The organism is Streptomyces sp. NPDC021115 (assembly GCF_044333065.1).
Classification (GTDB): domain Bacteria; phylum Actinomycetota; class Actinomycetes; order Streptomycetales; family Streptomycetaceae; genus Streptomyces.
In genome coordinates this window covers 458,602-514,902 of sequence record NZ_JBIRQF010000005.1, presented here as the reverse complement: position 1 = coordinate 514,902, position 56,301 = coordinate 458,602, and the positions used below count along the sequence as shown (strand labels likewise).

Annotated in this window: 46 protein-coding genes and 1 riboswitch (2 of these 47 cut by a window edge); of the genes, 19 read left to right on the top strand and 27 right to left on the bottom strand. The window is 74.0% G+C overall.

Going from position 1 to position 56,301, the window contains the following annotated elements:
* The 3 genes in view from ACH4TL_RS19845 to ACH4TL_RS19835 are tightly spaced (at most 30 nt apart) and all read right to left on the bottom strand, a layout consistent with a single transcriptional unit that may run on beyond the window.
* Nucleotides 1-1,052 carry the 5' portion of an acetyl-CoA C-acetyltransferase gene (locus tag ACH4TL_RS19845; RefSeq protein WP_398315791.1) on the bottom strand. The gene continues 106 nt to the left of window position 1, outside the view, so the window shows 1,052 of its 1,158 coding nt (coding positions 1-1,052); its start codon is at nt 1,050-1,052; the stop codon falls past the left edge of the window.
* A gap of 16 nt (nt 1,053-1,068) precedes the next feature.
* Nucleotides 1,069-1,692 (bottom strand): TetR/AcrR family transcriptional regulator, encoded by a 624-nt coding sequence (locus ACH4TL_RS19840; RefSeq protein WP_398315789.1) that lies wholly within the window; start codon nt 1,690-1,692, stop codon nt 1,069-1,071.
* 30 nt (nt 1,693-1,722) lie between these two features.
* Nucleotides 1,723-2,508, bottom strand: a complete 786-nt coding sequence (locus ACH4TL_RS19835; protein WP_398316059.1) for an SDR family oxidoreductase — start codon at nt 2,506-2,508, stop codon at nt 1,723-1,725.
* A gap of 54 nt (nt 2,509-2,562) precedes the next feature.
* Between ACH4TL_RS19835 and ACH4TL_RS19830 the strand changes: the two genes are divergently transcribed.
* The 3 genes from ACH4TL_RS19830 to ACH4TL_RS19820 all read left to right on the top strand — a co-directional run bounded on the left by ACH4TL_RS19830 (nt 2,563) and on the right by ACH4TL_RS19820 (nt 5,953).
* Complete coding sequence (locus ACH4TL_RS19830; RefSeq protein ID WP_398315787.1) at nt 2,563-3,720, top strand: acyl-CoA dehydrogenase family protein; 1,158 nt, start codon at nt 2,563-2,565, stop codon at nt 3,718-3,720.
* A gap of 160 nt (nt 3,721-3,880) precedes the next feature.
* Nucleotides 3,881-4,861, top strand: a complete 981-nt coding sequence (locus tag ACH4TL_RS19825) for an acyl-CoA dehydrogenase family protein (protein ID WP_398315785.1) — start codon at nt 3,881-3,883, stop codon at nt 4,859-4,861.
* 87 nt (nt 4,862-4,948) lie between these two features.
* A complete protein-coding gene (locus ACH4TL_RS19820) occupies nt 4,949-5,953 on the top strand; it encodes a LacI family DNA-binding transcriptional regulator (RefSeq protein ID WP_398315783.1) in 1,005 nt (334 codons plus the stop codon).
* A gap of 6 nt (nt 5,954-5,959) precedes the next feature.
* On the opposite strand, the gene ACH4TL_RS19815 is transcribed toward ACH4TL_RS19820, so the two are convergent.
* Nucleotides 5,960-6,697 carry a PaaX family transcriptional regulator C-terminal domain-containing protein gene (locus ACH4TL_RS19815; RefSeq protein ID WP_398315781.1) on the bottom strand — a complete coding sequence of 246 codons (738 nt, stop codon included), beginning with the start codon at nt 6,695-6,697 and terminating at the stop codon, nt 5,960-5,962.
* Nucleotides 6,698-6,829: 132 nt separating this feature from the next.
* Here ACH4TL_RS19815 and ACH4TL_RS19810 point away from each other — a divergent pair, with 132 nt between their 5' ends.
* From ACH4TL_RS19810 to ACH4TL_RS19800, 3 genes are all read left to right on the top strand, one after another.
* Nucleotides 6,830-8,485: an acyl-CoA dehydrogenase family protein gene (locus ACH4TL_RS19810; protein WP_398315779.1), complete on the top strand. Its 1,656-nt coding sequence runs from the start codon at nt 6,830-6,832 to the stop codon at nt 8,483-8,485.
* Between the two features lie 398 nt (nt 8,486-8,883).
* Nucleotides 8,884-9,444 (top strand): hypothetical protein, encoded by a 561-nt coding sequence (locus ACH4TL_RS19805; RefSeq protein ID WP_398315778.1) that lies wholly within the window; start codon nt 8,884-8,886, stop codon nt 9,442-9,444.
* The gene (locus ACH4TL_RS19800; RefSeq protein ID WP_398315776.1) at nt 9,429-10,199 is read left to right on the top strand and encodes a DUF4239 domain-containing protein; all 771 of its coding nucleotides are present in this window, start codon (nt 9,429-9,431) and stop codon (nt 10,197-10,199) included. The genes ACH4TL_RS19805 and ACH4TL_RS19800 overlap by 16 nt, the downstream gene beginning before the upstream one ends.
* Nucleotides 10,200-10,212: 13 nt before the next feature.
* On the opposite strand, the gene ACH4TL_RS19795 is transcribed toward ACH4TL_RS19800, so the two are convergent.
* A complete protein-coding gene (locus ACH4TL_RS19795) occupies nt 10,213-11,064 on the bottom strand; it encodes a metallophosphoesterase family protein (RefSeq protein ID WP_398315774.1) in 852 nt (283 codons plus the stop codon).
* Nucleotides 11,065-11,115: 51 nt separating this feature from the next.
* Here ACH4TL_RS19795 and ACH4TL_RS19790 point away from each other — a divergent pair, with 51 nt between their 5' ends.
* On the top strand, nt 11,116-11,577 hold the full coding sequence (locus ACH4TL_RS19790) for a universal stress protein (protein ID WP_398315772.1): 462 nt from the start codon (nt 11,116-11,118) through the stop codon (nt 11,575-11,577).
* Between the two features lie 119 nt (nt 11,578-11,696).
* Nucleotides 11,697-11,933, top strand: coding sequence for a dodecin (locus ACH4TL_RS19785; RefSeq protein ID WP_398315770.1), 237 nt, complete (start codon nt 11,697-11,699; stop codon nt 11,931-11,933).
* A 1-nt stretch (nt 11,934) separates the two neighbouring features.
* Here the strand turns inward: ACH4TL_RS19785 and ACH4TL_RS19780 are convergent, their stop codons facing one another.
* From ACH4TL_RS19780 to ACH4TL_RS19760, 5 genes are all read right to left on the bottom strand, one after another.
* Nucleotides 11,935-13,002: a phosphatidylinositol-specific phospholipase C domain-containing protein gene (locus tag ACH4TL_RS19780; RefSeq protein WP_398315768.1), complete on the bottom strand. Its 1,068-nt coding sequence runs from the start codon at nt 13,000-13,002 to the stop codon at nt 11,935-11,937.
* A gap of 99 nt (nt 13,003-13,101) precedes the next feature.
* The gene (locus tag ACH4TL_RS19775) at nt 13,102-14,934 is read right to left on the bottom strand and encodes a transketolase (RefSeq protein ID WP_398315766.1); all 1,833 of its coding nucleotides are present in this window, start codon (nt 14,932-14,934) and stop codon (nt 13,102-13,104) included.
* Between the two features lie 58 nt (nt 14,935-14,992).
* Nucleotides 14,993-16,303: an NAD(P)/FAD-dependent oxidoreductase gene (locus ACH4TL_RS19770; RefSeq protein WP_398315764.1), complete on the bottom strand. Its 1,311-nt coding sequence runs from the start codon at nt 16,301-16,303 to the stop codon at nt 14,993-14,995.
* Nucleotides 16,304-16,370: 67 nt separating this feature from the next.
* Complete coding sequence (locus ACH4TL_RS19765; protein WP_398315762.1) at nt 16,371-17,567, bottom strand: FAD-dependent monooxygenase; 1,197 nt, start codon at nt 17,565-17,567, stop codon at nt 16,371-16,373.
* Between the two features lie 104 nt (nt 17,568-17,671).
* Nucleotides 17,672-18,538 (bottom strand): Fpg/Nei family DNA glycosylase, encoded by an 867-nt coding sequence (locus ACH4TL_RS19760; protein WP_398315760.1) that lies wholly within the window; start codon nt 18,536-18,538, stop codon nt 17,672-17,674.
* 176 nt (nt 18,539-18,714) lie between these two features.
* Here ACH4TL_RS19760 and ACH4TL_RS19755 point away from each other — a divergent pair, with 176 nt between their 5' ends.
* The 6 genes from ACH4TL_RS19755 (at nt 18,715) to gntA (ending at nt 28,768) form a co-directional block, all read left to right on the top strand.
* The gene (locus tag ACH4TL_RS19755; protein ID WP_398315758.1) at nt 18,715-20,046 is read left to right on the top strand and encodes a hypothetical protein; all 1,332 of its coding nucleotides are present in this window, start codon (nt 18,715-18,717) and stop codon (nt 20,044-20,046) included.
* A 77-nt stretch (nt 20,047-20,123) separates the two neighbouring features.
* A complete protein-coding gene (locus ACH4TL_RS19750; RefSeq protein WP_398315756.1) occupies nt 20,124-21,176 on the top strand; it encodes a LacI family DNA-binding transcriptional regulator in 1,053 nt (350 codons plus the stop codon).
* A 147-nt stretch (nt 21,177-21,323) separates the two neighbouring features.
* Nucleotides 21,324-22,769 carry a lipase maturation factor family protein gene (locus ACH4TL_RS19745; protein WP_398315754.1) on the top strand — a complete coding sequence of 482 codons (1,446 nt, stop codon included), beginning with the start codon at nt 21,324-21,326 and terminating at the stop codon, nt 22,767-22,769.
* A 100-nt stretch (nt 22,770-22,869) separates the two neighbouring features.
* Complete coding sequence (locus tag ACH4TL_RS19740; RefSeq protein ID WP_398315752.1) at nt 22,870-27,522, top strand: HAD-IC family P-type ATPase; 4,653 nt, start codon at nt 22,870-22,872, stop codon at nt 27,520-27,522.
* Nucleotides 27,523-27,674: 152 nt separating this feature from the next.
* Entirely contained in the window at nt 27,675-27,803 is a 129-nt protein-coding gene (locus tag ACH4TL_RS19735; RefSeq protein ID WP_398315750.1) for a hypothetical protein, read from the top strand.
* Nucleotides 27,804-28,024: 221 nt separating this feature from the next.
* Entirely contained in the window at nt 28,025-28,768 is a 744-nt protein-coding gene (gene gntA, locus ACH4TL_RS19730; protein WP_398315748.1) for a guanitoxin biosynthesis heme-dependent pre-guanitoxin N-hydroxylase GntA, read from the top strand.
* An 80-nt stretch (nt 28,769-28,848) separates the two neighbouring features.
* Here the strand turns inward: gntA and ACH4TL_RS19725 are convergent, their stop codons facing one another.
* Entirely contained in the window at nt 28,849-29,919 is a 1,071-nt protein-coding gene (locus ACH4TL_RS19725) for a cation diffusion facilitator family transporter (protein ID WP_398315746.1), read from the bottom strand.
* A 243-nt stretch (nt 29,920-30,162) separates the two neighbouring features.
* Here ACH4TL_RS19725 and ACH4TL_RS19720 point away from each other — a divergent pair, with 243 nt between their 5' ends.
* Entirely contained in the window at nt 30,163-30,405 is a 243-nt protein-coding gene (locus ACH4TL_RS19720; protein WP_391172777.1) for a hypothetical protein, read from the top strand.
* A gap of 35 nt (nt 30,406-30,440) precedes the next feature.
* Here ACH4TL_RS19720 and cobN read toward each other — a convergent pair whose 3' ends face one another.
* Complete coding sequence (gene cobN, locus ACH4TL_RS19715) at nt 30,441-34,070, bottom strand: cobaltochelatase subunit CobN (protein ID WP_398315743.1); 3,630 nt, start codon at nt 34,068-34,070, stop codon at nt 30,441-30,443.
* A gap of 32 nt (nt 34,071-34,102) precedes the next feature.
* Nucleotides 34,103-34,254, bottom strand: a riboswitch (cobalamin riboswitch).
* Nucleotides 34,255-34,312: 58 nt separating this feature from the next.
* Here cobN and cobG point away from each other — a divergent pair.
* The 3 genes from cobG to ACH4TL_RS19700 are packed head-to-tail and all read left to right on the top strand — an operon-like array spanning nt 34,313 to nt 37,903.
* Nucleotides 34,313-35,689, top strand: coding sequence for a precorrin-3B synthase (cobG, locus tag ACH4TL_RS19710; RefSeq protein ID WP_398315741.1), 1,377 nt, complete (start codon nt 34,313-34,315; stop codon nt 35,687-35,689).
* A gap of 40 nt (nt 35,690-35,729) precedes the next feature.
* Entirely contained in the window at nt 35,730-36,371 is a 642-nt protein-coding gene (locus tag ACH4TL_RS19705) for a precorrin-8X methylmutase (RefSeq protein WP_398315739.1), read from the top strand.
* Nucleotides 36,368-37,903 (top strand): precorrin-2 C(20)-methyltransferase, encoded by a 1,536-nt coding sequence (locus ACH4TL_RS19700; protein ID WP_398315737.1) that lies wholly within the window; start codon nt 36,368-36,370, stop codon nt 37,901-37,903. The genes ACH4TL_RS19705 and ACH4TL_RS19700 overlap by 4 nt, the downstream gene beginning before the upstream one ends.
* Here the strand turns inward: ACH4TL_RS19700 and ACH4TL_RS19695 are convergent.
* Nucleotides 37,888-38,646, bottom strand: coding sequence for a cobalt-precorrin-6A reductase (locus tag ACH4TL_RS19695; RefSeq protein ID WP_398315735.1), 759 nt, complete (start codon nt 38,644-38,646; stop codon nt 37,888-37,890). The two genes, ACH4TL_RS19700 and ACH4TL_RS19695, sit on opposite strands and share 16 nt — an antisense overlap.
* 53 nt (nt 38,647-38,699) lie before the next feature.
* On the opposite strand from ACH4TL_RS19695, the gene ACH4TL_RS19690 reads away from it, so the two are divergent.
* The gene (locus tag ACH4TL_RS19690) at nt 38,700-39,842 is read left to right on the top strand and encodes a cobalt-precorrin-5B (C(1))-methyltransferase (protein WP_398315733.1); all 1,143 of its coding nucleotides are present in this window, start codon (nt 38,700-38,702) and stop codon (nt 39,840-39,842) included.
* Nucleotides 39,843-40,408: 566 nt separating this feature from the next.
* Here the strand turns inward: ACH4TL_RS19690 and cobM are convergent.
* The 14 genes from cobM to ACH4TL_RS19620 all read right to left on the bottom strand — a co-directional run.
* A complete protein-coding gene (cobM, locus tag ACH4TL_RS19685) occupies nt 40,409-41,173 on the bottom strand; it encodes a precorrin-4 C(11)-methyltransferase (RefSeq protein ID WP_398315731.1) in 765 nt (254 codons plus the stop codon).
* Nucleotides 41,170-42,411 carry a precorrin-6y C5,15-methyltransferase (decarboxylating) subunit CbiE gene (cbiE, locus tag ACH4TL_RS19680; RefSeq protein ID WP_398315729.1) on the bottom strand — a complete coding sequence of 414 codons (1,242 nt, stop codon included), beginning with the start codon at nt 42,409-42,411 and terminating at the stop codon, nt 41,170-41,172. Before cbiE ends, cobM begins: the two co-directional genes overlap by 4 nt.
* A gap of 68 nt (nt 42,412-42,479) precedes the next feature.
* Entirely contained in the window at nt 42,480-43,235 is a 756-nt protein-coding gene (locus tag ACH4TL_RS19675; RefSeq protein WP_398315727.1) for an acyltransferase, read from the bottom strand.
* Between the two features lie 37 nt (nt 43,236-43,272).
* Nucleotides 43,273-43,989, bottom strand: coding sequence for a (2Fe-2S)-binding protein (locus tag ACH4TL_RS19670; protein WP_398315725.1), 717 nt, complete (start codon nt 43,987-43,989; stop codon nt 43,273-43,275).
* A gap of 9 nt (nt 43,990-43,998) precedes the next feature.
* On the bottom strand, nt 43,999-44,994 hold the full coding sequence (gene meaB, locus ACH4TL_RS19665) for a methylmalonyl Co-A mutase-associated GTPase MeaB (protein ID WP_398315723.1): 996 nt from the start codon (nt 44,992-44,994) through the stop codon (nt 43,999-44,001).
* A complete protein-coding gene (gene scpA / locus ACH4TL_RS19660; protein WP_398315721.1) occupies nt 44,994-47,231 on the bottom strand; it encodes a methylmalonyl-CoA mutase in 2,238 nt (745 codons plus the stop codon). The genes meaB and scpA overlap by 1 nt, the downstream gene beginning before the upstream one ends.
* Nucleotides 47,231-49,126, bottom strand: coding sequence for a methylmalonyl-CoA mutase small subunit (gene mutA / locus ACH4TL_RS19655; RefSeq protein ID WP_398315719.1), 1,896 nt, complete (start codon nt 49,124-49,126; stop codon nt 47,231-47,233). Before mutA ends, scpA begins: the two co-directional genes overlap by 1 nt.
* Nucleotides 49,127-49,450: 324 nt before the next feature.
* Nucleotides 49,451-50,656 carry a cytochrome P450 gene (locus tag ACH4TL_RS19650; protein WP_398315717.1) on the bottom strand — a complete coding sequence of 402 codons (1,206 nt, stop codon included), beginning with the start codon at nt 50,654-50,656 and terminating at the stop codon, nt 49,451-49,453.
* A 286-nt stretch (nt 50,657-50,942) separates the two neighbouring features.
* A complete protein-coding gene (locus tag ACH4TL_RS19645; RefSeq protein ID WP_398315715.1) occupies nt 50,943-51,743 on the bottom strand; it encodes an endo alpha-1,4 polygalactosaminidase in 801 nt (266 codons plus the stop codon).
* Nucleotides 51,740-52,411: a spherulation-specific family 4 protein gene (locus tag ACH4TL_RS19640; protein WP_398315713.1), complete on the bottom strand. Its 672-nt coding sequence runs from the start codon at nt 52,409-52,411 to the stop codon at nt 51,740-51,742. Before ACH4TL_RS19640 ends, ACH4TL_RS19645 begins: the two co-directional genes overlap by 4 nt.
* Nucleotides 52,408-53,391, bottom strand: a complete 984-nt coding sequence (locus tag ACH4TL_RS19635) for an NAD-dependent epimerase/dehydratase family protein (protein WP_398316057.1) — start codon at nt 53,389-53,391, stop codon at nt 52,408-52,410. The genes ACH4TL_RS19640 and ACH4TL_RS19635 overlap by 4 nt, the downstream gene beginning before the upstream one ends.
* Before the next feature lie 8 nt (nt 53,392-53,399).
* Nucleotides 53,400-54,113, bottom strand: a complete 714-nt coding sequence (locus tag ACH4TL_RS19630) for an NDP-sugar synthase (RefSeq protein ID WP_398315711.1) — start codon at nt 54,111-54,113, stop codon at nt 53,400-53,402.
* Between the two features lie 38 nt (nt 54,114-54,151).
* On the bottom strand, nt 54,152-55,162 hold the full coding sequence (locus tag ACH4TL_RS19625) for a GDP-mannose 4,6-dehydratase (RefSeq protein WP_398315707.1): 1,011 nt from the start codon (nt 55,160-55,162) through the stop codon (nt 54,152-54,154).
* 56 nt (nt 55,163-55,218) lie between these two features.
* Nucleotides 55,219-56,301 carry the 3' portion of a hypothetical protein gene (locus ACH4TL_RS19620; protein WP_398315706.1) on the bottom strand. It continues 441 nt past the right edge of the window, so only the last 1,083 of its 1,524 coding nucleotides appear in the window; its start codon lies beyond the right edge, outside the window — the gene reads right to left on this strand; it ends in the stop codon at nt 55,219-55,221.

Sequence of the window (56,301 nt, the reverse complement as noted above, 5' to 3'; positions counted from 1 at the left end):
ATCAGCTTCGCGCCCGTCGCGCCCAGCGGGTGGCCCAGGGCGATCGCGCCGCCGTTGACGTTGACCCGCTCCGGGTCGGCGCCGCTCTCCCGGAGCCAGGCCAGCACCACCGGCGCGAACGCCTCGTTGATCTCCACCAGGTCGATGTCGGCGATGGTCATGCCGGTCTTCTTCAGCGCGTACGCGGTGGCCGGGATCGGCGCGGACAGCATCCGGATCGGGTCCTCGCCGCGCACCGACAGGTGATGGATGCGGGCGCGCGGGGTCAAGCCGTGCTCCCGTACGGCCCGTTCGGAGGCGACGAGCAGGGCGGCGGCGCCGTCGGAGACCTGGGAGGAGAGCGCGGCGGTGAGGCGGCCGCCCTCCATGAGCGGGGCGAGCGCGGCCATCTTCTCCAGGCTGGTGTCCCGGCGCGGCCCCTCGTCCACGCGGACGTCCCCGTACGGGACCACCTCGCGGTCGAAGCGGCCCTCGTCGATGGCGCGGAGCGCGCGCCGGTGCGAGCGGAGCGCGAACTCCTCCATCTCCGGGCGGCCGATCCCCCACTTCTCGGCGATCATCTCGGCCCCGTAGAACTGGCTGACCGGCCGGTCGCCGTAGCGCGCACGCCAGCCTTCCGAGCCCGCGAAGGGGCCCTCGGTCAGCCCCAGCGGCTCGGCCGCCTGGCGGCTGGCGAAGGCGATCGGCACCTGCGACATGTTCTGCACGCCGCCCGCGGCCACCAGGTCCTGGGTGCCGGAGAGCACGGCCTGCGCCGCGAAGTGCAGGGCCTGCTGGGAGGAGCCGCACTGCCGGTCGACGGTCACGCCCGGCACCTCCTCGGGAAGCCCGGCGGCCAGCCAGCAGGTGCGGGCGATGTCGCCGGACTGCGGGCCCACGGTGTCCAGGCAGCCGAAGACCACGTCCTCGACGGCGGCCGGGTCGGCGCCCGAGCGCTCCATCAGCGCGCGCAGGACGTGCGCGCCGAGGTCGGCCGGGTGGACGGACGCCAGCCCGCCCTTGCGGCGGCCGACGGGGGTGCGTACCGCTTCGACGATGAATGCCTCGGCCATGGTCACTCCATAGAGTTCAGTGTCGGGGGGTGATGCCGTCCAGGACCATCGACACGTACTGGCGGGCGATCTCCTCGGGGCTGTGCTGCCCGCCGGGCCGGTACCAGGACGCGGCGACCCAGACGGTGTCGCGCAGGAAGCGGTAGGCCAGCCGGATGTCGAGGTCGGCGCGGAACACCCCGTCGGCCACGCCGCGCTCCAGCGTGCCCAGCCAGGCCCGCTCGAACCGGCGCTGCGAGTCGGTGAGATAGCCGAACCGGGGCAGGGCGGCGAGCTGCCGGGACTCCTTCTGGTAGATCGCGACGGCGGCCCGGTGCCGGTCGATCTCCCGGAAGGACTCGGTGACGAGCGCCTCGATGGTCGCCCGGGGGCCGAGTCCGGCCCGCAGTACCTCCTCGTACCCCGCCCACAGCTCGTCGAGGAAGGTGGAGAGGATTTCGTCGACCATCGACTCCTTCGAGTCGAAGTGGTAGTACAGGCTGCCCGCGAGCATTCCCGCCTCGTCCGCGATCCGGCGGACGGTGGTCGCGTTGTAGCCCTGGGCGGCGAACACCTCGGCCGCCGTCGAGAGCAGTTCGCGACGCCGCTCGGGGGACGGGCTCACGGTGGTCTTCTTGCTGTTCCCGCTGATTTTCGGCACATGCCCATTCTCGCCTCACGGGGACCGCGCTCACGGGTGCCGACTGCTGACGGAGACCGTCTCGCCGGTCATGTACGACGCGTAGCCGCTGGCCAGGAAGACGATGACGTTGGCGACCTCCCACGGCTCGGCGTACCGGCCGAACGCCTCGCGCTCGGTCAGCTCGGCCAGCAGCTCGGGCGTGGTGACCTTCACCAGGTGCGGATGCATGGCGAGGCTCGGCGCGACGGCGTTGACGCGCACCCCGTACGCGGCGGCCTCGACGGCGGCGCAGCGGGTGAGCGCCATGACCCCGGCCTTGGCGGCGGCGTAGTGGGCCTGCCCGGCCTGGGCGCGCCAGCCGACGACCGAGGCGTTGTTGACGATGGTCCCGCCCGCCGGGTGGGCCTTCAGGCGGCGGAGGGCGGCGCGGGTGCAGCGGAAGGTGCCGCCGAGGGTGACGTCGATGACCTTGTGCCACTGCTCGTCGGTCATCTCGGTGAGTTCGGCGGTACCGCCGAGACCGGCGTTGTTGACCACGACGTCCAGCCGTCCGTGGCGTTCCTCGGCGAGGTCCAGGAGCGCCGCCACCGCGTCCTCGTCGGTGACATCGCAGGTCAGCCCGGCGACGCGGTCCGCTCCGAACTCCTTCGCGAGGGCGGCGGCCGTCTCCTCCAGGCGGCGTGCGTGGGCGTCGCCGATGACGATCCGGGCGCCCTCTTCCAGGAACCGGCGCGCCGTGGCGCCGCCGATCCCGGCGCCCGCCGCGGCCGTGATGACGGCCGTGCGGCCGGTGAGCAGGCCGTGGCCGGGGACGTACGACGGCTTGTTGTCCATCACGGCGCCACGGTAACCTACCAAACACTTGTTAGGGAAGGAGCCGGGGGCCCGATGGATCTCGACCTGACCGAGCGGCAGGAGGCGTTCCGGGCCGAGGCCCGGCGGTGGCTCGCGGCCCATGTGCCCGCCGCGCCGCTGCCGTCCCTGGAGACCGCCGAGGGGTTCGCCGCCCACCGCGCCTGGGAGCGGACCCTGGCGTCCGGCCGCTGGTCGGCGGTGACCTGGCCCGAGGAGTACGGCGGGCGGGGCGCGTCGCTGCTGGAGTGGCTGCTGTTCGAGGAGGAGTACTACGCGGCGGGCGCGCCCGGCCGGGTGAGCCAGAACGGCGTCAGCCTGCTGGCCCCCACCCTCTTCGACCACGGCACCGCCGAACAGCGGGCCAGGATCCTGCCGCCGATGGCGCGCGGCGAGGTGATCTGGGCGCAGGCGTGGTCCGAGCCGGAGGCGGGCTCCGACCTGGCCTCCCTGCGCTCCACCGCCCGGCGCGCGGACGGCGGCTGGCTGCTGACCGGGCAGAAGACCTGGTCCTCCCGGGCGGCCTTCGCGGACCGGGCGTTCGGACTGTTCCGCAGCCACCGGGAGCCCGGCGCCCCGCCGCACCGCGGGCTGACGTACCTGATGTTCCCGCTGGACGCGCCGGGCGTGACCGTACGCCCGATCGGCCGCCTCGACGGGAAGCCCGCCTTCGCCGAACTCTTCCTGGACGAGGTGTTCGTGCCCGACGACGACGTCATCGGCGAGCCGGGGCGGGGCTGGCGGGTCGCGATGAGCACCGCGGGCAACGAGCGCGGCCTGACCCTCCGCAGCCCCGGCCGCTACACGGCCGCCGCCCGCCGCCTGGCCGCCCTGTGGCGGACACGCGTCGCCGCCGGGGACGAGGCGGGCGCGGCGCTGCGGGACCGGGTGGCCGACGCCGTGATCCGCGCCCGCGCGTACGAACTCTTCGCCTACGCGGGCGCCTCCCGCCTGGCCGCCGGGGAGCAGCTCGGGGCCGAGTCGAGCCTCAACAAGGTGTTCTGGTCGGAGCTGGACATCAGCCTCCATGAGACGGCCCTCGATCTGCTGGGGCCGACGGGTGAGTTGGCGGAGGACGGCTGGGCGGAGGGCTATGTCTTCGCGCTGGCGGGCCCCATCTACGCCGGGACGAACGAGATCCAGCGGGGCATCGTGGCGGAGCGGCTGCTGGGCCTGCCGAAGGGCAGGCGGTGAGCGGCCCCTTCACGGCCCCGGGATGTCCCCGGACGCCCGGTCACCGGGACGCTCCCGGGCCCCGGGGGCTGGCCCGGGCCACCGGCCTTACGGATACGGCGACCACGACCACGGTCGCGGCGGCGACCGCTACCGCTACCGCGACGAAAGGCGACCGCGCATGAGATTCCTGCTGGATCAGACACAGCGCGAGTTCGGCCGCACCCTCGACCGGATGCTCGGCGCCGCCGACACCCCCGGCGCTGCGCGGGCGTGGGCGCGCGGGGAACACGCGCCCGGGCGGGCGCTGTGGGGGCGGCTGGCCGAGGCCGGGGTGACCGCGCTCGCCGTGCCGGAGGCGTACGAGGGGGTGGGGCCGCTGCCGGTGGAGCTGGCCGTGGCCTGCGTCGAGCTGGGGCGGCACGCCGTGCCGGGGCCGTGGGCCGAGACCGCCGCGGCGGCGGCGCTGCTGGCGGAGTCCCCCGCGGCCGGAAAATGGCTGCCCCGCATCGCCTCCGGGGAGGCCATGGTCACCGTGGCGATGGCCGACGGCGGCCCGTACGCGCTGGACGCGGACGCCGCCGACGCCGTCCTCGCCGTCCGCGGCGAGGAGCTGTGGCTGGCCCCGGGGCACGGTCCGGTGCGGGCCTCCCTCGACCCCGCGCGGCGCCTCGCCGCGCCGCTGCCGGGCGGCGAGCCGCTGGCGCGGGGCGCGGCGGTCGCCGCGGCCGCCGCGCGCGCCGCGGACTGGGCGGCCCTCGCGACGGCCGCGCAGTCCCTCGGCGCCGGGTTGGCGCTGCTGGACCGGACCGTGGCGTACGTCAAGCAGCGCACCCAGTTCGGCCGGGCGATCGGCTCGTTCCAGGCGGTGCAGCACCAGTTGGCGGATGTGCTCATCGGGCTGGAGTTCGCCCGTCCCCTGCTGCACGGGGCCGCGGTCGCGCTCGCGGCGGGCGGTCCGGGGGCCGGGGCCGAGGTCGCCGCCGCCAAGGTGGCGGCGGGCGACGCGGCGTACGCGGCCGCGCGCACCGCCCTCCAGCTGCACGGCGCGATCGGCTACACGGACGAGTACGACCTGTCGCTGTGGATCCGCAAGGCCCGCGCCCTGCGGGGCGCCTGGGGTTCGCCGTCGGTCTGCCGCGCGCGCGTGCTCGCGTCCTGACAGGGGAGCGCGTGCCGGGCCATGCTGTACCGACCGGCCAAGGCGGCGACGCCCTCAGGAACGCGGCGAACAGCGAGGTATGCCCGGATGCACCGGCCCCGGCCCACCCTGGAGAGCGTGGCCCTGCACGCGGGCGTCTCGCGCGCCACCGTCTCCCGCGTCGTCAACGGCTCGACCAGGGTCGCCGAGGACAGCCGCTCGGCGGTGCTGCGGGCCATCGAGGAGCTGGGGTACGTCCCGAACCAGGCCGCCCGCAGCCTGGTCACCCAGCGCACCGACTCGTTCGCGCTCGTCCTGCCCGAGGAGCCGGGCCGGGTCTTCTCGGACGACCAGTTCTTCCCCGGAGTGGTGCGCGGGGTCGGCCAGGAGCTGGAGGACGCGGACAAGCAGCTGGTGCTGATGATGGCCCGCTCCCCCGCCAGCCGCGACCGCATCGAACGCTTCGCCCAGGCGCGGCACGTCGACGGGGTCATGGTCGCCTCCATGCACGGCGCCGATCCGCTGCCCGCCGCGCTGGCCCGCATGGGCATTCCCGTGGTGTGCAACGAACGGCCGCTGGGCGCGGAGACGCTGCCGTACGTGGGCGTCGACAATGCCGGGGGCGCGGCCCTCGCCGTGCGGCATCTGCTGCACTCCGGCCGCGCCCGCGTCGCCACGGTCGCGGGCCCGCAGGACATGGTGGCCGGTATCGACCGGCTGACCGGCTACCGGACGGCGCTGGCCGAGGCGGGGCGGGAACCGGTGGTGGCGGCCGGGGACTTCACCCAGGAGTCGGGCGCGGTCGCGATGCGGGAGCTGCTGGGACGGCAGCCGGATCTGGACGCCGTCTTCGTGGCCTCCGACCTCATGGGCCTCGGCGTGCTGCGGGCCCTGCGGCAGGCCGGGCGGCGGGTGCCGGAGGACGTGGGGGTGGTCGGCTTCGACGATGTGCAGGCGGCGCGCTACGCGGACCCGCCGCTGACGACGGTGCGGCAGCCGATCGCGGAGATCGGGCGGCGGCTGGCGCGCCAGCTGCTGCGGCTCGCGGGCGGGGAGACGATCGAACCGGCGGTGGTGCTGGACGTGGAACTGGTGCTGCGCGGCTCGGCGTGACACGCCCTATGTGGTGTACTGCCGCAACTGCCCGCGGAAGTCCCGTTCGAACGTGTCGTACCGCGCCCGCAGTTCGGTGCCCGGCCAGCCCTCCGGCAGCAGTTCGTCCGGCAGCACCGGGTCCGTCAGCAGATGCCGCAGCACCGCCGCCGCCACCGTGAAGCGGTCGGCCGGGCTCCGCGCCTCGTCCAGGGCGTCGATCAGGCGGCGGGCCCGCCCGGCCCAGCCCGGCAGGTCCCAGAGCCGGGCGGCGAGGACGGCCGGATCGTCCTCAGGGGTGGCGGTGAAGCAGCCGCACTGCTCGGCGACCACGGGCGGGCGGGGGCGTACGAGGTTGGCGGGGCGCAGCCAGGTGCCCTCGCGCAGCTCGGCGAGCCGCAGCGCGGCCATCGCCTGGCGGAGGGCGGCCCGCTCGGGGGCGGGGCGGCGGTCGGGGGTGACGACCGCGATCTCCCAGGTGCCGTCCCAGCGCCGGGTGCGGGGCGCCCGGCTGTCGTCCTGGCGGGCCTGGCGGGCGAGCAGCCGGTCGGTGAGCCGGTAGGCGCCGCCCTGCTGTTCGAGGTCACCGGCGGCCACCATCCGGGTGAGCGCGACCCGTACCGTCCCCTCGGCCGTGCCGAACAGCGCGCCGACGCGGACGAGCGCGCGGGCGGGCAGCCGCGGCGGATGGTGGCCCAGCAGGGTGCTGAGCACGATCGAGCGCGCGGTCAGGGGGCGCAGCGTGAGCGTTCCGGTGTCATCCATGGCTGAGCGGAACCCTATCCATCACCGTCCCCCCGACTATCATTACAGTTTCCATTCACGCATACTGAAAGTGTAAGAACCCGGAGATCCGCAAGCCCCGGCATCCGCGGCGACACCCAGGAGACGCTTGCCATGAGCGCGACGCACGAAGTCCTCAACCAGGCCCCGCCCCTCGTCGGCTTCAGCACGGCCGACGAGCCCGCCCTGCTGGAGGCCCTGCGCCGGGGCGGCGCCGAATGGGCCGAGCAGCGGGTGCGCGAGGTGGGCGCGCGGGCCGGTTCCGCCGAGGTGCAGGACCGGGCGCGGATGGCGGAGGGGCACCCTCCGGTGCTGCACACCCATGACCGCTTCGGCCATCGGATCGACGAGGTCGAGTACCACCCCGCTTACCACCAGCTGATGACCGCTGCCGTGGAGAGCGGCCAGCACGCGGCGGCCTGGGCCGAGACCCGCCCCGGGCGGCATCTGGCGCGCGCGGCCACGTTCTACGCCTTCGCCCAGGCCGAGCCCGGCCACGGCTGCCCGATCTCCATGACGTACGCCGCGGTCCCGGCGCTGCGCGCCGAACCGGAACTGGCCGCCGCGTACGAGCCGCTGCTGACCGCCCGTACCTATGACTTCGGGCTGCGCGCGCCGCTCACCAAGCGCGGGCTGATCGCGGGCATGTCGATGACGGAGAAGCAGGGCGGCTCGGACGTACGCGCCAACACCACCGAGGCCGTCCCCGTACCCGGGGACGACGGCACGTACCTGCTCACCGGCCACAAGTGGTTCACGTCCGCGCCGATGAGCGATGTGTTCCTGACGCTGGCGCAGGCCCCCGAGGGGCTGACCTGCTTCCTGGTGCCGCGCGTCCTGCCGGACGGCACCCGCAACGCCCTGCACCTCCAGCGGCTGAAGAACAAGCTCGGCAACCGCTCCAACGCTTCCTCCGAGATCGAGTACGACCGCGCCGTGGCCTGGCGGATCGGCGAGCCGGGGCGCGGGGTGCGGACGATCGTCGAGATGGTCAACGTGACCCGGCTGGACTGCGTGATCGGCTCGGCGGCTGGCATGCGCGCCGGGCTGCGGCAGGCGCTGCACCACTGCGAGCACCGCAGGGCCTTCGGCTCCGAGCTGATCGGCCAGCCGCTGATGCGCAACGTCCTGGCCGATCTGGCGGTCGAGTCGGAGGCGGCCACCACGCTCGCGATGCGGCTGGCGGCGGCCCTGGACCGCGCCGAGGCCGGGGACGCCGGGGAGGCGGCGCTGCGTCGGCTGGGACTCGCGGTAGCCAAGTACTGGGTGTGCAAGCGCGGCGCCACCCATGCCGCCGAGGCCCTGGAGTGCTTGGGTGGCAACGGCTACGTGGAGGACTCCGGCATGCCGCGGCTGTACCGGGAGGCGCCGCTCCAGTCGATCTGGGAGGGCTCGGGGAACGTCGCCGCCCTCGATGTGCTGCGCGCCCTCGGCCGGGAGACGGGCGCGCTGGACGCCTTCCTCGCCGAGGTGGACGCCGCCGCCGGGGCCGACGCCCGGCTGGACGCGGCCGTGGCCCGGCTGCGCGCACTGCTGCCGCAGCTCGCCGATCCGCAGCGGGCGCAATTGCTCGCGCGCCGCCTCGCGGAGCAGATGACCCTGGTCCTCCAGGGCAGCCTGCTGGTGCGGTACAGCCACCCGGCGGTCGCCGACGCGTTCTGCGCCTCCCGGCTCGACGGGGACTGGGGACATGCGTTCGGCACCCTGCCGCCGGGGACGGACACCGGCCCGATCCTGGACCGGGCCCGACCCAAGGATCTCCGGGTGTAAACCTCACGCACGGAAACCTCCGCATTATTTCCCCTATTCGGGCGAATTATTGAGGGCATACGGCTGACAGCGGCCCGTTCAGCCGAATATCTCCTCGTGAATCGATGGCATCGCGCATGGCGGGCGGGGGTCCTCACCACGGCCCTGCTGCTCGCCTCGACGGGGGCGACGGCCTTAGCCGACGGCGGTGGTGACGGCCCCGCGGCCACCACCGCCCCACGGCGGACGATCGACGTCCGGAACGGGCCAGGGACGGGGACGGGGGACGGGGACCCGGACCATGGGCCGCGTACGAAGGTGAGGCTGCGGGTCCGGGTCCAGATCGACCCGGGCTTCTGTGTGTGCGTCAGCGCGTCGGTGGCCGCGCGACGGGGCTGGCTCAGGTTCCGGTACGGCTGGTGCCCACCGCCCAAGCCGACCCCGACGCCTACACCGACGCCGACGCCGACGCCGACGCCGACACCCACCCCGACTCCGACGCCGACGCCGACGCCCAGCCCGACGCCGACTCCCGCGCCGACGCCCACGCCCAGCGCGCCGCCCTCGGCCACCCCGGCGCCGAGCCCCACGCCGACGCGCACCCCCGCGCCCAGCCGGTCGGCGGCGCCCGGCCCCGCGCACCTCCCGTCCGTGCGGCGGCCCGCGCCACCGGCCCCGGTCGCTCCGCCGACCCGGCCGCCCAAGCCTCCGGCACCGCCTCCCGAGCCGGTTCCCACGCCGAGCGAGACCCGTCGCGTCGAGGTGCACGCGTATCAGAAGCCCACGCGCCACGAACCCGACGGCGGAACCTCCTTGGTCACGTTCACCCTGCTGCTCACCGCTCCCGCGGTGCTCGCGGCCGCCGCGCTCCGGCCCCGCTCGCGCTCCGGCTCGCGCGGCGGACGACGCGGCTGATCCGCCCACACCGCCGGCCGTCCCGGCCGATCCGTACCGGAGGTTGCCCATGCCTGACTGGCTGATTCTGATTCTTCTGATGGCCGGGATCTGCGCGGTCGTCGTCGTCCTCGCGATCCTCAACGCCCGCCGCCTGGGCGACGACGACGATCCGAGCGAGACCCCCGATGTCCTCGACTACATGATCATGATGATCGGCGTGGTCTACGCGATCGTGCTGGGCCTGGCCATCGCCGGGGTCTGGGAGTCCCGCGGCGCCGCCCAGGACGGCGTACGGACCGAGGCGCAGGCGCTGCACGAGGTGTCCGAGCGGGTGAGCGTCTACCCCCAGCCGGTGCGTGACCGCATCCGCGGCGACGTGGACGCGTATGTGCGCCATGTGGTGACCCGGGAGTGGAAGGTGATGGTCGACCACGGCGAACTCACCGACCGCGGCACCGATCTGCTGGCCAGGCTGCGGCACGACGTCACGCTGGCCAAGCCGCAGACCGACCTCCAGTCACAGGCGTACCAGCCGCTCGTGGACCAGGTGGCGGCCGTCGACGACGCGCGGGGCGCCCGCCAGCAGAACGCGGGGCCGACGATGCCCGAGGTGGTCTGGTTCGGGCTGCTGTTCGGCGCGGCGCTGGTGATCGGGCTGGTCTTCACCCTCCAGATCCGCCGCTCGCCACGGGAGCTGATGCTGGCGGTGATGTTCACCGCCCTCATCATCTTCCTGCTCTACCTGGTGTGGGACTTCGACGAGCCCTTCGGGCGGACGGTCGGCGACGCGACGACGCCGTTCACCGATCTGTTCCCCGGCGTCCGCGGAGGTACCTGAACCGTTTGCCGGGTCAGGACACCGGCACCGGGAGCACCCGGCGCAGCGGGTCCTCGGGCACCCGGCCGTGGGCCTTCCACTCGCGCGGGTAGCCGACCGAGACCTCCTGGAACTTCACCCCGTCCTCCACCGTGGTGCGGGGGATGTGGAGATGGCCGTAGACCACGGTCTCGGCGCGGAACCGCACGTGCCAGTCGGCGGTCAGCTCGGTGCCGCACCACAGGGCGAAGTCGGGGTAGCGCAGCACCCGGGTGGGCAGCCGCGTCATCGGCCAGTGGTTGATGAGCACCGTCTTCAGCGCCGGGTCGCAGGCGGCCAGCCGGGCCTCGGTCTCGGCGATCCGCGCGCGGCACCAGGCGTCGCGGGTGGGGTACGGGTCGGGGTGCAGGAAGTGCTCGTCGGTGCAGACGACGCCCTCGTCGTGGGCGTGGGCGAGGGCGGCCTCCTTGGTGTGCAGGCCGTCGAGGCGGAAGGTGTAGTCGTAGAGCAGGAACAGCGGGGCGATGGTGAGGGGCCCGCCGATGCCCTCCCACACCGGGTACGGGTCCTCGGGCGTGACGATGCCCTTGCTCCGGCACATCTCCACCAGCGCCTCGTAGCGCGCCACGCCCCTGGCCTCCACCGGGTCCTTGGGGTGGGTCCACAGCTCATGGTTGCCCGGCGACCAGATGACCTTGGCGAAGCGCTCGCTCAGCAGTCCCAGTGCCCATTCGATGTCGGCGAAGACCTCGCCGACGTCCCCGGCGACGATCACCCAGTCGTCATCGGAGCCGGGCCGCAGCCGCTCCACGATCGCCCGGTTCTCCTCGTAGGCCACGTGCAGGTCGCTGATGGCGAGCAGTTCACCCCGGTGCGTGCCGCCCATGGTTTCTCCTGTCGTACGGTCGGCGGTCATATTGGCGTTAGCCTCGCAGATGTGGTGGACAAACTTCCCGCGTCCTTCGAGCGCGGAACTGACGGTCCGAAGGTTATCGTGGCCGGCTTGGACGGCTCCGAGTCCTCCTGGCGTGCCGCCGCGTACGCCGCGGGGCTGGCCAGACGGCAGAACGCGCTGCTCGCCGTGGTGTACGTGCAGCCCGTGATGGCGGCCGGGGCGGCGCTGGGCGCCTCCGTGGCGGACACCACGGGCGAGGTGGCCGAGGAGCTGCTGCGGGAGGTGCGGGAGGCGACCCGGCGGCTGAGCGGGGTCTTCGAGGTGCGCTGGGAGTTCCACACCTTCCGCGGCGATCTGTACAACGGCCTGGTGTCCGCGGCGGACGAGCTGAAGGCGGACGCGGTGGTGGTCGGCGCGTCCGAGCAGGCGGGGCACCGCATCGTCGGCTCGGTGGCGGTCCGGCTGGTCAAGGCGGGGCGCTGGCCGGTCACGGTGGTGCCGTAGCGCGGCGGACGGCGTCGCCCGCCGCGCCGGGCGGCGGTCCTCCGGCTCGCGGACCGGGGCGGGGTGGGGCACCGTGGTGAGTGGAACCATCGGACCGCCCCAGGACCGGGGAGACTGCCATGTCCCATACCTACCGGGTGACGGAGATCGTCGGCTCGTCCACCGAGAGCGTCGACGACGCGATCCGCAGCGGGGTCAACCGCGCCTCGAAGACGCTGCGCAATCTGGACTGGTTCGAGGTCGGCGCCGTCCGCGGGCATATCGAGAACGGCCGGATCGCGCACTACCAAGTGGGACTGAAGCTCGGATTCCGGCTGGAGGACACCGACTCCGGCTCCGGCGATCTGCCCGGCTGATTCAGCCACGGGGGACGACGGCGGACAGCACGGACGTCAGCGGATACCAGTCGGCGGTCGCGAGGCTGGCGTGCCGCGCTGCGAGGTCGTTCACCCGCGCCCGGGCCTGGGCCTCGGTGGGGTTGGTACCGTCGATGGCGGGCGCGACGTTCTGCGCGTCCGTCATGATCAGGATGTAGTGGCGGGTGTCGTACCAGGCGGTGTCGATGTTCTGCGTGACGTACGCGGAGGCGTCCCCATCGAAGAACACGAACCACGGGCGGATCGCGGCGTCCTGGTAGCGGGTGCGCGGATCGCCGGTGGCGGCGGTGTGGACGGCGGGGAACGCGGCGGCCTCGCGGAGCCGTCCGGCGGCGGCGAGATCGCGCAGATGGGTGGCGTACTCGCGGTCAGTCCACAGGGTGTCGAGCGGGTTGTTCTCCTCGACGGTGCCGGGGATCAGCTCGACGATGAACTTGCCCGCGAGCGCGGACCGGGACGGCCACGCCCCGGCCCGTACCGCCTGGTCCAGGTCGGAGTGGTCGCCCACGATGTCCGCTGGGCGCAGCAGCGCGTCGCCGAGGGTGCTGGACAGCAGGGCGTCGAGGTCGTCGGGGCCGCGGCCGCTCTTGTCGTAGAAGCCGTCCTTCATCTCGGTCTTGATGACGATGGGCCGGTGACCGGGGTGGGCGTCGTGCCATGCCTTCATGTCGGCGAGGCAGCCCGCCAGGCTCTGGTTGCGGGCCTTGGTGCGCAGCTGCGCGGGGGTGGCGGCGTTCTCGCAGTTGTTGTCGTTGCCGAGCGGATTGCTGTGCGAGACCCGCCAGCCTGCGCCGAACACGTTGGTCCAGACGTCGAGTTCGAGCAGGGAGGCGCCGGAGTCGAGCGCGTCGGCGAAGTACGGGTACTTGGCCTTCTCATACGCGTTGTGCACGCCCACGCCCGTGGTGGCGGCGTACGACGGCTCGGCCGCGGCGGCCGGGCTCGCGTTCTCCGCCGCCGTCAGACACAGTGCGGCGGCCGCCGCCGCGGCCGCCACGTTGCGCCTGTGCCGCGCCCTGCCGGACGCGGATCGCCCCGAGTTGCCCATCCGACCCCACCCCTGCCGCTGCCATCAGAATGGGCAGCAGCGTACGGGAGGGGCCCACGGGTGACGAGGGGGTGTGGGTCACATAGGGGTGTTCCGGGGTCAGGCGGCGACGAGTTCGCGGGCCGCCGCGGCGATGGCCTCGGCGTCGATCCCGGCCTGGTTCAGCTGCTCGGCGGGGGTGCCGGACAGCGGCATGTTCCGTACGGCGAGCCGCACGATGCGCGGTGCCCGGTGGCCGTCGGCGAAGGCGCCCTGGACCGCGTCGCCCACACCGCCCTCGGGGTGGTGGTCCTCGATGGTGATCAGACGGCCCGTCACCTCGGCGGCGGTGCGCAGCGCCTCGGCGTCGACCGGCTTGAGCGAGTACAGGTCGATGACGCGGGCGGAGATGCCGTCCCGGGCGAGCCGGTCGGCGGCGTCGATGGCCTCGTGGACGGTGATCCCGGCGGCGACGAGGGTGACCTGGTCGTTCTCGGTGGCGCGCAGGATCTTCGATCCGCCGACGGGGAAGCGCTCGGAGGACGGGTAGATGACGGGCGTTCCGCCGCGCGAGGTGCGCAGATAGCGGATGCCCGACAGCTCGGCCATGGCGGCGGTCAGCTGGGCCGTCTGGTTGGCGTCGCACGGGTAGAGCACGGTGCTGCCGTGCACCGCCCTCATCGCCGCCAGATCCTCAAGGCCCATCTGCGAGGGCCCGTCCTGGCCGATGGCGACCCCGGCGTGCGAGCCGACCAAATTGAGGTTCGCGCGGCTGACGGCAGCCATCCGGACGAAGTCGTAGGCGCGGGTGAGGAAGGCGGAGAAGGTGCACGCGTACGGGGTCCAGCCGCGCGTCTGCATGCCCACCGCTGCGGCCACCATCTGCTGTTCGGCGATGAAGAACTCGAAGTAGCGCTCAGGGTGTTCCTTGTGGAAGTACTCCAGCCGGGTCGAGTCGCCCACCTCCCCGTCGAGCGCCACCACATCGCCGCGGGCGGTGCCGACGGCGGCCAGCGCCTCGCCGAACGCGTCGCGGGTGGGGACGGTGTCGCCGGTGTTGAAGCGCGGCAGGCTCAGCGGGCCTTCCGAGGTGGGCCGGGTCGGCTTCTCGGCGGGCGGGCCGAGCACCGGTACCGCCATGTTCCGTACGCCGCCGAGTTCGGCGATGGCCTCCTCGGGGTCCTTCAGCGGCTTGCCGTGCATGCCCTCGTGGTTCTCCACGGAGGCGACACCGCGTCCCTTCTGGGTGCGGGCGATGATGGCGGTGGGGCGGCCGACGGTCGACGTGGCCTCGCCGTACGCGCGGTCGATCGCGGCGATGTCGTGCCCGTCGACCTCGATGGTGTGCCAGTCGAACGCGCGGATGCGGCGGGCGTATGCCTCCAGGTCCCACTGGTGGCGGGTGGGGCCGCGCTGGCCGAGCCGGTTGACGTCGATGACGGCGGTGAGGTTGTCGAGCCGTTCGTACCCCGCGTGCTCGAACGCCTCCCACATCGAGCCCTCAGCCATCTCGCTGTCCCCGCACAGCACCCAGACGCGGCTGGAGACGTGGTCGAGCCGCTTTCCGGCCAGCGCCATGCCGACGCCGAAGGGCAGTCCCTGGCCGAGCGATCCGGTGGCCACGTCCACCCAGGGCAGCTCGGGCGTGGGGTGGCCCTCCAGCCTGCTGCCGAGCTTGCGGAAGGTGAGCAGTTCCTCGTCCTTGAGGGCGCCCGCCGCCTTGTAGAGCGAGTAGAGCAGCGGAGAGGCGTGTCCCTTGGAGAAGATCAGGTGGTCGTTGCCCGGGTGCTCCGGCTTTTCGAAGTCATAGCGCAGATGGTTGCCCATGAGGACGGCCATCAGGTCCGCCGCCGACATCGACGACGTGGGGTGGCCGGACCCGGCGGCGGCCGAGGACCGCACGGAGTCCACCCGGAGCTGCTGCCCGAGCTCGCTGAGCTGTTCGTGTCGCATTGTTCTCCTTCCAGGGGTTTCCGGCGACCTGATTTCCGGCGGCCCGGCTTCCGTCGCTTCAGCCGCGGCTGTGCCGCGCGACCTCGGGTGACTCGGTGTCCAGCGGCACCGACCAGGACGGCACCAGGCCGAACTGCACCGCCTGCGGCGGCAGCGCCGCGTCCAGCAGCCAGTCGGCGGCCACCCGGACCCGGTTGCCGGGCATGGCCATCAGGTGGTAGCCGCGGGTGACCGCGTTGGCCGCGGGGCCGGCCAGCGGGATGTGCAGCGGGTCCGCGGCCGCCTGGACGCCGCCGAGGTCGACCGTGAACCCCAGGTCGTGGTGTTTGTACGGGCGCGGCGCGCCGCGCCCCAGGGAGGCCAGGACGTTGTGGGCGGCCGCCTTGCCCTGGCGCTGCGCGTGCTGCGCGGTCATCGGCGTGAACTCCCCCGGCCGGGTCAGATCGGGCACCGCGGCGGCGTCGCCGCAGGCCAGCACCTCCGGGTGGCCGTGCACGGTCAGATACTGGTCGACCCGCAACCGCCCGTGCTCGGTCGCCAGCCCGAGATCCTCCACCAGCGGGTCGGGGCGCACACCGACGCACCAGATCAGCGACCGGGTGTCGATGAACTCGCCGTCGTCGAGCAGCACCCCGTCGGAGGTGGCCTCCTTGACCGAGGTGCCAAGACGTACGTCCACCCCGCGCCGCCGCAGCACCCGGTCCGCGGTGCGGGAGAGGCGTTCGTCCAGGCTGGGCAGCACTCGCTTCGCCACGTCGAGCAGCATCCAGCGGGGCCGGGGCTCATGGCGCAGCGCGGTGTTCTGCCGGGCGAGCGAGTCGGTGAACAGCACGCCGTGGGCGGCCACTTCGGTGCCGGTGTATCCGGCGCCCACCACCACGAAGGTGCGGCGCGCGGCCCGCTCGCGTGGGTCGCTGGTGTTGGCCGTCATCTCGAGCTGGCGGGTGACGTGGTCCCGCAGGTACAGGGCCTCCGGCATACCGCGGAAGCCGTGCGCGTGCTCGGCCACGCCCGGGATCGGCAGCAGCTTGTTGACGCTGCCGACCGCCAGGACGAGCCGGTCGTAGCCCATCTCGCCGCGCCCGCCCTCGGGGTCGGTATAGGTGACGCGGCGGCCGGTGAGGTCGACGGAGTCGACGTTGCCCAGCACCAGCCGGACGTGCGGCAGGGTGCGGGTGAGGGACACCGACACCCGGCGGGGCTCCAGGACACCGGCGGCCACCTCGGGGAGGAGCGGCAGATACAGAAAGTAGTCGTTGGGGTTGATCAGGACGATCTCCGCGGTGCGCCGCAGCGAGCGCGACAGCGTACGGGCGGCCTGGTAACCGGCGAAACCGGCCCCCACGATCACGATGCGTACTGGGCTCACACGGACTCCAGGGCGTCACGGGGGCAGAGCGCTCCGGGTGCCCGTGTGGGCCGAGATCAAACCGCGGCTAGGGAGTGACGGGCTCGTCCCAGTCGATGCGGTAGCCGGTGAGCCAGTCGTCGCCGCCCGTGGTGCCCGCCCGGTCGAGCCGGCGGGCCATCGTGGCGTCCCGCAGGGCCCGCTTGACCGGTCCGGGGGCGTTGCGGCGGGCCAGGCCCGCGCTGTTCGCGGCCACCTTCTCGACCCGTTCGCGGCGCAGCCCCTCGTACGCGGCGAAGGCCGACCGCGGTCCTGGCAGGTCGCGCAGGCACTTGGCGAGCACCACGCCGTCCTCGATGGCCATCGAGGCGCCCTGGGCGGCGTTGGGCGCGCAGGCGTGGGCCGCGTCGCCCACGATGACCATGCCCTCCTCGGACCAGATCGGGGTGGAGACGAGGTCGTAGGCGGCGGTGGCGACGATGGTGTCGCCGGTGGCGCGGACGATGTCGGCGGCCGGGGTCTGGTCCTCGGCGAACAGCTCCGTCAGCCGCTCCCGCCACTGCTCCGGGGTGACGGCGGCCAGCTCCGCCTTGGACAACTCGGCCGCCGGGGCGTTGGAGAACCACCACACCTCGCCGTCGGGCGCGGCGGTACAGCCGAAGAACGCCTGCTTGCCGAAGACCATCGTGTAGGTGTCCTGGGCGGGCGGCGAGGCGGCGTCGCGGGTGTAGCCGCACACCGTGTGCTGTCCGGTGTAGCGGGGCCGGGGCGCGCCCGCGTCGATGGTCCGGCGGATGAGGGAGTGGATTCCGTCTGCGCCGACGAGCACGTCGCCCATGGCCCGGCCGCCGTCCGCGAAGGAGCCCACGACGCGGCCGTCCGGGCCGGTCTGGGCGGCCAGCAGCCGCTTGCCGTACTCGATGCGCACTCCGCGGCGCACCGCCTCCTCGCGCAGCACCCGGGCCAGCGTGGCGCGCCTGATGGTGACCGCCCCGAGGCCGCCGTCCCCCGCACCGGACATCGGCTTGTCGCCGAGCCGTTTGCCGGTGTTGCTGATGAACTCCACGCGGGTGGCCGGGAAGGCGTGCTCCAGGACCGGTTCGAGCGCGTCGATGGTGCGCAGCGCCTCCAGGCCGTTGTTGGCGACGAGGAGGAACGCACCGCCCGTGTCGGTGGCGTCCGGGTGGTACGCCTCGTAGACGACCGCTTCGATATCCGCCTTGTGCAGGGCCATCGCGGTGACCGTACCGGCGATGCCGCCACCGATGATCAGGGCCTTGGTCATGGTGCTCCGTGACAGAGGGTCGGTAAAAGGTGACAGCACCATAGGGCCCGGGCGCGGATCCCGGGGCGGGTTCGCCAAGGCCGGTACGGCAGTGTTAAGGGTGCCTACTTGAGCAGCCGGGACATCCGGCGGTCGGCGAGCGGTCTGCCGCCGGTCTGGCAGGTGGGGCAGTACTGGAGCGAGGAGTCCCTGAAGGACACCTCGCGCACGGTGTCGCCGCACACCGGGCAGGGCTCGCCGGTGCGGCCGTGCACCCGCATCCCGCCGCGCTTCTCCGCCTTGAGGTCCCCGGCCGCGAGGCCCCGGGAGCGTTCGACGGCGTCGCGCAGGGTGGCGCCCAGCACCTCGTACAGGACGGCGATCTCGTCCTCTGTGAGATCCGAGGCGAGCCGGTAGGGCGACATCCGGGCGGCGTGCAGGATCTCGTCGGAGTAGGCGTTCCCGATCCCGGCGATGACGCTCTGGTCGCGGAGCACCCCCTTGATGCGGTGGCGTACGCCGCGCAGCAGCCCGGCGAACGCCTCCAGGGTGAAGGACTCCGCCAGCGGATCGGGGCCGAGGCGGGCGATGCCCGGCACCTCGCCCGGCTCGCGCACGCAGTACACGGCCAGCCCCTTGCGGGAGCCCGCCTCGGTGAGGTCGAAGCCGGAGCGCTCGGGTCCTGACAGCAGCAGCCGCAGCGCCAGCGGGCCCCGGCCTGGGCGCGGCGGGGCCTCGGGCAGCCCGTCCTTCCAGCGCAGCCAGCCCGCGCGGGCGAGGTGGACGACCAGATGGGGGCCGTCGGTGGCCAGGTCGAGGAACTTGCCGTGGCGGCCCGCCGCCGTGACGGTACGGCCTTCGAGGGCGGTCAGCGGCGGGTCGTACGTCTTCAGCACGCTCACCGCGACGGGCAGGACGCGGGCGATCTCCCGGCCCACGGCGCGGTCGGCCAGGATTCCGGCAAGGGCCTCCACCTCGGGCAGCTCCGGCATGCCACCAGTGTGCCGCAGCACCGCAGGGTGCGCGCCCGGCCACCCGTGTACCCCGCGTGCCCCACCCCCGTACCACTCCGGGCTGCGGGGTGCGATCACCTCCCCTACTGTCTCTCTTGTCCCGACAGAGACCTTTGCACCCTCGATGCCCCATTCGCCCCGCACGGAGAGTCCCCATGCCCGACACCGGACAGCGCGAGCGGCCCGTACCGCGATACGAGCCCGACGAGGCGTACGAGGCGTACGAGGCGTACGAGGCGTACGAGGCGTACGAGGCGTACGAGGGAGGCAGCCCCGAGGCCGAACGGCTGCTCTTCGAGAGGCTGGCGCGGGAGCTGATGACCGTCCAGCGGGCGCACCAGCAGGCGTCGGGCGCCGCCCATCTGCTGCGCACGTTCCACGCGAAGGCGGCGCTCGGCGTGGACAACGCACGGCTGCGCTTCCACGACGGCCTTCCGCCCGAGCTGTGCGTCGGGTACGCCCGGCCGGGCGCGGAATACCCGGCCGTGGTGCGGCTGTCCAACGAGAGCGGCACCGAGCGCCACGACGCCACGCCCGATCTGCGCGGGATGGCGGTGCGGGTGCAGGTCGCCCCCGGCGAGAGCCACGATCTGCTGGCCACCAGCTTCCCGGTGTCCCACGCCGCCGACGCGCGCGAGTTCGTGGCCTTCGCCAAGGCCACGGCGGGCGCGGACACCACCGTCGAGCGGGCCTTCGGGCTCTTCGTCCGGCTGCCGCTGGCCGTCGGCTGGGGAGCCGCCGACCGGATGCGCCGCAATGTGCACACCGCCACCCGGTACGCGGTCGGCTCGCTGGCCCGCGAGACGTTCTGGAGCCGGGGCGCGGTCCTGTGGGGCGCGGCCGGGCCCGTGCGCTACCAGCTGCGCCCGGCCCCCGGCGGCACCCCCGCGCCGTTCCCGGACGGCTCCGATCCGGACTACCTCCGCCATGAGCTGACGATGCGGCTGGCCACCGGCGACGTGTGCTTCGAGCTGTGTGTGCAGCGCTATGCGGACGAGCGCCGCACCCCGGTCGAGGACGGCTCGGTGGAGTGGCGGGAGAGCGACGCCCCGCTCGTCCCGGTGGCGCTGCTGACCGTACCCCGCCAGGATCTGGACACCCCCGGGGCCCGGGCGGCAGCCCGCCGGGTCGAGCAGCTGGCGTTCAACCCGTGGCACACCACGGAGGAGTTCCGGCCGCTGGGCAACCTCAACCGGGCCCGTAAGGCGGCGTACGAGGCGGCCGCCGCACACCGTCTCGGGCTGTGTTCGAGCGCCGCGCCACCGCCGCGCGACACCGTCCTCGGGGTGCCGGTGCGGGCCGGGGCGCGGCTGGCCCTCGGCCTGGTCGACCGCTGTGTGCCGTGGCACCGGCTGCCGGTGCCACCGGGGCTGCCCGGCCTGCCCGCGCTGCGCCGTACGCTCCGGCGGCTGCGCCTCGTCGAAGGCGGCACCGGCGGCGGCACCGACGGCCGTACCAACGGCGGCAGCGAGGCGGATGCCCGCTGATTCGCTCGGCCGCTGGACCGGTTCATCGCCGCGATATCGTGTGGCGGTTCATGCGGGCCGGACACGGGGGAGCGGTTATGGGCGGCGAGGTCGGGCCGGACCGGGGGCGGCGCGTCACGATACGGGACGTGGCGGCGCGCGCCGGGGTCTCCAAGGGCGCGGTCTCGCTCGCCTTCAACGACCGTCCCGGGGTCTCCCCCGCCACCCGGGACCGCATCTTCGCGGCCGCCCGCGACCTGGGCTGGGCACCCCATCTGTCCGCCCGTTCCCTGTCCAGCTCCCGGGTGGACACCGTCGGCCTGGCCATCGCCCGCCCGGCCCGGATGCTGGGTCTCGAACCCTGGTTCATGGAGTTCGTCTCGGGCATCGAGAGCGTGCTCGTCGAGCGGTCCTGCTCACTGCTGCTGCGGCTGGTGCGGGACGTGGAGGAGGAGATCGCGGTCCAGGAGGCGTGGTGGCGCGGGCGGCAGGTGGGCGGCTCGATCCTGGTCGACCTGCGCGACGGTGATCCGCGCGTCCCCGCGCTGCGGCGGCTCGGGCTGCCCGCCGTCGCCGCCGGGCACCCGTCACTCGCGGGCGGGCTCACCTCGGTGTGGACGGACGACGCGACCGCGGTGGGCGAGGCGGTGCGCTATCTGGCGGCGCTCGGCCACCGCCGGATCGCCCGGGTCGGCGGGGCACCCGCGCTCGGCCACAGCACCGTGCGGACGGCCGCCTTCGAGGCCACCTTGGGCGCGTTGGGGCTCGGGGCCGGGCGCACGGTGGCCACGGACTTCTCCGGCGAGGAGGGCGCGCGGGCCACCCGCGCCCTGCTGGCCTCGGACGACCGGCCGACGGCCATCATCTACGACAACGACATCATGGCGGTGGCGGGTCTCTCGGTGGCGGCCGAGATGGGGCTCGCGGTCCCGGCCGATGTGTCGCTGCTGGCGTGGGACGACTCCCAGCTGTGCAGGCTGACGCATCCGACGCTGTCGGCCATGAGCCACGATGTGTTCGGCTTCGGCGCGGAGGTGGCGCGGCGGCTGTTCGACGTCCTGGACCGGGCCGAGTCCCGCGCCCACCAGGCCCCGACCCCGGCCCTCACCCCCCGGGCGAGCACGGCGCCGCCACCGGCCCGGAGGCCCTGAACCGGTTCAGCCGTCCCCCGCCGGGCCCCGCGCACCCGCGCTCGGGCGCCCCCGCGGCCCGAATGCCGCGCCGCGCTGCGGGCACTCGCCGGAGGTGGTACGGATAGCCGCAGGCCGCGGCGGCAACAGGCCCAGGGAGCAGCCCTTATGGATTGGTTCACGTCATCCGGTTACTGGCTGAGCCGACTGGTCTTCCAACGGGGGCTGGCCGCCATCTATCTGATCGCCTTCCTGACGGCGGCCTTCCAGGGCCGGGCCCTGATCGGCGAGCGGGGGCTCACCCCGGCGCCCCGGTTCCTCGCGCGGGTGCCGTTCCGCCGCTCGCCCAGCCTCTTCCATCTGCACTACTCCGACCGCTTCTTCACCGTCTGCGTCTGGCTCGGCGCCGCGCTGGCCGCCGCCGTGCTGGCCGGGGCCGCCGACGACGTGCCGCTGTGGGCCGCGATGGCGGCGTGGCTGGTGCTGTGGCTGCTGTATCTGTCGATCGTCAACGTGGGGCAGGTGTGGTACGGCTTCGGCTGGGAGTCGCTGCTGCTGGAGGCCGGGTTCCTCGCCGTGTTCCTGGGAAACGGGCGGACCGCGCCGCCCGTGCTGATCCTGTGGCTGCTGCGCTGGCTGCTGTTCCGGCTGGAGTTCGGTGCCGGGCTCATCAAGATGCGCGGGGACCGCTGCTGGCGCGATCTGACCTGTCTGGACTACCACCATGAGACCCAGCCGATGCCCTCCCCGCTGAGCTGGTACTTCCACCATCTGCCGAAGCCGCTGCACCGGGTCGAGACGGCTGCCAACCATGTCGCCCAGCTGATCGTTCCGCTGACCCTGTTCACCCCGCAGCCGGTCGCGAGCGTGGCCGCGGGCATCATCGTGGTCACCCAGCTGTGGCTGGTGGCGTCCGGCAACTTCTCCTGGCTGAACTGGGCGACGATCGTGCTGGCCCTCTCCGCGGTCGACGGGCGGATGGCCGCCGAGGTGCTGCCGCTGCCGACGCCGCCCCCGCTGCCCGCTCCCCCGGCCTGGTACGAGGTGCTGGTGGCGGCGGCCTTCGTCCTCGTCGTGGTGCTCAGCTACTGGCCCGCCCGCAACCTCCTCTCGGGCCGCCAGCTGATGAACTACTCCTTCAATCCGCTCCATCTGGTCAACACCTACGGCGCGTTCGGCAGCGTCAACCGCAGTCGGCAGGAGGTGGTGATCGAGGGGACGGACGAACCCGTGCTCACCCCGGACACCGTGTGGAAGGAGTACGAGTTCCGGGGCAAGCCGGGCGATGTGCGCAGGATGCCGCGCCAGTTCGCGCCGTACCACCTGCGGCTGGACTGGATGATGTGGTTCGCCGGGATCTCCTCGGCGTACGCCGGGTCGTGGTTCACCCCGCTCGTCGGCAAGCTGCTGGTGAACGACCGGGCCACGCTGCGGCTGCTGCGCACCTCCCCCTTCCCGGACGCGCCGCCCACCCACATCCGGGCCCGGCTGTACCTCTACCGCTTCACCACCCGGCGGGAGCGGCGCGCCGGTGGCGGGTGGTGGCACCGCACCCTGATCGGCGAGTTCCTGCCCCCGGTCCGGCTGGAGGAGGTGGACCCGCGGGGCCGGTGACGGGCCGTTCCCCTTCTGGCCGCACCCTTTGTTAGCTTTCGGCGGAAACAGGTACACATACTGTCGTTTGTTCCTTTCGGCGACCGAGGGAGCGCGGCCGGTGCTGCCATTTGCGATGCTGTCCGATCTCGTCGCCCTCCCGGTCCGCAGCGTCCACGGCCTGCGGCTGCGCCTCGCGGACGTCGCCGAGATCCTGCGCGACACCGGTGAGCGGCGCACCCGCCGCAGGGTGTGGGCGCGGGAGGGCCGGGCGCATGTGGAGGTGCGCGGGCTCACCGGACACGGGGAGGCGCACGACCGGCTGGCCGAACGCCTGACGGCCGCGCTGCGCCGCCTGCACGGCGTCAACTGGGCCGAGGTGAACGCGGCCGTGGGCCAGGTGCTGGTCGACTGGGACGAGGACCATCTCGACGCCGACGATGTGCTCGAGGTGATCGAGCACATCGAGAAGGCCCACGGAAGCGATACGGACACCTTCCCGGCCGGTCGCCCGTTCCCGCCGTACGACACCGCCCCCGCCACGCTGGCCGCCACCGCCCTCGCCGCCGACTGCGTGGGGCTGATGACGGCCACGATCCGGCGAGTGACGCTGCTGCACGCGCTCACCCCCGCGCTGCGCATCCCCGTGGTGATGGCCGAGATCCAGCCGCGGCTGCGCGGTCTGCTGGAGTCCCGGCTCGGCCACGCCCACACCACCCTGCTGCTCGGCGTGTCGAACGCGGCGGTGCACGCGCTGACCAGCGGTGAGGTACCGCTGGCGCTGGACGCGGTGCAGCGCCTGCTGCAACTCGCCGAGATCCGCGGTCGGCAGGCCGTATGGCAGCGCCGCGAACCCGAGCTGGTGCCCGGCTCCGACGGGCTGCCGCCGCATTCGCCTCCCCCGGCGCCCCGCCCCGCGCCGCTGCCCGCCGGTCCGGTCGAGACCTGCGTCGACCGCACCTCGCTGGCGTCCCTGATGGGGGCGGGCGGGCTGCTGGCCTGGACGCGGGACCCGGCGCGGGCCGCGGAGGCGATCCTGGCCACCGTGCCGAGGGCCGCCGGCGCGGGCCGGGAGGCCTTCGCCGCCCGGCTGGGCGAGGCCCTGGCCCGCGAGGGTGTGGTGCCCATGAACGGCGCGGCGCTGCGGCTGCTGGACCGGATCTCGTTGGTCCTGATCGACGCGGGCGTGCTGTGCACCCGGCGCCCGCGGCTGCTGTCGGTGGCCACCGTCGGCGACCTGGACGAGGCCGGGGCGTGGAGCGCGGCGCAGTCCGTCCTGGACCGCCGCTCGCTGCCGGAACTCTCCGGTCAGGGACCCTGGGTCCGCGGCTCCTGGCGGCTGGAGCGGCCGGACGACGTCCCCGCTGCCCACCCGTCGAGCCCGTCGGCGATGACCGTGGACCTGTGCGACCCGCACGGGCGGCGGCAGGCGCGGGTCCGCATCGGCTGCGAACTCGACCCGCTGGCCGACGCCGTGGTGGCCGCCGCCCGCGCCGGTGCGGACCGGCTGCTGCTCACCGAGCACGCGAGCGCGGAGGAGATCGCGCCCTGGGCGGACGAGTTGCTCGCCCGCGGCACGGCGCTACCGGACCGGGTGCGCCGGTTGCAGACCGACGGCCAGGGCGTGCTGCTGATCAGCGCCGAGGAGGACGCCGCGCTGGGCGCGGCGGACCTCGGCGTCGGCGTCGTACGGCGCGGCGAGGCGCGGGTGTGCTGGTCGGCGGATCTGCTCTGCGGCCCCGGGCTCGCCCAGGCGTGGCGGGTGCTGCGGGCGCTCCAGGACGCGCGCGGGGTCAGCCACCGGTCGGCCCGGCTGTCGACGGGCGGCTCCGCGCTCGGCGCGCTCATCGCCGCCGCGGGCACCCGGCCCACCGCGGTCGGCTTCGCCACCTCCCCGGTGTACAGCGCGGCCTTCCTGGCCGTGCTCGGCGGGATCGGCGCGGCGCGCCGGGTGCACCGCCGTCCGCTTCCGGCGGAGCGGGTCCGCGGCAACTGGCACATGCTGGGGGCGCGGGAGACGCTGAGCGTGACCCGCGCGTTCCAGGAGCACCGGGCGGAGCCCTCGGACCCCGGCGTGTCGCACGACGAGGCGGCCGGGGCGGCGACACGCCGGGTATGGGCGGCTCCGCTGCGCCCGGTGCGCAGGGCCGCGGGGATGGTCGTACGGGCCGGGGCCGCGGGCGTCGCCGCCTCCCCCGTCGGCGCGCTGACCCGGGACACCGCCGCGCTGGCCGGTGCGGTGCGCGAGGAGCTGCGCGATCCGCTCACCCCCGTGCTGGCACTGGGCGCCGCGGCGTCCGCGGCGGTGGGGTCCGGAGTGGACTCCCTGCTGGTCGCCGGGGTCATGGCGGGCAACGCGGTGATCAGCGGCGCGCAGCGGCTGCGGGCCGAACACTCGCTGCGGGGCCTGCTGCTGAGCGAGCAGCGGCACGCCCGGCTGGTCGGCTGGGCGCCCGCGATGTCACTGGCGGACGGGATGGCCGTGGACCGCGAGGCGTTCTTCGCCGGGCTCACCACGGCCCCGGCGCGGCGCGTGGCCGCCGAGACCCTGACGGTCGGCGACATCGTCGCGCTGCGCCCCTCCGACGTCGTACCGGCCGACGCCCGGCTGCTGGTGAGCGACCGGCTGGAGCTGGACGAGGCCGGGCTGACCGGCGAGTCGGGGCCGGTCGCCAAGGACCCGGCCGCCACGCCGGGCGCCGATCTGGCCGACCGTTCCTGCATGGTCTACCAGGGGTGCACCGTGCTCGCCGGAACCGGCTGCGCGGTGGTCGTGGCCGCCGGGCCGCAGACCGAGGCGGGGCGCGCCGCCACACTGGCCGGGCGCGGCGAGCCGCCCCTCGGCATCGAGGGCAGGCTCGCCTCGCTCACCAGGGTCGCGCTGCCCGCCACCGGGATCGGCGGCGCCGCCGTCACCCTGCTGGGCCTGCTGCACGGCACGCCGGTGCGCGAGGCGCTGGCGACCGGGGTGGCCGTCGCGGTGGCCGCCGTGCCCGAGGGGCTGCCGCTGGTGGCCACCGTGGCGCAGTCCGCCGCGGCGCGGCGGCTGGGACGCCGCGGGGTGCTGACCCGCTCGCCGCGGGTGCTGGAGGCGCTGGGCCGGGTGGACACGGTGTGCTTCGACAAGACCGGCACGCTGACCGAGGGGCGGCTGTCGGTGGCCCGGGTGGCGGCGTACGACCACGACCTGCCGACCGACAGCCCGCTGGGCCGCCGGCTGCTGCGCACCGCGGCCCGGGCCTGTCCGGGACCCGAGGGCGGCCGGGCGCTCACCCACGCCACCGATCAGGCCGTGGTGGACGCGGCGGCCGCGCACTGCGAAGGGGACGACGCGTGGCGGCCGGTGTCCGAGCTGCCCTTCGAGGCCAGTCGCGGTTTCTCGGCGTGTCTGGGCACCGAGTCCGGGTGGCCGCGACTCGCCGTCAAGGGGGCACCGGAGATCGTGCTCGCCCGCTGCACCTCAGCGCTCGGCCCGGTGGCGGCGGGCCGCGCCGTACCGCTGACCCCCGAGCGGCTGCGCTCCACCGAGCGTCTGCTGTACTCGCTGGCCTCCGACGGGCTGCGGGTCCTGGCGGTGGCCGAGACCCTGCCCGATACGGCCGACGCCGCCGACACGCCGGAGACGTCCGGCTCATCCGGCACATCCGGCACGCCGGGGGCGACGCTCGCCGAGCTGGCCCGGGGGCTGACCCTGCTCGGCTTCGTCGCCATCGCCGACACCACGCGGCCGGGCGCGGCGGAGACCGTCAAGCGGCTCACCGACGCCGGGGTGCGCATCGCCATGATCACCGGCGACCATCCGACCACGGCCGCCGCCATCGCCCGCGAGCTGGGCATCCCCGACTCCGGCCCGGTGCTCACCGGCCCGGAGCTGGACACCCTCCCCGAGAAGGAGCGGATCGAGCGGATCTCCCGCACCACCGTCTTCGCCCGGGTCTCCCCCGAGCACAAGGTGCGCATCGTCCAGGCGCTGCGACAGGCCGGGCGGGTGGTGGCCATGACCGGGGACGGTGTCAACGACGCGGCCGCGATCCGCCTCGCGGACGTGGGCATCGGGCTGTCGGCCCACGGCTCGACCTCGGCCAGGGCCGCGGCGGATCTGGTCCTCACCGATCCGGACCCGACCCGGATCCTCGACGCGCTGCGGGAGGGCCGGGCGCTGTGGCGCAGCGTGCGGGACGCGGTGGCGATCCTGGTCGGCGGCAACGCGGGCGAGGTCGCCTTCACCGTGCTGGGCGCGGCGGTGGCGGGCCGGGCGCCGCTCGGCACCCGGCAGCTGCTGCTGGTCAACCTGCTCACCGACATGCTGCCCGCGCTGGCGGTCGCCCTGGCCCGGGCCCGGGAGGACACGGCCGGGGAGGATCCGCTGGCCGGCGGCCCCTCCCCCGCGCTACTCGGCTCCGACCTGGGCCGGATCCTGGCCGTGCGCGGCACCGCCACCGCGCTGGGCGCCGCCGCGGCGTGGACCTGCGGGCGGATGACGGGCCGGGCCCGGCGGGCGAGCACCATGGGGCTCGCGGCGCTGGTCGGCACCCAGCTGGGCCAGACGTTCATCACCGACTGGCACAGCCCGCTGGTGCTGGTCACCGGGGTGGCGTCGGCGGCCGCCCTGTTCGCCGTCATCGAGACGCCGGTGGTCAGCCACTTCTTCGGCTGTACGCCGCTGGGGCCGATGGCCTGGACGGTGGTGGGCGTGTGCTCGGCCGGTGCGACCCTGGGTGCCGCCGCGGCGCCGCGGCTGCTCTTCGCGCGGCGGGTGCCCTGCGCGATGTAGCGGGGGGCGGGCAGCGGTTCTCACCGGACGCTTGTCACCCCTTCACCCGATATTTACCCGGCGTGCGCGACCCGCTTCCCCACCCTGGTCAGGCTGCGGACATGGAAGCGGATGACCTGCTTCCACATCTGTTCCGTCCAGTGAGGTAACCCATGGCCGAGATTCTGACGACCGTCCTGGCCAAGCTGGCCCGCATGGCTCTGGAAGTGCTGCTCGCGCAGCTCGCGACGTCGCTCGTGACCGTCGTGTTCAAGCCGTCGGCCGCCCCGGCCACCGTCTGATACGACCGTTATTCCGGCGACTGTTCGCCACGAACATCCCGTCGTGGGTGATTTCTTCAGTACGAAGCTCGCCACGAATTTCGTTGATCGGCCTCGGCCCGTCACAATCACCAAGTGACCTTCCCCGTCCTCCAGCGGACTCGGTCCTTCCGGGTACCGCCGGTGAGGGGTGGGCGCTTTCGGATGTGTGAAGGAGATGACCCCTGCGAGGAGGCACGTAGGTGGAAGAAAGGCTGGCCATGACGGTGGATGCGCGTGGTGACGTCGAGGAGTTCATCCTCGGTGATCGGTTCGCCTGCCTTGCCGGGCGTTCCGCCTGGCGCCGGGGAGGCATCACTCACCGCCACTATGACCTGCTGGGGGGCGAGGACTCCGCCCGGCTGCTGGCGCTCGATATCGCGGAGTTCGTGAGTACCGCGGACTGGAGCGCCCGGACGTTCACCAGTTTCATCGCGACCTTCGAGCAACCGCGCGGGGTCGATGAGCTACGGTTCGAGGAGCTGCTGTGGCAACAGCTGCAACTGCTCCACGAACAGGACGCGGAATTCCATCACTGGGCGGAGGGCTATTCCTCCGATGCCCAGTCCCCCGAGTTCGGATTCAGCGTGGCCGGCCATCCCTTCTTCGTGATCGGCCTGCACGAGACCCACCGCCGGTTCGGCCGCCGGCCGCCCTTCCCGATGCTGGCCTTCAACTCCCACGAGCAGTTCGACCGGATCAAGGCCGCCGGGATGTGGGACCGGCTCGCGGAGAAGATCCGCAAGCAGGACATCCAGCTCCAGGGGGACATCAACCCCAACCTGTACGAGTACGAGGAGCTGTCCGAGGCCCGCCGGTACTCGGGCCGCCCCAAGCCCGCCGACTGGCAGTGCCCCTTCGCCGCCCGGGCGGCCGAGCGGGAGCGGGCGGAGCGCGAGCTGACCGTCTCGGCGGCGGCCGCGTCCGTCACCGGCACCGCGGGCTGAGATCCCGCGGACAGAGGTGACATCGCCGTAGGGCCCGGGTGCGGACGTCCGCACCCGGGCCCCTCGCGGGATGGCCCCCGTCAGTGGTCGTGCGCCGTCGCCCGGTGGACCGGGCCGTGGGCGGTCAGGCAGTGGTCGACGAGCGGTTCGTCCGCGAGACCGTGCTCGTCCCCGCCCTCCCGGGCCCGCGGGGGCGCGGTGTCGAGGTGGTCCACCTGGAGCGTGGTGTGGGTGATGCCGTACTTGTCGCGCAGCACCGCCTCCAGATCCTCCCGGACCGCGTGGCAGTCGCCCTCCGCCGCGACCAGCACATGGGCGGACAGCGAGACCTCGCCCGAGGTGATCTGCCAGACGTGCAGATCGTGCACCTCGGCCACCTCGGCGCGGGAGGCCAGCAGGCTCCCGATCTCGTCGGGCTCGACCCCGGCGGGAGCCGCCTCCAGCAGGACGCGCCCGGAGGCCCGCAGCAGTTCCACACCCGCCTTGATCATGAGGGCGACCACGATGAGACCGGCGATCGCGTCGGCCCGGGCGAAGCCCGTCGTGACCACGACCAGTCCGGCGATCGCGGTGGCGATGAAGGCGTAGAGGTCGTTCAGCACATGCTGGAAGGCGCCCTCGATGTTCAGCGAGGAGCGGTTCGCCTTCGACATGCACCACGCCGCCACGATGTTCACCACGACCCCGACGAGCGCGACGGTCAGCACCAGACCACCGGTCACCTCGGGCGGGTCGATCAGCCGCTCCACCGACTCGTAGCCGAGGTATGCGCCGAGCAGCAGCAGGGAAAGCCCATTGGCCTGCGCGGAAAGGATTTCCGACCGCTTGAGCCCATATGTATAGCCGCCGCGGGCGGGCCGGGCCGAAAGCCGGATCGCGATGAGCGCGAGGACGATCGACGCGGCGTCGGTGAGCATGTGCGCCGCGTCCGAAAGCAGCGCCACCGAACGCGCGATCACGCCGATCACGACCTCCACCAGCATAAAACCGGTGATCAGCGCGAGTGCGATGGACAGCCACCGCCGGTCGGCGTTCTCCGCCACACCGTGCGTATGCCCCCCATGACCCTCGCCGTGTCCGTGCGTATGGGCTCCCACCCGCTCCTCCTCGGCTCGCCTCACCTTATGGACAGCGGCAATTGAACAGCACATCGGAGAATTCTCCAAAGGCTGCAATGGACACGGTTATCAGGTGGCATTGCCTTATGAATTCGGCAACGCTTTTCATTGCCAGGGGAGGGGAAATGCGCAGCGCACCGGGGTCCCGAACGGGCCTCACCCGGGCGGCCGATCACCGGTCGCTGATGTGTACGAGGCCACGCCGGTGCGGGTGAGGTCGGCGCGAAGGAGGTGACCCCGCGGGGCGCGGCGCGTTGGCCGAACATGACGACGACGATGCGACGCCGTTCTCTCTCGCAGCCGAGCAGAGCGCTGGACCGGAGCACCGAAGGCGGCGGAACGGTTCACCAGACGCTTCACCAGTCGAGCTGCGTACCGATCTACGCGGCGCTGGTCGAGCGCTGGTCGTCCGCGGGGCGGGCGGTGCCCGGCGCTTACGACCGCGAGTGGACCGAACTGATCAACTGCCCGCCCTGGCCCGACCGGATCCGGGCGGCGGCCCGGCCGTCCTCCGGCTGAGCCACCGCCCGTTCCACTTCACCGAGGGGACCCGCTCAGTCGTCCCCGCCTTCCAGGCCGCCCTCCGTCTCCAGGAACAGCTCCCGGACCCGCTCCAGCACCTCCGGGTCCGGCTGCTCCCACAAGCCCCGGCTCTCGGCCTCCAGCAGCCGCTCGGCCATGCCGTGCAGCGCCCAGGGGTTGGCCTCCTCCAGGAACGCGCGGTTCTCCTGGTCGAGCAGATAGGTCTGGGCCAGCTTGTCGTACATCCAGTCGGCGACCACGCCCGTGGTGGCGTCGTAGCCGAAGAGGTAGTCGACGGTGGCGGCGAGCTCGAACGCGCCCTTGTAGCCGTGGCGGCGCATCGCCTCGATCCAGCGCGGGTTGACCACCCGGGCCCGGAAGACCCGGGAGGTCTCCTCGTGCAGGGTTCGGGTGCGCACCGTCTCGGGGCGGGTGGAGTCGCCTATGTACGCGGCCGGGGCGGTGCCCTTCAGCGCGCGCACGGTGGCGACCATGCCGCCGTGGTACTGGAAGTAGTCGTCCGAGTCGGCGATGTCGTGCTCGCGCGTGTCGGTGTTCTTCGCGGCGACCGCGATCCTGCGGTACGCGCTCTCCATCTCCTCGCGCGCCGGGCGGCCCTCCAGACCGCGGCCGTAGGCGTAGCCGCCCCACACCGTATAGACCTCGGCGAGGTCGGCGTCGGTGCGCCAGTCGCGGCTGTCGATGAGCTGGAGCAGCCCCGCGCCGTACGTCCCCGGCCGGGAGCCGAAGATGCGGGTGGTGGCGCGGCGCTCGTCGCCGTGCTCGGCGAGGTCGGCGCGGGTGTGGGCGCGTACGTAGTTGACGTCGTCGGCCTCGTCGAGGGACGCGGCGAGCCGTACGGCGTCGTCCAGCAGCCCGACGACGTGCGGGAAGGCGTCGCGGAAGAAACCGCTGATGCGCAGCGTGACATCGACGCGCGGGCGGCCCAACTGATCGGCGGGCACGGGTTCGAGTCCCGTTACTCGCCGTGAGGCGTCGTCCCACACGGGGCGGATGCCCATCAGAGCCAGCGCCTCGGCCACGTCGTCGCCGGAGGTGCGCATGGCGCTCGTCCCCCACAGCGACAGGCCGACCGAGCGCGGGTACTGGCCGTCGTTGTCGGCGCGGTAGCGCTCCAGCAGCGAGTCGGCGAGCGCCTGGCCGGTCTCCCAGGCCAGGCGGCTGGGCACGGCCTTGGGGTCGACGGAGTAGAAGTTGCGGCCGGTCGGCAGGACGTTGACCAGCCCGCGCAGCGGCGATCCGGACGGCCCCGCGGGCACGAAACCGCCGTTCAGGGCGTGGACCGCGTGGTCGATCTCGTCGGTCGTGGCGGCGAGGCGCGGCACGACCTCGCGGGCGGCGAACTCCAGGATCGGAATGACCGCGGCCCGCTGGACCTCGGGCAGGTCCAGGACAGCCTTCTCGGCTGCCTCCGGGGCCCAGTCCGCGTCCTCCATCGCCTGCACGAGGGTGCGGGCGCGCTCCTCGGCCTCGTCGGCGCCGGTGCGGGTGGCGGCCGACTCGTCCAGGCCCAGCGCCTCGCGCAGCCCGGGGAGCGCCGACGTACCGCCCCAGATCTGGCGGGCGCGCAGGATGGCCAGCACGAGGTTGACGCGCTCGGGGCCGGTCGGCGCGCCGCCGAGGACATGCAGTCCGTCGCGGATCTGGGCGTCCTTGACCTCGCACAGCCAGCCGTCGACGTGCAGCAGGAAGTCGTCGAAGCCCTCGTCGTCGGGCCGCTCCTCCATCCCCAGGTCGTGGTCGAGCCGGGCGGCCTGGATCAGGGTCCAGATCTGGGCGCGGATGGCGGGCAGCTTGGCCGGGTCCATGGAGGAGATGGCGGCGTACTCGTCCAGCAGCTGTTCCAGCCGGGCGATGTCGCCGTAGGAGTCGGCGCGCGCCATCGGCGGGACGAGGTGGTCGACCAGGGTGGCGTGGACGCGGCGCTTGGCCTGGGTGCCCTCGCCGGGGTCGTTGACCAGGAAGGGGTAGATCAGCGGCAGGTCGCCGAGTGCGGCGTCGGGGCCGCAGGCGGCGGACAGCCCCGCGTTCTTGCCCGGCAGCCACTCCAGGTTGCCGTGCTTGCCCAGGTGCACCATGGCGTCGGCGCCGAAGCCGCCGTCGGCCTCGGGGGTGGCCATCCAGCGGTAGGCGGCCAGGTAGTGGTGCGAGGGCGGCAGGTCGGGGTCGTGGTAGATGGCGATGGGGTTCTCGCCGAAGCCGCGCGGCGGCTGGATGACGACCAGGAGGTTGTTGTGGCGCAGCGCGGCGAGCACGATCTCGCCCTCGGGGTCGCGGCTGGTGTCCACGAACATCTCGCCGGGCGGCGGGCCCCAGTGCTCCTCGACCGCGTCGCGCAGCTCCCGCGGCAGCGTGGCGTACCAGCGGCGGTAGTCGGCGGCCGGGATGCGGACCGGGTTCTTGGCCAGCTGCTCCTCGGTCAGCCAGTCCTGGTCGTGGCCGCCTGCCTCGATGAGGGCGTAGATCAGTTCGTCTCCGGCGCCGGAGGCCAGGCCGGGGAGCGCCCCGTCGCCCTCCTCGGGGCCGAAGTCGTACCCTTCGGCGCGCAGTCGGCGCAGCAGGGCGACGGCGCTCGCGGGGGTGTCGAGGCCGACCGCGTTGCCGATGCGGGAGTGCTTGGTGGGATACGCGGACAGGACGAGCGCGAGGCGCTTGTCGGCGGCCGGTATGTGGCGGAGCCGGGCGTGTCGTACCGCGATTCCGGCGACACGCGCGGCGCGCTCGGGATCGGCGGCGTAGACGGGCAGCCCGTCCTCGTCGACCTCCTTGAAGGAGAACGGCACGGTGATCAGCCGTCCGTCGAACTCCGGGACGGCGACCTGGGTCGCGGCGTCCAGCGGTGAAAGGCCCTCGTCGTTCTCCTCCCACGCGCTGCGCGGCGAGGTCAGGCACAGCGCCTGGAGCACGGGGACGTCGAGCGCGGCGAGCGCGCCCGCGTCCCACGCCTCGTCGTCGCCGCCCGCCGAGGCGTCGGCGGGGCGGGTGCCGCCCGCGGCGAGCACGGTCGTGACGATGGCGTCGGCCGCGCCGAGGGCGTCGATCAGCTCGGGCTCGGGGGCCCGGAGGGAGGCGACGAACAGCGGCAGCGGGCGGGCCCCGGCGTCCTCCACGGCCCGGCACAGCGCCTCCACGAAGGCGGTGTTGCCGCTCATGTGGTGGGCCCGGTAGTAGAGCACGGCGACCGTCGGGCCGGTCACGTCCTCGCGGGCGGTGCGCTCCAGCGGGCCCCAGGTGGGGGCGGGGGCGGGCGGTTCGAAGCCGTGGCCGGTGAGCAGCACGGTGTCGGACAGGAACCGGGCCAGCTGGTCGAGGTTGGCGGGCCCGCCGTGGGCGAGGTAGGCGTGCGCCTCGGCGGCGATCCCGACGGGGACCGTGGACGCCTCCATGAGCTGGGCGTCAGGGGCCTGTTCACCGCTGAGGACGACGACGGGCAGATCGCCGGCGAGCAGGGTTTCGAGGCCGTCCTCCCAGGCACGGATGCCACCGAGCAGCCGCACGACGACGAGTTCGACCCCGTCGAGGAGGCCGGGCAGGTCGTCGAGCGGGAGCCGCGCCGGGTTGGCGAGGCGGTACGGCACCGGGCCCGTGGCCGCGCGGGCACTGAGCAGGTCGGTGTCGGACGTCGACAGCAGCAGAATCATGGCTCAGTGCCTTCCTCGGGGTCCGCGCCCCGGGCGGGTTGGAAGACGGCAGGAGTTCCTGGCTCGCACGGCGGGCTGTCGTGCTCACAGTGGCGGGACCGCACCGGATTCGCACCGGTTTCCTCCCCTAGACGCCGTCTTGTGCGTCCGGCGGGCCAGACGGCCCGCCGAAGAGCATAGTAGGCGTTGCTGACCTGGTACGGGACGGTGAGGGCCGACCGGACGTCGGTATGCTCGCCGCCATGTCCCTCCCCCCGACAACCGGCCCACTTGCGGATGAAGCGCCCTCCGGAGCGCCCTCGCGGCGGGCGCGCGGACGCGATGACGCCTGCCCCGGCGCGCTGCGGCTGCACCCGGCGGACGACGGCTCCCTGGCGCGCGTCCGCATCCCGGGCGGCCTGCTGACGGCTGGTCAGGCGGAGGCGCTGGCGGGGGTGTGCGAGGAGCTGGGGGACGGTCGGCTCGACCTCACCTCACGGGGCAATCTCCAGGTCCGGGGCCTGGACACGGGATGCGGCGGCGAGCTGGCGGCCGCGCTGCGGACCGCCGGGCTGCTGCCCTCCGACCGGTACGACCGGGTGCGCAACATCGTGGCGTCTCCGCTGAGCGGCCTTGACGGCGCCGGATGCGGCGATGTCGCCGCGTGGGCGCGGGAGTTGGACGCCGCGCTGTGCGCCGGTACGTGGGCGGAGCTGTCCGGCTTGTCGGGCCGTTTCCTGTTCGCGATGGACGACGGCCGAGGCGATGTGGGCGCACTCGGCGCGGATGTGACATTGATCGCAACCCGCGATGACGGAGCGGTGCTGGGCGTGGGCTCCGGGTGTGCGCTGGAGGTGCGGGCGGAGGACGCATCACGCGCCGCCGCACTGGCCGCCGTGGAGTTCCTGACCCGGACCCGGGAAAGCGGTACGCGGGCGTGGCGGGTGCGCGAACTGCCCGCGCAACACGCCGTGACGGCCGAGGGCTTGGCGGCGCGACTCGCGGACGAGGGTGTCGAAGCCGTACGTATCGGACACGACGTGCCGAGCGCGCCGAAGCCCGGCGCGCCGCCCGCGCCGGGCGTGGTGTCCGGGCCGGACGGGCGCCACGCCGTGTCCGTCCTCGTTCCCCTGGGCCGGGTCCGCGCGGCGCGGTGGCGGCTGCTCGCCGGGCTCGCCGCCCGGCACGGGTCGGGCGATCTGCGTGTGACACCCTGGCGCGGCGTGGTGCTCCCGGGGTTCACCGCGGACGGCGCGCGGGCCGCTGCGCGCGAGGTGGCCGACGCGGGGCTGGTGACCGATCCGGACTCCCCATGGGTCGGGGTCGGCGCGTGCACGGGGCAGCCGGGCTGCGCCAAGTCCCTGGCCGATGTGCGCGCCCACGCGGCGCGCGCGGTGGCGGACGCCCCTCGTACGGGCGCTCCCCGCTCCCCCGACGCGCCGCCGGTGTACTTCTCCGGCTGCGAGCGGCGCTGCGGCCACCCCGGCGGCCGCTGGGTGGACGCGCTGGCCACCTCCGGTACGGACTACCGGCTCACCGTGCGCGACCCGCGGGAGCCGGACGGCGCGAGCGGCCGCGGGACGGACGTGGCGGCGGAGCGGTTGGCGGATGCCGTGGCGACGGCCCGCGAAACCGCATGAGCAACGGCATCAGCAACGACATGACGGCATGATCAACGACATGATCGAGGACACAGTGTTCGACTACGAGAAGGACGGAGCGGCCATCTACCGCGCCTCCTTTGCCACCATCCGCGCCGAGGCGGACCTGGGCGGGCTCCCCGCCGACGTCAGCCAGGTGGTGGTGCGGATGATCCACGCATGCGGCATGGTCGACCTGGTCAAGGACCTCGCGTACACGCCCGAGGTGGTCGCGCGGGCCCGGGAGGCGCTGCGCGCCGGGGCGCCGGTGTTCTGCGACGCGCAGATGGTCGCCAGCGGCGTCACCCGCAGGCGGCTGCCCGCCGGCAACGACGTGGTGTGCACGCTGTCCGACCCCGCCGTACCGGAGTTGGCGCGGCGCATGGGGACGACGCGCAGCGCCGCCGCGCTGGAGCTGTGGCGGGACCGTCTCGAGGGTTCGGTCGTGGCGGTCGGCAACGCGCCCACCGCGCTGTTCCGGCTGCTGGAGATGCTCGAAGAGGGCGCGCCGCGCCCGGCCGCCGTCATCGGTGTGCCGGTCGGGTTCATCGGCGCCGCCGAGTCCAAGGAGGCGCTGGCCGTACATCCGGCGGCGCCCCACCATCTGGTGGTGCGCGGCCGACGCGGCGGCAGCGCCATCGCCGCGGCCGCGATCAACGCGATAGCGAGCGAGGAAGAGTGAGCGAGCAGCAGCGACAGGCGACGCGCCCGGTCGAGGGTCCGCAGGGCCGGCTGTACGGCGTGGGCCTCGGCCCCGGCGACCCGTCCCTGATGACGGTACGGGCGGTGGAGGTCATCGCCGAGGCCGATGTGGTCGCGTACCACAGCGCCCGGCACGGCCGCAGCATCGCCCGCTCCATCGCCGAGCGGCATCTGCGGCCCGACCACATCGAGGAGCGGCTGGTCTACCCGGTCACCACGGAGGGCACCGACCATCCGGGCGGCTACCGGGGCGCGATGGAGGAGTTCTACACGGAGGCGGCCGCGCGGCTCGCCGCGCATCTGGACGCGGGGCGCACGGTCGCGGTGCTGGCCGAGGGCGATCCGCTGTTCTACGGCTCGTACATGCACATGCACAAGCGGCTCGCCGACCGCTACCCCACCGAGGTGATCCCCGGCGTCACCTCGGTGAGCGCGGCGGCCGCGCGGCTCGGCGCGCCGCTGGTGGAGGGCGAGGAGGTGCTGACGGTCCTGCCGGGCACCCTGCCCGAGGAGGAGCTGACGGCGCGCCTCGCGACGACCGACGCCGCGGCGGTCATGAAGCTCGGCCGCACCTTCCCGACCGTGCGGCGCGCCCTGGAGCGTTCGGGGCGGCTCGCCGACGCGCGGTACGTGGAGCGCGCCACGATGAGCGCGGAGCGCACCGGGCGGCTGGACGAGGTCGACCCGTCGTCGGTGCCGTACTTCTCGGTGGCGGTGCTGCCGAGCCGTATCGACGCCCCGGCCGCCGCCGTGTCCGGGCGTCCCGGCGAGGTCGTGGTGGTGGGCCTCGGCCCGGCCGGTCCGCTGTGGCTCACCCCCGAGGCGCGCGGTGAACTGGCCGCCGCTGAGGATCTGGTCGGCTACACCACCTATCTGGACCGGGTCCCGGTACGCCCCGGCCAGCGGCGTCACCCCTCCGACAACAAGGTCGAGGCCGAGCGCGCCGAGTTCGCCCTCGACCTCGCCCGGCGCGGTCGGCGTGTCGCCGTCGTCTCCTCGGGCGACCCCGGCGTGTTCGCCATGGCCACCGCCGTTCTGGAGGCCGCGTCCGAGGAGCCGTACCGCGACGTCCCGGTCCGGGTGCTGCCCGGCATGACCGCGGCCCACGCCGCCGCCGCCCGCGCGGGCGCCCCGCTCGGCCACGACTACGCCGTCGTCTCGCTGTCCGACCGGCTCAAGCCCTGGGAGGTCATCGCCGGGCGGCTGCGCGCCGCGGCCGCCGCCGACCTGGTCCTCGCCCTGTACAACCCCGGCTCCCGCAGCCGGATCTGGCAGGTCGGCAAGGCCCGCGAACTCCTGCTGGAACACCGCGCGCCGGACACCCCGGTCGTCCTCGGCCGCGACATCGGCGGCCCCGAGGAGTCCGTCCGCATCATCCGCCTGGCCGACCTCGACCCGGCCGACGTGGACATGCGCACGATCCTGCTCATCGGCTCCTCCCAGACCCGCACGGTCCGGCGCGGCGACGGCACCGAGATCGTCTGGACGCCCCGCCGCTACCCCGAGGGGTGACGAAGCCAGGCAATGGCCCCGGCGGGGGTCCGGGCCACCGGAACCCCCTCCGGGGCCGGTGGCCGCTGGACGACGACCACCGGGATTCCGGCGTCCCGGGCCGCGGTCAGCTTGGGTGCCGTGGCCCCGGCGCCGCTGTCCTTGGTGACCAGGACGTCGATGCGGTGGCGGCTCAGCAGCGCGGCTTCGTCCTGGAGGGTGAACGGGCCCCGGTCGAGGATCACCTCCATGCGGGGCGGCACCGGGGGCTGCGGGGCGTCCACCGAGCGGACCAGGAACCACCGGTCGGTGAGGTGGGCGAAGGCCGCCAATCCCATGCGGCCGGTGGTGAGGAAGATCCGCTCCCCCAGGTCGGGCAGCAGCCGCGCGGCCTCCTCCAGTGAGGCCGCCGGATGCCACCGGTCGCCCGGACCCGCCACCCAGCCGGGGCGGCGCAGGGCGAGCAGGGGAACATGGACGGCGGCGGCCGCACGGGCCGCGTTGTGACTGATCGTGTCGGCGAAAGGATGGGTGGCGTCGATGAGCGCGTCCACCTGGTGCTCGCGGAGCCAGCGGGCCATGCCCTCGGGGCCCCCGAACCCGCCGATCCGCACCTGCCCGGCGGGCAGTCGCGGTGCGGCGACCCGGCCCGCGAGGGAACTGGTGACGCGCAGGGCGGGATCGCCGTCCAGCTCCGCGGCGAGGCGGCGGGCCTCGGTGGTGCCGCCCAGGATGAGCACATGGCGCGCCGGTGCGCTGTTCATCGGGTGCCTTTCGTCGTCCGTGCGCCCGTCATCGTATGCGCGGCGGGTGGCCCATGGCTGAGGCGGAGACCGGCGTGAGCGGGGGGCGCGGCGCGCAGCTGGAACGGACCGGGCTGCGGCACGGCTGGACCACCGGCGCGTGTGCCACGGCCGCGACGACCGCCGCGTACACGGCGCTCCTCAGCGGCGACTTCCCCGATCCGGTGACCATCTCGCTGCCCAAGGGCCAGCGGCCAGCGTTCGCCCTGGCGGCCGAGGAGCTGGCCGCTGACCGGGCCATGGCCGCGGTCGTGAAGGACGCCGGGGACGATCCCGACGTCACGCACGGCGCGCTCGTACGGGCCACCGTGCGGGCCCTGCCGCCGGGCCGCGGCGTGGTGTTCCGGGCCGGACCCGGCGTCGGCACCGTCACCCGCCCCGGACTGCCGCTCGCGGTGGGCGAACCGGCCATCAACCCCGTGCCGCGCCAGATGATGAGCGACCACATCGCCGAAGTCGCCGCCCGCCACGGCGGCAGCGGTGACGTCGAGATCGAGATCGCCGTCGACCACGGCGAGGAGATCGCCCGCAGCACGTGGAACCCCCGGCTGGGCATCCTCGGCGGCCTGTCCATCCTCGGGACGACCGGCATCGTGGTGCCGTACTCCTGCTCGGCCTGGATCGACAGCATCCGGCGCGGGGTCGACGTGGCGCGGGCGGCGGGGCGGCGGCATGTGGCGGGATGTACGGGGTCGACCTCCGAGAAGGTGGCGGTGGCCGAACACGGACTGCCCGAGGACGCCCTGCTCGACATGGGCGATTTCGCGGGCGCCGTCCTCAAGTACCTGCGCCGCCACCCGGTGGACCGGCTGACCATAGCGGGCGGCTTCGCCAAGCTCTCCAAACTCGCCGCGGGCCACCTGGACCTGCACTCCTCCCGCTCCCAGGTCGACAAGACGTTCCTCGCCACCCTGGCCCGCCGCGGCGGCGCGGACGAGGACCTGGCGACCGCGATCGCGTCGGCCAACACGGGCCTGGAGACGCTGCACCTGTGCGCGGCCCGAGCCGTCCCCCTGGGCGACCTGGTCGCCGCGGCGGCCCGCGAAACGGCCCTGGGCGTCCTGCGCGGCGCCCCGGTCGCGGTGGACGTGATCTGCATAGACCGGGCAGGCACGGTCGTGGGCCGCGCTGCCCCGCGCGGCCCACGAGACGCCTGACGCACGGACGCGCGGTGCGATACGCCACCCCGCTCGGCGCGGGGCGGCGCTCCCGGGATACGGGACGCAGCACCTCCCCGGGCACGGAGCCCAGGCCCCCACGCGGCACGAAGTACGGAAGCCACCCGACGTGAGGCACACCGGCCACGCGACGTGAAGTGCGCAACCCGACCGGCAGGAGCGGCCTCCCCGGCGCGAGTCGCGGTACGCACCTGACGCTAGACGCGGCGCCGGCGCAGCGTGGAGCGCGGCGCCTCCCCTGGCACGGGGCTCGGACGCTACGCGGCGTGGGGTGCGCGTACGCCGCCATGCGGCAGCCCCGCGGGCGACGCGGGGCGCGGTCCCGCTCGGTACGCACGAAAGCCGCCCGACGCGAGGCACGGCACCCGCGCGACGCAAAGTGCGTACCCGACCGGCAGGAGCGTCCTACCCGCCGGGCGCGAGGCGCGGTACACCCCCGGAGCGAGAGGCGGCGCCAGCACGCAGCCCGGCACGCGCCGCGCACGGTTCACGACGCGGGAGGCGGCGGGCGGGACCGAGCGGTGCCAGGCGCGGAGCCGGGGCGGTCAGGGGGCGGAGGTGTCGTACGGGGAGCGGTCGCGGTCCGGGGAGTAGAGGTGACTGTCGCGGAACTGGGCGGCGGCCAGGGTTCGGCCCACCATGATGACGGCCGTGCGGACTACGCCGGCCGCCTTCACCTGGGCCGCGATGTCCGCGAGGGTGCCGCGGAGGACCAGTTCGTCGGGGCGGCTGGCCATGGCGACCACGGCGGCCGGGCAGTCGGGGCCGTAGTGCGGGAGGAGTTCGTCGACCACGCGGTCCACGTAGCGGGCGGCGAGGTGCAGGACGAGCAGGGCGCGGCTGCGGCCGAGGGTGGCGAGGTCTTCGCCGTCGGGCATGGGGGTCGCCTGCTGGGCGATGCGGGTGAGGATGACGGTCTGGCCGACGGTCGGCACGGTCAGTTCCCGGCCCAGCGCGGCGGCCGCGGCGGCGAAGGCCGGGACGCCGGGGACGACCTCGTACGGGATCCCGGCCGCGTCGAGGCGCCGCATCTGCTCGGCGACGGCGCTGAAGACGGCGGGGTCGCCGGAGTGCAGCCGGGCCACGTCGTGTCCCGCCTCGTGGGCGGCGGCGAACTCGGCGGTGATCTGGTCGAGGTCGAGCCCGGCGGTGTCGACGAGCCGGGCGTCCGGGGGGCATTCGGCCAGCAGTTCGCGCGGGACGAGGCTGCCCGCGTAGAGGCACACCCGGCAGCGGGCGAGGGTTCGCGCGCCGCGCAGGGTGATGAGGTCGGCGGCGCCGGGGCCCGCGCCGATGAAGTACACGGTCATCGTGTCTCTCCGTCCGGTTTGGTGGTGGACCACTGGGTGACCGGCATCGCCTGGCGCCAGCCGGTGAAGCCGCCCACGGGGGTGGCGTGGGAGACGGCGAGGCGGACGAGGTCGCCGCCGTGGCGGGTGTACCAGGTGGTGAGCAGGGCTTCGGATTCGAGGGTCACGGTGTTGACCACGAGGCGGCCGCCCGGCGGGAGGGCGTCCCAGCAGGCGTCCAGCAGGCCGGGGGCGGTGGCGCCGCCGCCGACGAAGACGGCGTCGGGGGTGGGCAGTCCGTCGAGGGCGGCCGGGGCGGCGCCGGTGACGACGCGCAGGGCGGGGACGCCGAGGGCGGTGGCGTTGTGGGTGATGCGTGTCGCGCGTACCGGATCGCGTTCGACGGACACCGCGCGGCAGGCGGGGTGGGCGCGCATCCATTCCACGGCGATGGAGCCGGAGCCGCCGCCGACGTCCCACAGCAGTTCGCCCGGGGCGGGGGCGAGGGCGGCGAGGGTGGCGGCGCGGATGTGGCGCTTGGTCAGCTGGCCGTCGTGCGCGTACGCGGCGTCCGGCAGCCCGGGGACGGCGGACAGCCGCGGGGCGTCCGGGGACGGGGCCGGGGCGCAGTCGAGGGCGATGACGTTGAGGGGGTCGCCCGGCGGGTGGGGCCACGCCTCGGCGGTGCCCTCGACGGTGTGTTCCCGTACTCCGCCCAGCTGTTCCAGGACCCGCATCCGGGTCGGGCCGAAGCCGCGGTCCCGCAGCAGCCCGGCGACCTCGGCCGGGGTCCCGGCACCGGCGCTGAGGACGAGCACCCGGCGGCCGGGGTACAGGGCGCGGGCCAGGGAGGCGAGAGGGCGGCCGACGAGGCTGATCACCTCGGTGTCCTCCTGCGCCCAGCCGAGCCGTGCGCACGCGTAGGAGACGGACGAGGGGTGCGGCAGCACCCGCAGCGCGTCCGGGCCCAGCAGCTCGGTGAGGGTGCGGCCGATGCCGAAGAACATCGGGTCGCCGCTCGCCAGCACACAGATCCGGCGCCCGGCGTGCGCGGCGAGCAGCCCGGGAATCGCGGGGCGCAGGGGCGAGGGCCAGGGGACCCGCTCGGCGGCGCAGTCCGGTGGCAGCAGGTCGAGTTGGCGCGGGCCGCCGATGACGGCCTCGGCCGTGCGCAGCGCCTCGCGACCGCCCGGGGCGAGCCCGTCCCATCCGTCGGCGCCGATGCCGACGACGGTCAGGGGGGTGGGTGGTGGGCTCACTGGTTTCCTCGTGGTTCGCGGGGCGGCCGGGGCTGCGGCCGAAGTTCCCACCGCACTCTACTGACCTGCTACGACGTTCCCGCCTCCGGCTCCGGCTCCGCTTCGGCCAGCGCCAGCAGCTGCTCCACCGTCATGCCCGCGGGTATCGGCCGGGGCGCGGGCGTCCGCAGCGGCGGCTGCCAGCCGTCCTCGGGGCCCCAGCGCCGGATGACGCGGGCGGGCGCCCCGGCGACCACGGCGTGGTCGGGCACCTCGCCCCGTACGACCGCCCCGGCCGCGACGACGACGTTGCGGCCCAGCCGCGCCCCGGGCAGGATCACCGCGCCCGCGCCCAGCCAGCTGCCGGAGCCGATCTCGACGGGGGCGGAGCGCGGCCACTGGCGGCCGATGGGCTGGTGGGGGTCGTCGTACGAGTGGTTGTCGCTGGTCACGTAGACGTACGGGCCGCAGAACACGTCGTCGCCGAACACCACGTCCCGGGAGGCGATGACATGGCTGCCGCGGCCCAGCACCACCCCGTTGCCGAGGCGCAGCACCGGATCGGGGCCGAGGTCCACACCGGGCATCATGCCCGCGGTGAGGGTCACCTGTTCGCCGATGACGCAGTGGTCGCCGAGTTCGATCCACGGTTCGCCGAAGACCGTGCCCTGGGGGAACGCCAGCCGGGTACCGGTGCCGATGCGGGCGAAGCGGTACGGTCCTGGCCGCTCGGCGGTCACCGCGCCCGCGCGCTGGACGGCGCGCCATCCGCGGTGCACCAGCCTGGAGGTCGCGCGGCGGCGCCACGCCCGCCAGGATGAGAACACGTTCTCGTTCATCGGCATTCGCACACCGTATCGAGTATCGGCCCGTCCGTCCGCGTCAGTCAGGTGACTTCCGCAGCACGCAGTCGCCGCACAGGCCGCCGCCCGGCACCCGGTAGTACAGGCAGCAGGTGCGGCGCCGGAAGGCGAGCGGCACGGTGGCCAGCTCCCCCGTGTCGCGCAGCGGCGGGTACGCGAACTGGGCGCGGGCCACGGCCAGCGCCCGCTCCCCCGCCTCGTCCAGCCCCCGCGCCCGGCACCAGTCGTGCAGCACCCGCAGCGAACCCACCAGCGCCGAGGCGGCGTTGCCCCACAGCAGCCGGTCCGAGACCCGGTACGCGCGGCTGACGGCGTGGTGCAGCGGCGTCAGATGGGCGTACGCGGAATCGGCGAACTGTCCGGCGAGCCCGCCGGGTTCCCCCATCAGCCGCGGCGGACCGGGCCACCACAGGTCGTCGGGCGCGGTGCGCGCCGGGTTCCACCACAGCTGGTCGGGGCGGAGGTCGCGGACCGTGCCGGAGAGGGCGGCGGGGCCGAGCGCGAGCGACCATACGCGGGCGGCGAGCCCCTGGAAGGCGAGGGAGGCCGCGACCCTCGGCTCCTCGGTGCACAGGCTCGTGGCCACCGCCTCGACCCGGGCGCGCAGCAGGGGCGCGGCGGCGCCCTCATCCGTCAGCCGGTAGGCCGCGCCGATCGGCGCGTACCCCTCGGCGTCCGGATCACCGGAGCCGGTGCGCAGCGCGAAGAACGGCCCCACCTCGGCGGCCCATGCCACGTCGGCCCCTCAGCCGTCGGTCGGCGTACGGAACGCCTCCAGCAGCCGGTCCGCCGCCAGCGTCGCCGTCAGCGTGCCGTCGCGGACCTCCTGTTCGAGGCCGGGCGCCAGCCGACGCACCTCGGGGTGGGCGTGCAGCCGGGCGAGCAGCTGGTCGCGCACCATGGACCAGGTCCAGCCCACCTGCTGGTCGCGGCGCTTGGCCTCCAGTGCGCCGGTGGCCCCCAGCACCCTGCGGTGCTGCTCCAGCCGCTCCCACACCACGTCGAGCCCGGTGTTCTCGCGTGCCGAGCAGGTGAGCACCGGCGGGTTCCACGGGGCGTCCGGGGGCTGCAACAGCCGCAGCGCGCCCGCCAGTTCGCGGGCCGCGGACTTGGCATCCCGGGCATGGGAGCCGTCCGCCTTGTTGATGGTGACGACGTCGGCCAGCTCCAGGACGCCCTTCTTGATGCCCTGGAGCTGATCGCCGGTGCGGGCCAGGGAGAGCAGCAGGAAGGTGTCGACCATGCCCGCGACGGCGGTCTCGGACTGGCCGACGCCGACGGTCTCCACGAGCACCACGTCGTGGCCCGCGGCCTCCATCACCACCATGGACTCGCGGGTGGCGCGGGCGACCCCGCCGAGCGTCCCGGCGCTCGGCGAGGGCCGTACGAAGGCGTTCGGGTCGACGGCCAGCCGCTCCATCCGGGTCTTGTCGCCCAGGATGGAGCCGCCGGTCCGGCTGGAGGACGGGTCGACGGCGAGCACCGCGACCCGGTGGCCGAGCCCGGTGAGCATGGTGCCCAGGGCGTCGATGAAGGTCGACTTGCCCACCCCCGGCACCCCGCTGATGCCGACCCGCCGCGCCCCTCCGGTGTGCGGCAGCAGCTCGATCAGCAGCCGCTGGGCGAGATCGCGGTGGTCGGCCCGGGTGGACTCGACGAGGGTGATGGCGCGGGCGATGTACGCGCGCTTCCCGTCGAGCACGCCCTTGGCGTACTCCTCGATGTCGATCGTCCGTGGCATTACAGCTCGTGGCCGAGGTCGTCGGCCAGCTTCCGCACCAGGTCGTGGGCGGCGTCCGGGATGACCGTGCCCGGCAGGAAGACGGCGGCGGCACCGGCCTCGTGCAGGGTCTGGACGTCCTGCGGCGGGATGACGCCGCCGACGACCACGGTGATGTCCTCGCGGCCCGCCTCGGCCAGCTGCTCGCGCAGCGCGGGCACCAGCGTGAGGTGGCCGGCGGCCAGCGACGAGACGCCGACGATGTGCACATCGGCCTCCACCGCCTGCCGGGCGACCTCCTCCGGCGTCTGGAACAGCGGGCCGACATCGACGTCGAAGCCCAGGTCGGCGAAGGCGGTCGCGATCACCTTCTGGCCGCGGTCGTGCCCGTCCTGGCCCATCTTGGCGACCAGGATGCGGGGGCGGCGGCCCTCGGCGGTCTCGAACTTCTCCACCAGCGCGCGGGTGCGGTCCACGCCGGACGACGGTCCGGCCTCGTCTCGGTACACACCGGAGATCGTACGGATCTGGCCGGAGTGGCGGCCATAGACCTTCTCCAGCGCGTCGGAGATCTCCCCGACGGTGGCCTTGGCCCGGGCGGCGTCCACGGCGAGTGCCAGCAGATTGCCCTCCAGGCCCGTGCCCGGGCCGGACTCGGCGGCCGCGGTGAGCGCGCGCAGCGCGTCCTGGCAGGCGGTCTCGTCGCGCTCGGCGCGCAGCCGCCGCAGCTTCTCGAACTGCTGGGCGCGCACCGAGGAGTTGTCGACCGCCCTGACCTCGACCTGCTCGTCGCTGTCCACCCGGTACTTGTTGACACCGATCACCGGCTGGCGGCCCGAGTCGATCCGCGCCTGGGTGCGGGCCGCGGCCTCCTCGACGCGCATCTTGGGGATGCCCGCGTCGATGGCCTTGGCCATGCCACCGGCCGCCTCGACCTCCTCGATGTGCTGCCAGGCCCGCCGCGCCAGGTCGTGCGTCAGCTTCTCGACGTAGGCACTGCCGCCCCACGGGTCGATCACCCGCGTGGTGCCCGACTCCTGCTGGAGCAGCAGCTGGGTGTTGCGGGCGATGCGGGCGGAGAAGTCGGTGGGCAGCGCCAGGGCCTCGTCGAGGGCGTTGGTGTGCAGCGACTGGGTGTGGCCCTGGGTGGCGGCCATGGCCTCGACGCACGTACGGGTCACGTTGTTGTAGACGTCCTGCGCGGTCAGCGACCAGCCGGAGGTCTGCGAATGGGTGCGCAGCGAAAGCGACTTGGGGTTCTTCGGGTCGAACTGCTTGACCAGCTTGGCCCACAGCAGCCGCGCCGCCCGCAGCTTGGCGATCTCCATGAAGAAGTTCATGCCGATCGCCCAGAAGAACGACAGCCGCGGCGCGAACGCGTCCACGTCCATCCCGGCGTCGAGCCCGGCCCGCAGGTACTCCACCCCGTCGGCGAGGGTGTACGCCAGCTCCAGGTCGGCCGTGGCCCCGGCCTCCTGGATGTGGTAGCCGGAGATGGAGATGGAGTTGTAGCGCGGCATCCGCTGCGAGGTGAAGGCGAAGATGTCGGAGATGATCCGCATCGACGGCTGCGGCGGATAGATGTAGGTGTTGCGGACCATGAACTCCTTGAGGATGTCGTTCTGAATGGTCCCGGCCAGCTTCTCGGGCGGTACGCCCTGCTCCTCGGCGGCCACGATGTAGAGCGCGAGGATGGGCAGCACCGCGCCGTTCATCGTCATCGACACCGACATCCGGTCCAGCGGGATGCCGTCGAAGAGCTGCCGCATGTCGTAGATCGAGTCGATGGCCACGCCCGCCATGCCGACGTCACCGGTGACCCGGGGGTGGTCGCTGTCGTAGCCGCGGTGGGTGGGCAGGTCGAAGGCGACCGACAGGCCCTTCTGCCCGGCCGCCAGGTTGCGGCGGTAGAACGCGTTGGACTCCTCCGCGGTGGAGAAGCCAGCGTACTGCCGGATCGTCCAGGGCTGGTTGACGTACATCGTCGGGTACGGGCCGCGCAGATACGGGGCCACGCCCGGATAGGTGTCCAGGAAGTCCAGCCCGTCGAGGTCGTCCGCGGTGTACAGCGGCTTGACGCCGATGCCCTCGGGGGTGTCCCACACCAGGTCCTCGACGCCCTTGCCGACGCTGTCCTGCACGGCGGCGGCCCAGGCGGCGGAACCGGCGCCGCCGGTCGCCCGCTCGTCGGCCGGTCCGTCGAACTCGACGGCCGAGAAATCCGGGATCCCGCCCGCTTCCACCGGATTGCCGCCCATCACCGCACCCCCATGGTGTCCAGGGCCGAGGACAGCACCTCGACCGCGTCGCAGCCGACGTGGACAAAACCGTCCACCCCGGCCCGCTCGTACTCGTCCTGAAGTGTCCCAGGCCGTCCGGCCAGCAGGACCCGCGCCGCCCCGGCGGCCTTCAGCCGCTCGGCCACGGCCACCGCCTGCTCCGCGTACAGCTTGTCGCTGGAGCACAGGCAGGCCACCGTGGCGCCGCTCGCGGCGAACGCCCCGGCCACCGACTCGGCGTCCACCGTGGCCGGTTCCTGCACGGCCTCGATACCGCCCGCCTGGAAGAGGTTGGCGGCGAAGGAGGCGCGGGCGGTGTGCACGGCCGCGGGTCCCAGCGCGGCCAGGAACACCCGGGGCCGGGTGCCCCGGTCGGCCAGGTGCGCGTCGGAGCGGGTGCGCAGCGCCTCGTACGCCTCGTCGCGGCGCACCCGCGGCAGCCCGCCGCCGGGCCGCTCCGGCGCGGCCTCGCGCGCGACCGGCGGCTCGGCCAGGTTCGGGAACTCGCTCACGCCGGTGATCGGCTCCTTGCGGCGGGCGAGGTCGCGGGAGCGGCGCTCCCAGGTGGCGGCCAGCCGGTCGCGTACCAGCCCGGAGGCGAGCGCGGCGGCCAGTCCCCCGGCCCCCTCGATCTCCTGGAACCAGGCCCACGCGGCGCGGCAGATCTCCTCGGTCAGCGACTCGACGTACCAGGAGCCGCCGGCCGGGTCGATCACCCGGGCCAGCCCCGACTCCTCCAGCAGGACCGTGGAGGTGTTGCGGGCGATACGGCGGGCGAAGTCGTCCGGCAGGCCGATCGCGCTGTCGAACGGCAGCACCGTGACCGCGTCCGCGCCGCCGACCCCGGCGGCCAGGCTCGCCACGGTGGTGCGGAGCATGTTCACCCAGGGGTCGCGCCGGGTCATCATCACCGGCGAGGTGACGGCGTGCTGGCGCTGGGCGCATTCCGGGGCCGTCCCCGCCCCGCACGCCTCCGCCACCCGCGCCCACAGCCGCCTGGCGGCGCGCAGCTTGGCGATGGTGGTGAACTGGTCGGCGGTGGCCGCGTAGCGGAACTCCAGCTCGGCGCAGGCCGCCTCGATCGTCATCCCGGCCTCGGTCAGCGCGCGCAGGTACGCCACTCCGGCAGCCAGCGAGCAGCCCAGCTCCTGGGCCACCCCGCCGCCCGCCTCGTGGTACGGCAGCGCGTCCACGGTGAGGGCCCGGACGCCTTGGTGGTCGCGGTAGCAAGTGACGGCCAGTTCGGCGGCGGCGGCCAGGTGGGCGGGCAGGTCCGCGTCCCGGCCGGTGCGGGCCACCAGGCCCAGCGGGTCGGCGCCCAGGTTTCCGAGCGCCGCGTGCGGCGGCACCTGACGGTCGGCGTACAGCCGCAGCAGGGCGCGCGCCGCGGCCTCGAAGTCGGCGCCCGCGTCGAGGACGACGGGGGCGAGGTCGAGGTAGACACCGGCCAGGGCCTCGGGCAGCGCGTCGACGGCCACGCCGCCCTCGCCGACCGCCAGCCACACCGACCCGGCGCCGTTCTCCAGGTCCGTGAGGACGGCCCGGTTGGTGGTGTGCGGGTCCGGGTGGGCGTGCCGCTGGCGTACGTCCCAGCCGGAGACCGCGGAGCCCGCGACGCGCGCACCGCGCAGATACGGGGCGAAGCCCGGGTAGCCGGAGTGGCCGGGGTCCTGGGGGGCGTCCTGGGATGTGTAGAGGGGGCGGACGGTGATGCCGTCCTCGACCTCGGTCGCGAGGGCCTCTTCGGCGCGTACGCCCGTGGCGTCCGACGCGCCGGTTTTGCGCAGCACGCCTTCCACGAGGCGATGCCACTCGTCTCGCGTCACATCCGGGAATTCATCGGCTAGGGGAAGCCCGTCGGGCAGGACCGTCATGAAAGGGAGGCTAATGGCCTGGGCTAAAGCCGGAGCAGAGGGTAGGGCTGTGAGCTTACTCTCGGCCCCGGATGCCCGGTTCCGACCGATTACCGGCCGGTAAGTCAGGGGTTTACAGGGGCCGTAGGGGTTGCCCTGGCGGCGGGCCGAGGAGGGGTTCGCGGGGGCCGTGGCGCGGCGCGGCCACCGAATGGCCACCGAATGGGAATGCCCTCACGCAGAAGGCCCGCCCGGTGCGACGGGGGATGCACACCGGGCGGGCTCGATGACCTTTTTACCGCATCCACCGAGGGTTATGCATCAAAAATCTGTTCGCTTCCTCGTTCACCAGGTCACGGGGAGCGAGATCAGGCCACGTGCGCGCATGGAAGGGCGCCATCGCAGCGCCTCCCTCGGCACGTCCAGACGCAACCCGGGAAAACGGGACAACAGCGTGGCCAGAGCGATGTCGGTCTCCATCCGGGCCAGCGGTGCGCCGAGGCAGTAGTGGATGCCGTGACCGAGGGCAAGGTGCCCGGATCGGCCAATATGTGGATTGAGCGCGTCCGGGTCCTCGAAACGCGTCGGATCGCGGTGCGCCGAGGCCACGGAGAGCAGCACGGTCTCCCCGGCGGGGATCGTCACCCCGCCGATTTCGATGTCCTCCCGGGGGAAGCGGCGGATCGCGAGGGCGGCCGGGCCCTCGTAGCGGGCCAGCTCGTCGAAGGCGGCCGGGATGCGGGCGGGGTCCTCGCGCAGCTCTTCGAGGAGCGCGGGGTGGTCGAGCAGGGCGAGCACGGAGTTGGCGATGAGGTGGACGGTGTTCTCGTAGCCCGCGAGCAGGATGAGGAAGGCCAGCGAGGTCAGCTCGTCCTCGCTGAGCCGGTCGTCGCCGCCCTCCGTCTCGTCGTCGCGCACCCGGATCAGGTCGGACAGCAGATCGTCGCCGGGCTCCGCGCGCTTCTTCGCCAGGAGGTCGGTGTAGAAGCGCAGCATGGCGCCGACCGCCTCCTTCGCCCCCTGCGGCCGCGCCGGGTCCGGGGTGATCAGGGCGTCGCTCCAGGCGCGGAAGTCCCGGCGGTCCTCCTCCGGGACGCCCAGCAGGTCGCAGATGACGATGATGGGCAGCTGTCCGGCGTACGCGGCGAGCAGATCGGCGCGGCCGTCGGCCTCGACGGCGTCGAGCAGTTCCCCGGCGACCCGCCGGACCGGTTCGCGCAGCTTCTCGACCCGGCCGGGGGTGAACGCCTTGACCACGAGGCGGCGCACCCGGGTGTGGTCCGGGGGATCCATGTTGAGCAGGTTGGTGTCGAGGGCGGGCGGCAGGGAGAAGCCGCTGTAGTTGCCGGGCGCGGCGTGGCGCTTGTCCAGCGAGAGGCGCGGGTCGGCGAACGCCCGCCGTACGTCGTCGTAGCGGGTGACCAGCCAGGCGGGCCGACCGTCGGTACCGGCGATCCGGTGGACCGGGCCGGCCTCCCGGAGCGCGGCCAGGGCGGGATACAGATCTTCGATCAGCGCGGCGGTATCGGCGGTGTCAGCGGTGTTCGGCATGGCTCCCGACCTTAGTTGAGTGCCGTCGTCCGTCGCGGTGGCCGGGAGGCGGCGCCGGGGCTGAATCTCCCCGACGCCGCCTGCGCCACGGGCGGCCCCGACCCCCGTCCAGGGCCACCTCGTCCTTGGTCCCCTCCCGTTCACCGCCGCAGGCCGTGTCCGTCTGCTTGAATCAGGAAACCGCGTCCGAGCGCCGCCGCTTCCCCTACGGCAGCAAGTTGCCAATCACCGCACCGGGGCGATTGAGCCTTGACACGGGCGATCTCGGGGACGCCGGACGAGGCAGTCAGCAGGGGCGGCGCCAGGGGTCGAGGTCCAGCCGCTTCTGCATCGAGCTGAGCCGCAGCCGCTTCGCGGTGCGGCAGAAGTCCCCCGGCTCCAGGGCGTACTCGGCGTGGAAGACCGCCTTCTTCCGCCGGATGAACGGCGTGAGCTCGTCGCACTCGTCGTACTGGGCGCATTCCTCGTTGACCGCGAAGTCGAAGTCCCCCACCAGCTGGGGGATCTGGTCGAGGTCGTTCTTCAGGCCGATGGCCAGGCCCCGGTCATGGGCCAGCCGCGCCATCGCGCGGTTGTAGGCGAGCTGATGGGCGGCGGTGAGCGGAAAACCGGTGCGATCGCGGTAGCCGTCCGTCAGATCGGGCTCCACCGCGTCGAATCCCTTGTCCCGGCACATGTCCATCCGCCGGGCCATGAGCGGGCGCAGGACGGAGAGCTTCCGGATGTCCAGCCAGCGTTCGCCGCGCCAGCCGTTGCCCCGGCCCAGCAGGGATGCCGGGAAGGCGGCGCGGTCGGGCCGGAAGTTCTCCCAGGCGCCGACGTTGATGTAGCAGATCACCTTGCGGCCCCGGGCGTGCAGCCGGGCGACGGTCCGGGCGGAGTTCTCGAAGCCGTCGATGTCGTAGACGGGGACGTCGACCGACTCGTCGATCCGGCCCGCCAGCTGCCACTGCCAGGCGGTGCCGGGGCGCGGCTGCCAGCGCCGCGGCCGGTCGCCGCCGCCCGAGCATCCGGTCAGGATCAGCAGCAGGGCGGCGATCAGCACCGCCGTGACGCGCCGCGCCGACGGTGCTGTCCTCGCTCTCACAGGGCTGCCTCCAGTTCGTCGGGGGCCGACCGCCAGGGGTTGGCGCCCGCCCCGGGCACCGCGCAGTGCACGGCGGCGCCGCGCGCCCGGGCGGTGCGGCCCACCTGCCCGGCCCGCCCGCCGGGCACGTCGTACACCAGGTGGCAGAAGCGCCCCGGCGGATGGGCGGCGGTCCAGTCCGGCACCTCGGCCCGCCGGTAGGTCTCCCACCGGCCCTCGAAGGTGACCAGCAGATCGGCGAGGGCGGCGTACCGCGGATCGGGGTGGGTGCCGGGGTTGAGCACGACGGTACGGGCGCCCAGCACGCGGGACGCCAGCGCCAGCCGCCGGTAGCGGGGCAGCGTCGCGGCGTCCGCAGCGACCCGGTCGAGGAACACGCCGTCCACGCCGTACCAGCGGCGATGCCGCCGGACGTCGGTGAGCACCGCGCCCACCCGGCGGCGGCCGTACGCGGTGTCGACGTACCCCAGCAGCGGCGCCCCCGCCGCGCGCAGCCGCCCGGCGGCCTCGGCGAACACCGGGTCGGGGCGGATGCCCGGCCCGTCCGCCAGGTTGAGGACGACCCCGTACAGCCGCCCGGCGGCCCGCTCCAGCACCCGCCAGGGGTGCGGATCGGCCGCCGGGTGGACGTACAGGGGTACGAGCAGACGGCGCTGACGGGCCGTCATCGGACGGGCGCTTCGGCCGGGTCCTTGCTCGCCGCCCACAGACCGGTCAGCGACTCGGCGAAGGAGTACCGGGGCTGCCAGCCGAGCAGCCGGGCGGCGGCCCCGATGTCCGCTTGCTGCCAGCTGACGGCGGCCGAACGGGACGAGCCGCCGCCGCTCTCCTCGACGCGGCCGTGGAAGCCGCTCTCCCTCACCAGCCCCTCGGCCACCTCCCGCACCGGGCGGGCCGCGCCGCCGCCGATGTTGAGCAGGCGCGGGGGTTCGCCGGGCTCGGTGGCGGCGAGCCCGGCGGCCCGGGCGACGTCGCGGACGTCCACGAAGTCGCGGTGGGCGGACAGATCCCCGACGCGGACGATGGCGTCCGGCTCGTCGGCGCAGTGAGCGTCCCGCCGTATCGCGAGCCGCAGCTCGGCGGCGAGCCGCCCGGGCAGGCTCGCGGCCGGTGAGCCGGGGCCGAGCGGGTTGAACACGCGCAGGACCACGGCCTCCAGACCCGAGGCGAGGACGGCGAGGGTGCCCGCCAGCTTGGTCGCGCCGTACACGCCGAGCGGCCGGGCGGGCGCGGTCTCGCCCAGGGGGCGGCCGGGCTCGCCCGCCCCGTACTCGGCCGCCGAGCCGAGGTGGACGAGGCGGGCCGAGGGGGCGGCGGCCGCCAGCGCCTCGCACAGGACGGCCGGGCCGCGGGCGTTGGCCCCGGCGAGCCCCACCGCGCCGCCACCGACCGCGCCCGCGCAGTTGATCACGGCGTCGGGGGCGAGGGCGCGCAGGGCGTCGGCCAGCACGGCCGGATCGGCGGTGGCCAGGTCGACGGTCAGATCGGGCCGCGGTCCGGTGCCGGAGCTCGCTCCGGTGCTCGGTCCGGTGGGGGCGGCGCCGGACGGGCGGGCGCCGACCAGCACCCGCACGCCGGACAGGGCGCGCAGATGCCGGACGGTGTGCCCGCCCAGGAAGCCGGTGGCGCCCAGTACGAGGATGCGCACGGGCCCGCTCACGCTCCCTTGATCAGCATGCCGCGACGGGCGTCGAACTCGGCGTTGGCCCGGTCGTAGTCGTCGGGGCGGCCGATGTCCAGCCAGTAGCCGTCGAACTCGTACGCCCGCGGCGGCGTCCCGGCCTCCAGCAGGTCCAGCACCAGCTCGTCGAAGCCCAGCGGCAGGCCCGGGGTGTAGCGGGCGAGGGCCTCGCGGGAGACGCCGTAGACGCCCATGGAGACGCGGTAGTCCATGCTCGGCTTCTCGGCGAAGCCGACCACCCGGCCCTCATCGGTGTTGAGCACCCCGAAGTCGATGTTCACCTGGCGAGCGTAGGTCGCGATCGTCAGCGGCGCCTCGGCCTGCTGGTGGCTGCGCAGCACGTCGCCGAAGTCGAGGTCGGTGAGGACGTCGCCGTTCATCGCCAGGAAGTGCTCGGGCAGCCGGTCGAGCATGGTGAGCAGCGGGCCCATGGTGCCCAGCGGGCTGTCCTCGGTCGCGTATCCGACGCGCAGCCCCCACTGGGAGCCGTTGCCGACGTACGCCCGGATGATGTGGCCCAGATGGCCGATGGCCAGGGTGCAGCTGGTGAAACCGGACGCCGCGAGCTGGCGCATCACGATCTCCAGGATCGCGTGCTGCTCACCGATCGGGACCAGCGGCTTGGGCAGGGCGGTGGTGTACGGGCGCAGCCGGACGCCTTTGCCGCCGGCCAGGATGACTGCGTGCATGGGGTGGAATTCCTCTCCGAGGGAAAGTTGACAGGGGCTCAGACGTTGTAGATGTCGGTCTTGTAGCGGGCGAGGTGCGCCGGGTCGCGGAAGAAGGCGATGGTGTGCTCAAGGCCCTCTTCGAGGCTGTGCGCCGGGGCCCAGCCGGTCGCGGCGCGCAGCCGGGAGGCGTCGCAGACCAGCCGCATCACCTCGGAGTCGGCGGGGCGCACGCGCTGGGCGTCCTCGCGGACGTCGAGGGCGGTGTCCATCAGCTTGCCGACGAGGGTGACCAGGTCGCCGACGGAGATCTCCCCGCCGGTGCCCGCGTTGAAGGTGCGGCCGACCACGTCCGCGGCGGGCGCGGTGCCGACGGCGAGGAAGGCGGCCGCGGTGTCCTTGACGTAGGTGAAGTCGCGGGTGGGGCGCAGGTCCCCGAGGGTGACGGTGCGCTGTCCGGCGGCCACCTGGCCGATCACGGTCGGGATGACGGCGCGCATGGACTGGCGCGGGCCGAAGGTGTTGAACGGTCGCAGGGTGACCACGGGGGTGCCGAAGCTCGCGTGGTAGCTGTCGGCCAGCCGGTCGCCGCCCGCCTTCGAAGCGGCGTACGGGGACTGGGTGTTGATGGGGTGGTCCTCGGTGATCGGGACGGTCTGCGCGGTGCCGTACGTCTCGCTGGTGGAGGTGTGCACCAGGCGCGGGATCTCCTGGTGGCGCACGGCCTCCAGCACGTTGAGGGTGCCGGTGACGTTGGTGTCGACGTACGAGTGCGGGGCGCGGTACGAGTACGGGATCGCGATCAGCGCGGCGAGGTGGTAGACCGCCTCGGCGCCCTTGAGCAGGCCGCCGACCGACCCGGGGTCGCGGACGTCGCCGAGGACGACCTCGACCTCGGACAGCACGTCCTTCGGCAGGGTCTCCAGCCAGCCGAAGTCGGAGAAGGAGTTGTACTGCACCATCGCGCGCACCCGGTGGCCGGTGGCGACCAGCGTCTCGACCAGGTGCGAGCCGATGAATCCCTCCGCGCCGGTGACGGCGACGGGGGTGGCAGGGGTGTTTTCGGACATGCGGGAACTCCACTTCTCTTGCGGGGTGTTGTGGTGGTGGTGCGGATCAGCGGTGTTCAGCGGTGTGTGGTGATCCGGCCGAGGAGCGTGGTGGCGAAAACCAGCAGGACGGCCGACGCCCCGCCGCAGACCGCGAGTTGGACGACCGCCGGGACGGAGAACTTCAGGGCGAGCGCGGCGGTTTCGGCTCCGGCCGCGGCCAGACACACCGCGGCGGGTGGCCAGGCGCTGCCGAACGCCTGGAGCAGCAGCCCGCTCCACAGCACCGCCCCGAGAGCCAGGACGGCGAGCAGCCGGGCGGCCCCCAGCTGCGGTGGCGCGGTGGCCGGGGACGCGGCGGGCCACAGGGCGTGGGTGGCGAACACGAGCGCGGTCAGGGCGGTGAGATATCCGGTCAGACAGAGCCCGAGCACCCCGGCTGCCCGCAGGCGCAGGCCCGCCGGGGCTGTGCTGTGGGCGAGCGCGCCGAGCGCGAGCCCCCGGCAGCGGTGGAGCAGCCATTCGGCGGCGCCCATGCTGAGGGTCAGCGCGATCACCGTGGCTCCGGCCAGCGCGGCACCGGCCCCGTACCGCACCATGTCGCCGAGCGCGGCCATGGTGGTGAGCACGGCACATCCGAGCCCGAAGAGCCCGTACGGCAGCGAAGCGGCCAGCGGCGGGGCCGGGACGGAGACGGTGTCCTCCGCCTCGCGCCAGGCCCGTACGGTGACGCCCGCGGCCGCCGCCAGCACGGCGCCGATCGTGGCGAGCAGCGCCACCATCCGTACCCAGGAGGGCAGTTGGACGGCGACCGACAGGCCCGCGCCCACGGCCGTGGGCAGCAGGGCCAGCGGCAGCAGCCGTTCCTTGCCGAGGACGAGCAGCGCCGTGGCCGCCGCCAGATAGACCGACTGTCCCGCCGCGAAGGCGAGCGCCGCACCGGGGGCGGGCAGCAGCAGCGCGGCCAGACACGCGAGCACCGCTCCCAGCGGGGCGCCGAGGCGCAGGCACCGCCCGGCCGCCGCGCGGCCGCCCGACGCCAGTTGGGTATACGCACGGTGGGCGAGCGCCTGGTTCCAGGCCCAGCCGACCAGCGCGGAGGCGGTGAGCGCACCGCTTCCGGCGGGCAGCCCGAGCACATCGGACGGGCCGCTGAGGAA

What these genes read in the sequence shown, in the direction of transcription:
- ACH4TL_RS19695 (WP_398315735.1), bottom strand. Translation starts at nt 38,646, where the DNA reads ATGAACAGCGCACCGGCGCGCCATGTGCTCATCCTGGGCGGCACCACC.
- scpA (WP_398315721.1), bottom strand. Translation starts at nt 47,231, where the DNA reads ATGGGCGGCAATCCGGTGGAAGCGGGCGGGATCCCGGATTTCTCGGCC.
- cobG (WP_398315741.1), top strand. Translation starts at nt 34,313, where the DNA reads ATGTCCCTCCCCCCGACAACCGGCCCACTTGCGGATGAAGCGCCCTCC.
- ACH4TL_RS19765 (WP_398315762.1), bottom strand. Translation starts at nt 17,567, where the DNA reads ATGACCAAGGCCCTGATCATCGGTGGCGGCATCGCCGGTACGGTCACC.
- cobN (WP_398315743.1), bottom strand. Translation starts at nt 34,070, where the DNA reads ATGATTCTGCTGCTGTCGACGTCCGACACCGACCTGCTCAGTGCCCGC.
- ACH4TL_RS19755 (WP_398315758.1), top strand. Translation starts at nt 18,715, where the DNA reads ATGCCCGACACCGGACAGCGCGAGCGGCCCGTACCGCGATACGAGCCC.
- ACH4TL_RS19830 (WP_398315787.1), top strand. Translation starts at nt 2,563, where the DNA reads ATGGATCTCGACCTGACCGAGCGGCAGGAGGCGTTCCGGGCCGAGGCC.
- cobM (WP_398315731.1), bottom strand. Translation starts at nt 41,173, where the DNA reads ATGACCGTGTACTTCATCGGCGCGGGCCCCGGCGCCGCCGACCTCATC.
- ACH4TL_RS19760 (WP_398315760.1), bottom strand. Translation starts at nt 18,538, where the DNA reads ATGCCGGAGCTGCCCGAGGTGGAGGCCCTTGCCGGAATCCTGGCCGAC.
- mutA (WP_398315719.1), bottom strand. Translation starts at nt 49,126, where the DNA reads ATGACGGTCCTGCCCGACGGGCTTCCCCTAGCCGATGAATTCCCGGAT.
- ACH4TL_RS19815 (WP_398315781.1), bottom strand. Translation starts at nt 6,697, where the DNA reads ATGGATGACACCGGAACGCTCACGCTGCGCCCCCTGACCGCGCGCTCG.
- ACH4TL_RS19725 (WP_398315746.1), bottom strand. Translation starts at nt 29,919, where the DNA reads ATGTGCTGTTCAATTGCCGCTGTCCATAAGGTGAGGCGAGCCGAGGAG.
- ACH4TL_RS19775 (WP_398315766.1), bottom strand. Translation starts at nt 14,934, where the DNA reads ATGCGACACGAACAGCTCAGCGAGCTCGGGCAGCAGCTCCGGGTGGAC.
- ACH4TL_RS19785 (WP_398315770.1), top strand. Translation starts at nt 11,697, where the DNA reads ATGTCCCATACCTACCGGGTGACGGAGATCGTCGGCTCGTCCACCGAG.
- ACH4TL_RS19810 (WP_398315779.1), top strand. Translation starts at nt 6,830, where the DNA reads ATGAGCGCGACGCACGAAGTCCTCAACCAGGCCCCGCCCCTCGTCGGC.
- ACH4TL_RS19675 (WP_398315727.1), bottom strand. Translation starts at nt 43,235, where the DNA reads ATGCCGATGAACGAGAACGTGTTCTCATCCTGGCGGGCGTGGCGCCGC.
- ACH4TL_RS19750 (WP_398315756.1), top strand. Translation starts at nt 20,124, where the DNA reads ATGGGCGGCGAGGTCGGGCCGGACCGGGGGCGGCGCGTCACGATACGG.
- ACH4TL_RS19820 (WP_398315783.1), top strand. Translation starts at nt 4,949, where the DNA reads ATGCACCGGCCCCGGCCCACCCTGGAGAGCGTGGCCCTGCACGCGGGC.
- ACH4TL_RS19690 (WP_398315733.1), top strand. Translation starts at nt 38,700, where the DNA reads ATGGCTGAGGCGGAGACCGGCGTGAGCGGGGGGCGCGGCGCGCAGCTG.
- ACH4TL_RS19835 (WP_398316059.1), bottom strand. Translation starts at nt 2,508, where the DNA reads ATGGACAACAAGCCGTCGTACGTCCCCGGCCACGGCCTGCTCACCGGC.
- ACH4TL_RS19800 (WP_398315776.1), top strand. Translation starts at nt 9,429, where the DNA reads ATGCCTGACTGGCTGATTCTGATTCTTCTGATGGCCGGGATCTGCGCG.
- ACH4TL_RS19735 (WP_398315750.1), top strand. Translation starts at nt 27,675, where the DNA reads ATGGCCGAGATTCTGACGACCGTCCTGGCCAAGCTGGCCCGCATGGCT.
- ACH4TL_RS19745 (WP_398315754.1), top strand. Translation starts at nt 21,324, where the DNA reads ATGGATTGGTTCACGTCATCCGGTTACTGGCTGAGCCGACTGGTCTTC.
- ACH4TL_RS19795 (WP_398315774.1), bottom strand. Translation starts at nt 11,064, where the DNA reads ATGGGCGGCACGCACCGGGGTGAACTGCTCGCCATCAGCGACCTGCAC.
- ACH4TL_RS19630 (WP_398315711.1), bottom strand. Translation starts at nt 54,113, where the DNA reads ATGCACGCAGTCATCCTGGCCGGCGGCAAAGGCGTCCGGCTGCGCCCG.
- ACH4TL_RS19705 (WP_398315739.1), top strand. Translation starts at nt 35,730, where the DNA reads ATGATCGAGGACACAGTGTTCGACTACGAGAAGGACGGAGCGGCCATC.
- ACH4TL_RS19625 (WP_398315707.1), bottom strand. Translation starts at nt 55,162, where the DNA reads ATGTCCGAAAACACCCCTGCCACCCCCGTCGCCGTCACCGGCGCGGAG.
- ACH4TL_RS19825 (WP_398315785.1), top strand. Translation starts at nt 3,881, where the DNA reads ATGAGATTCCTGCTGGATCAGACACAGCGCGAGTTCGGCCGCACCCTC.
- ACH4TL_RS19780 (WP_398315768.1), bottom strand. Translation starts at nt 13,002, where the DNA reads ATGGGCAACTCGGGGCGATCCGCGTCCGGCAGGGCGCGGCACAGGCGC.
- ACH4TL_RS19720 (WP_391172777.1), top strand. Translation starts at nt 30,163, where the DNA reads ATGCGACGCCGTTCTCTCTCGCAGCCGAGCAGAGCGCTGGACCGGAGC.
- ACH4TL_RS19640 (WP_398315713.1), bottom strand. Translation starts at nt 52,411, where the DNA reads ATGACGGCCCGTCAGCGCCGTCTGCTCGTACCCCTGTACGTCCACCCG.
- ACH4TL_RS19650 (WP_398315717.1), bottom strand. Translation starts at nt 50,656, where the DNA reads ATGCCGAACACCGCTGACACCGCCGATACCGCCGCGCTGATCGAAGAT.
- meaB (WP_398315723.1), bottom strand. Translation starts at nt 44,994, where the DNA reads ATGCCACGGACGATCGACATCGAGGAGTACGCCAAGGGCGTGCTCGAC.